41 protein-coding genes (1 of these 41 only partly in view) are annotated in these 57,671 nt (G+C 37.1%); 17 read left to right on the top strand and 24 right to left on the bottom strand.

Going from position 1 to position 57,671, the window contains the following annotated elements:
• Window positions 1-84 precede the first annotated feature (84 nt).
• Genes BC008_RS18630 through BC008_RS18620 form a run of 3 tightly spaced genes read left to right on the top strand, consistent with a single transcriptional unit; the run spans window position 85 to window position 3,275 of the window.
• Window positions 85-1,212, top strand: coding sequence for a DUF262 domain-containing protein (locus BC008_RS18630; RefSeq protein ID WP_027843917.1), 1,128 nt, complete (start codon window positions 85-87; stop codon window positions 1,210-1,212).
• Window positions 1,209-2,333, top strand: a complete 1,125-nt coding sequence (locus BC008_RS18625) for a DUF3696 domain-containing protein (RefSeq protein WP_027843916.1) — start codon at window positions 1,209-1,211, stop codon at window positions 2,331-2,333. Before BC008_RS18630 ends, BC008_RS18625 begins: the two co-directional genes overlap by 4 nt.
• A 3-nt stretch (window positions 2,334-2,336) precedes the next feature.
• Entirely contained in the window at window positions 2,337-3,275 is a 939-nt protein-coding gene (locus BC008_RS18620) for a hypothetical protein (RefSeq protein WP_027843915.1), read from the top strand.
• Window positions 3,276-3,348: 73 nt separating this feature from the next.
• Here BC008_RS18620 and BC008_RS18615 read toward each other — a convergent pair whose 3' ends face one another.
• The 8 genes from BC008_RS18615 to BC008_RS18580 all read right to left on the bottom strand — a co-directional run bounded on the left by BC008_RS18615 (window position 3,349) and on the right by BC008_RS18580 (window position 12,569).
• Complete coding sequence (locus BC008_RS18615; RefSeq protein ID WP_153009608.1) at window positions 3,349-5,004, bottom strand: mucoidy inhibitor MuiA family protein; 1,656 nt, start codon at window positions 5,002-5,004, stop codon at window positions 3,349-3,351.
• A 567-nt stretch (window positions 5,005-5,571) separates the two neighbouring features.
• Window positions 5,572-6,489 carry a LysR family transcriptional regulator gene (locus BC008_RS18610; protein ID WP_027843913.1) on the bottom strand — a complete coding sequence of 306 codons (918 nt, stop codon included), beginning with the start codon at window positions 6,487-6,489 and terminating at the stop codon, window positions 5,572-5,574.
• A gap of 446 nt (window positions 6,490-6,935) precedes the next feature.
• On the bottom strand, window positions 6,936-7,700 hold the full coding sequence (locus BC008_RS18605; protein ID WP_027843912.1) for a BMC domain-containing protein: 765 nt from the start codon (window positions 7,698-7,700) through the stop codon (window positions 6,936-6,938).
• 64 nt (window positions 7,701-7,764) lie between these two features.
• A complete protein-coding gene (locus BC008_RS18600; RefSeq protein ID WP_027843911.1) occupies window positions 7,765-8,517 on the bottom strand; it encodes an LbetaH domain-containing protein in 753 nt (250 codons plus the stop codon).
• A gap of 477 nt (window positions 8,518-8,994) precedes the next feature.
• On the bottom strand, window positions 8,995-10,722 hold the full coding sequence (locus BC008_RS18595; RefSeq protein WP_027843910.1) for a ribulose bisphosphate carboxylase small subunit: 1,728 nt from the start codon (window positions 10,720-10,722) through the stop codon (window positions 8,995-8,997).
• A 301-nt stretch (window positions 10,723-11,023) separates the two neighbouring features.
• Window positions 11,024-11,326, bottom strand: coding sequence for a EutN/CcmL family microcompartment protein (locus tag BC008_RS18590; RefSeq protein WP_027843909.1), 303 nt, complete (start codon window positions 11,324-11,326; stop codon window positions 11,024-11,026).
• Between the two features lie 6 nt (window positions 11,327-11,332).
• A complete protein-coding gene (locus tag BC008_RS18585; protein WP_027843908.1) occupies window positions 11,333-11,677 on the bottom strand; it encodes a carbon dioxide-concentrating mechanism protein CcmK in 345 nt (114 codons plus the stop codon).
• 583 nt (window positions 11,678-12,260) lie between these two features.
• Complete coding sequence (locus BC008_RS18580) at window positions 12,261-12,569, bottom strand: carbon dioxide-concentrating mechanism protein CcmK (RefSeq protein ID WP_010995042.1); 309 nt, start codon at window positions 12,567-12,569, stop codon at window positions 12,261-12,263.
• 642 nt (window positions 12,570-13,211) lie between these two features.
• On the opposite strand from BC008_RS18580, the gene BC008_RS18575 reads away from it, so the two are divergent.
• From BC008_RS18575 to BC008_RS18565, 3 genes are all read left to right on the top strand, one after another.
• Window positions 13,212-15,068: an NAD(P)H-quinone oxidoreductase subunit F gene (locus BC008_RS18575; protein ID WP_027843907.1), complete on the top strand. Its 1,857-nt coding sequence runs from the start codon at window positions 13,212-13,214 to the stop codon at window positions 15,066-15,068.
• A 457-nt stretch (window positions 15,069-15,525) separates the two neighbouring features.
• The gene (locus tag BC008_RS18570) at window positions 15,526-17,028 is read left to right on the top strand and encodes an NADH-quinone oxidoreductase subunit M (protein ID WP_027843906.1); all 1,503 of its coding nucleotides are present in this window, start codon (window positions 15,526-15,528) and stop codon (window positions 17,026-17,028) included.
• Between the two features lie 244 nt (window positions 17,029-17,272).
• Window positions 17,273-18,403, top strand: a complete 1,131-nt coding sequence (locus tag BC008_RS18565) for a CO2 hydration protein (protein ID WP_027847081.1) — start codon at window positions 17,273-17,275, stop codon at window positions 18,401-18,403.
• 829 nt (window positions 18,404-19,232) lie between these two features.
• Here BC008_RS18565 and BC008_RS18560 read toward each other — a convergent pair.
• Together BC008_RS18560 and BC008_RS48430 are read right to left on the bottom strand one after the other, a co-directional pair.
• Complete coding sequence (locus BC008_RS18560) at window positions 19,233-19,778, bottom strand: Uma2 family endonuclease (protein WP_058183721.1); 546 nt, start codon at window positions 19,776-19,778, stop codon at window positions 19,233-19,235.
• A 658-nt stretch (window positions 19,779-20,436) separates the two neighbouring features.
• On the bottom strand, window positions 20,437-20,646 hold the full coding sequence (locus BC008_RS48430) for a hypothetical protein (RefSeq protein WP_027846849.1): 210 nt from the start codon (window positions 20,644-20,646) through the stop codon (window positions 20,437-20,439).
• A gap of 277 nt (window positions 20,647-20,923) precedes the next feature.
• Here BC008_RS48430 and BC008_RS18555 point away from each other — a divergent pair, with 277 nt between their 5' ends.
• Window positions 20,924-23,917 (top strand): leucine-rich repeat domain-containing protein, encoded by a 2,994-nt coding sequence (locus BC008_RS18555; RefSeq protein ID WP_153009609.1) that lies wholly within the window; start codon window positions 20,924-20,926, stop codon window positions 23,915-23,917.
• 82 nt (window positions 23,918-23,999) lie between these two features.
• Here BC008_RS18555 and BC008_RS18550 read toward each other — a convergent pair whose 3' ends face one another.
• The 8 genes from BC008_RS18550 to groES all read right to left on the bottom strand — a co-directional run bounded on the left by BC008_RS18550 (window position 24,000) and on the right by groES (window position 30,868).
• A complete protein-coding gene (locus BC008_RS18550; RefSeq protein WP_027846151.1) occupies window positions 24,000-24,311 on the bottom strand; it encodes an urease subunit beta in 312 nt (103 codons plus the stop codon).
• A gap of 180 nt (window positions 24,312-24,491) precedes the next feature.
• Window positions 24,492-24,794 carry an urease subunit gamma gene (locus BC008_RS18545; RefSeq protein WP_027846152.1) on the bottom strand — a complete coding sequence of 101 codons (303 nt, stop codon included), beginning with the start codon at window positions 24,792-24,794 and terminating at the stop codon, window positions 24,492-24,494.
• Window positions 24,795-24,858: 64 nt separating this feature from the next.
• Entirely contained in the window at window positions 24,859-25,734 is an 876-nt protein-coding gene (locus tag BC008_RS18540) for an urease accessory protein UreD (RefSeq protein ID WP_058183739.1), read from the bottom strand.
• A 150-nt stretch (window positions 25,735-25,884) separates the two neighbouring features.
• Window positions 25,885-26,271 (bottom strand): cyclic nucleotide-binding domain-containing protein, encoded by a 387-nt coding sequence (locus BC008_RS18535; protein ID WP_027846154.1) that lies wholly within the window; start codon window positions 26,269-26,271, stop codon window positions 25,885-25,887.
• Window positions 26,272-26,590: 319 nt separating this feature from the next.
• Window positions 26,591-27,370 carry a class I SAM-dependent methyltransferase gene (locus BC008_RS18530; protein ID WP_036268106.1) on the bottom strand — a complete coding sequence of 260 codons (780 nt, stop codon included), beginning with the start codon at window positions 27,368-27,370 and terminating at the stop codon, window positions 26,591-26,593.
• Window positions 27,371-27,410: 40 nt separating this feature from the next.
• Window positions 27,411-28,295 (bottom strand): class I SAM-dependent methyltransferase, encoded by an 885-nt coding sequence (locus BC008_RS18525; protein WP_027846156.1) that lies wholly within the window; start codon window positions 28,293-28,295, stop codon window positions 27,411-27,413.
• 489 nt (window positions 28,296-28,784) lie between these two features.
• On the bottom strand, window positions 28,785-30,419 hold the full coding sequence (gene groL / locus BC008_RS18520) for a chaperonin GroEL (protein ID WP_027846173.1): 1,635 nt from the start codon (window positions 30,417-30,419) through the stop codon (window positions 28,785-28,787).
• 137 nt (window positions 30,420-30,556) lie between these two features.
• Window positions 30,557-30,868, bottom strand: a complete 312-nt coding sequence (gene groES / locus BC008_RS18515) for a co-chaperone GroES (protein WP_027846172.1) — start codon at window positions 30,866-30,868, stop codon at window positions 30,557-30,559.
• Window positions 30,869-31,923: 1,055 nt separating this feature from the next.
• On the opposite strand from groES, the gene BC008_RS18505 reads away from it, so the two are divergent.
• Entirely contained in the window at window positions 31,924-32,601 is a 678-nt protein-coding gene (locus BC008_RS18505) for a response regulator transcription factor (RefSeq protein ID WP_027846171.1), read from the top strand.
• Window positions 32,602-33,283: 682 nt separating this feature from the next.
• Here BC008_RS18505 and cysW read toward each other — a convergent pair.
• The 5 genes from cysW to tnpA form a co-directional block, all read right to left on the bottom strand.
• A complete protein-coding gene (gene cysW / locus BC008_RS18500; protein WP_058183723.1) occupies window positions 33,284-34,111 on the bottom strand; it encodes a sulfate ABC transporter permease subunit CysW in 828 nt (275 codons plus the stop codon).
• Window positions 34,112-34,203: 92 nt separating this feature from the next.
• A complete protein-coding gene (gene cysT / locus BC008_RS18495; RefSeq protein ID WP_027846169.1) occupies window positions 34,204-35,043 on the bottom strand; it encodes a sulfate ABC transporter permease subunit CysT in 840 nt (279 codons plus the stop codon).
• Window positions 35,044-35,189: 146 nt separating this feature from the next.
• Entirely contained in the window at window positions 35,190-36,248 is a 1,059-nt protein-coding gene (locus tag BC008_RS18490; protein ID WP_036268257.1) for a sulfate ABC transporter substrate-binding protein, read from the bottom strand.
• A gap of 493 nt (window positions 36,249-36,741) precedes the next feature.
• Window positions 36,742-37,416, bottom strand: coding sequence for a PDZ domain-containing protein (locus BC008_RS18485; protein ID WP_027846263.1), 675 nt, complete (start codon window positions 37,414-37,416; stop codon window positions 36,742-36,744).
• A 300-nt stretch (window positions 37,417-37,716) separates the two neighbouring features.
• Window positions 37,717-38,118: an IS200/IS605 family transposase gene (gene tnpA / locus BC008_RS18480; RefSeq protein WP_027846264.1), complete on the bottom strand. Its 402-nt coding sequence runs from the start codon at window positions 38,116-38,118 to the stop codon at window positions 37,717-37,719.
• A gap of 67 nt (window positions 38,119-38,185) precedes the next feature.
• Here tnpA and BC008_RS18475 point away from each other — a divergent pair, with 67 nt between their 5' ends.
• The 3 genes from BC008_RS18475 to BC008_RS18465 all read left to right on the top strand — a co-directional run bounded on the left by BC008_RS18475 (window position 38,186) and on the right by BC008_RS18465 (window position 40,833).
• Complete coding sequence (locus BC008_RS18475) at window positions 38,186-39,673, top strand: RNA-guided endonuclease InsQ/TnpB family protein (protein ID WP_027846265.1); 1,488 nt, start codon at window positions 38,186-38,188, stop codon at window positions 39,671-39,673.
• A 133-nt stretch (window positions 39,674-39,806) separates the two neighbouring features.
• Window positions 39,807-40,223, top strand: coding sequence for a secondary thiamine-phosphate synthase enzyme YjbQ (locus BC008_RS18470; protein ID WP_027846266.1), 417 nt, complete (start codon window positions 39,807-39,809; stop codon window positions 40,221-40,223).
• Between the two features lie 25 nt (window positions 40,224-40,248).
• A complete protein-coding gene (locus tag BC008_RS18465) occupies window positions 40,249-40,833 on the top strand; it encodes an endonuclease dU (RefSeq protein ID WP_027846267.1) in 585 nt (194 codons plus the stop codon).
• Between the two features lie 88 nt (window positions 40,834-40,921).
• On the opposite strand, the gene BC008_RS18460 is transcribed toward BC008_RS18465, so the two are convergent.
• Window positions 40,922-42,286: a hypothetical protein gene (locus tag BC008_RS18460; protein ID WP_058183724.1), complete on the bottom strand. Its 1,365-nt coding sequence runs from the start codon at window positions 42,284-42,286 to the stop codon at window positions 40,922-40,924.
• Between the two features lie 334 nt (window positions 42,287-42,620).
• Between BC008_RS18460 and BC008_RS18455 the strand changes: the two genes are divergently transcribed.
• The 6 genes from BC008_RS18455 to BC008_RS18430 all read left to right on the top strand — a co-directional run.
• A complete protein-coding gene (locus BC008_RS18455; RefSeq protein WP_027842945.1) occupies window positions 42,621-43,484 on the top strand; it encodes a helix-turn-helix transcriptional regulator in 864 nt (287 codons plus the stop codon).
• 156 nt (window positions 43,485-43,640) lie between these two features.
• Window positions 43,641-44,168 carry an MAPEG family protein gene (locus tag BC008_RS18450; RefSeq protein ID WP_036265245.1) on the top strand — a complete coding sequence of 176 codons (528 nt, stop codon included), beginning with the start codon at window positions 43,641-43,643 and terminating at the stop codon, window positions 44,166-44,168.
• Window positions 44,169-44,753: 585 nt separating this feature from the next.
• A complete protein-coding gene (locus BC008_RS18445; RefSeq protein ID WP_027842943.1) occupies window positions 44,754-46,139 on the top strand; it encodes an AAA-like domain-containing protein in 1,386 nt (461 codons plus the stop codon).
• A gap of 563 nt (window positions 46,140-46,702) precedes the next feature.
• Window positions 46,703-48,466 (top strand): carotenoid oxygenase family protein, encoded by a 1,764-nt coding sequence (locus tag BC008_RS18440; RefSeq protein WP_036265243.1) that lies wholly within the window; start codon window positions 46,703-46,705, stop codon window positions 48,464-48,466.
• Window positions 48,467-48,885: 419 nt separating this feature from the next.
• Complete coding sequence (locus BC008_RS18435; protein ID WP_027842941.1) at window positions 48,886-55,095, top strand: AAA family ATPase; 6,210 nt, start codon at window positions 48,886-48,888, stop codon at window positions 55,093-55,095.
• Between the two features lie 1,249 nt (window positions 55,096-56,344).
• On the top strand, window positions 56,345-57,671 hold the 5' portion of the coding sequence (locus BC008_RS18430) for a CHASE2 domain-containing protein (RefSeq protein ID WP_058183726.1). It continues 1,214 nt past the right edge of the window; the window shows 1,327 of its 2,541 coding nt (coding positions 1-1,327); the start codon lies at window positions 56,345-56,347; its stop codon lies beyond the right edge, outside the window.

Below are 57,671 nucleotides of genomic sequence, written 5' to 3'. Positions count from 1 at the left end.
CTGTACCATCGAAGTATGCTATCTCTCGATAATTAATTTATCCGCCAAAGATTTTATGAGTGTTAATAGTAAGGAGTTTATGTGGTGACAGAGTTAAATAAACAAATTCATCTCGAATATTTGGATGAAGAATCTTTAGATGAAGAAAATGAAGAAGAATATGAAAAAAGGACTTTTAACTACGATCCAGAACAAATAAATATTGTAACCAAAGAACCAACTATCGATCTATTATTAAGGCGAATTGATGAAGAAGCTCTCAATTTAGCACCTGATTTTCAACGGCAAGCAGGTATATGGGATACAGAAGCTAAAAGTCGTTTAATTGAATCTATTCTGATTAGAATTCCATTGCCAGCTTTTTATATAGATGGCACAAACGAAGAAGAATGGTTAGTTGTAGATGGTTTGCAAAGATTATCTACTCTGAAGCAATTTGTTAGTGATCGAACTCTTAAATTGACTGGACTAGAATACCTGATTGAGTTAGAAGGAAAAACCTATGATGAATTAGAGCGTAGATATCAGCGACGTATAGAAGAAACTCAGGTTACAGTTTATCTGATAGCAAAAGGTACTCCTGTTGAAGTTAAATATAATATTTTCAAACGTATTAATACGGGGGGAATACCTCTTTCTAATCAAGAATTACGTCATGCTTTAAATCCCGGTCAAGCGACTAAATTCTTAGAAAAACTTACAAAATGTAGAGAATTTACACGTGTTGTTAAACTTGGTGAATCTCGTAAAAAAAGAATGGACGATCGAGAATTTATTCTTGGTTTTCTAGCTTTTAAGCTAACTTCTTACAAAAAACATCAAGATGGCGATCGGGATACATTTCTGAATCAAGGGTTAGTCAAAGCAAATCAATTATCTGAAATAGAACTCAATAATATTGAAAATGATTTTAAAAAAGCAATGATTGCAGCATTCGATATTTTTGGTGATAATGCATTTCGTAAGCAGTCTAGCAATAAAAGAAAATTCCCACTAAATAAAGCATTATTTGAAGCCTGGTCAGTAAATCTTAGTGAACTTAATGAGCAAAAAATTGAAACATTAAAGATTCACAAAAAAGAATTGATACGTAAATTTATTAGTAAATCAGATAATGATAAAGAATTTCTTGCATCTATTTCTCAGGCTGCGAATAAAGTCGAGTATAGATTTAGCACGATTGAAAAAATAATTCAGGAAGTATTATTATGATTCATCTGTTACGGTTGATAAATTTCAAAGCTTTTGAAAATCAAGTATTCGAGTTTAAATCACTGACCTTACTTTCTGGTCTAAATAGCACTGGTAAATCTTCCGTAATGCAATCATTATTACTTCTGCGTCAGTCTTATCAGCAGGAATTATTACAAGAAATAGGTTTAGCGTTAAATGGTGATTTGGTAGGTATTGGTAATGCTCAAGATGCCTTTTGCGAAAGTGCAAAAGAAGATTGCATAGGTTTTGACCTAACTCGGGAAGATAAAAGTAAGGGAATTTGGCGCTTTAAATATGAATTAGAGAAAAAAGAGACAGATTTTCTAGATTTAGATTTTACGTCAACAAAAGTTGATGATGCAGTTTACCTATCCAATCTTTTCAGGAAAAAATTTCATTATCTGCAAGCAGAACGTATTGGTCCTCGCCTAGTTAATGAAATGTCAGATTATAAAGTTAGACGGCTTAGACAACTTGGTATAAAGGGAGAATACACAGCACACTTTCTTAATATTTATGGACGCCAATCAATTCCTATAAATTATCTCAAGTATCCACGGGCAAAATCAATGGATCTGATAGATCAAGTTGAGGGATGGATGAGAGAAGTGAGTCCCGGTACGCGCATCACAATTAACTCAAATACAGATATAGATTTAATAAATTTGCAATATTCTTACGGAGATAGTAATACTTATCGTGCAACTAACGTCGGATTTGGAATTAGTTATACATTACCTATTATTGTAGCCATTTTGTCATCTGAACCTGGTACACTTATCCTGGTTGAGAACCCAGAAGCTCATCTCCACCCCAAAGGGCAAGCCAAAATGGGAGAATTGTTAGCACTTGCTGCTAGTTGCGGTATTCAAGTGGTAATAGAAACACATAGTGACCATGTTTTGAATGGTATTCGTCTTGCAGTTCATGATGCTAAGCTTGCTCCAGAAGATGTACGGCTGCATTACCTACAACGCCGACAACAAAGAGAACTAACTTTTACTGAAGTGGTATCCCCACAGATTGATAGAAATGGCAGAATTGATAAATGGCCAGATGGTTTTTTTGATGAGTGGGATAAAAGTTTAGACGCTTTATTGGAACCAGCGGGAGAATAGAGTATGGACTTAGAGATGGTTTTAAATGAACTTTCTCTCAAAACTCCTGTAGGTGATCGTTACGAAGCAAGACAACTAATGTCTCAGTTGATTGGTACTTTGCGTCAAGCAACAGCTAATGGTGCAAATCGAGTACTCCGCACTTCCGATGAGATACACTCTTTGGAGCTTGCACCTAATTATCGCATTTCTCAGTGGCGTAATGATCCAAAAGTAGATAGAGAAGAAAGTCGATTTTTCAAAACTCTGGTAACCAAAGCTCCTTTTTGGACTGATGTATTTGAAGAATTTAAAGATGAATTTGATTTATCAGACATTAAACATCAAGGAGAACTAGTAAGAGGAATAGGATTTGCTTTAATTATTGATGCTCTTCCTATCAGTTTCAATTCTGAAAAACGCTGGAATTGTTGTTATTTAAGTTTAGAAATTATAAGAATTGACGCAAATCAAGAAGTCGTAGATGAAACCGTCAAAATCGTACATGCTAGTTGCCACAATCATGTTCTCGTACATGCTGATTGGATCAAAAATCGTATCCGTACAGAAGTTACGAACGGAGAACAACTTTGGAGTCGAAGACAAGAATTATTTCCCAGCTTGGAATTTTGCGATGATGTAAGTAAGCAAATTCAGTCCCTTGATACTGGCAAACCAATGCTTACACAAGTATTAAAACGTTTACTCGAACTTGAAGAGTATTGTAAAACTTGGAAAAATGGAGCTTTTGACTCCGATGCTTTACCCAGTAAGGTAACTCCTGAAAGCGAATCAAGACTTAACCAATTCAAGGATAAACTTACTTTTGAATGTTCTGATGGCAAAAAACGTGTATTTAGTTTACATGCACGCATGACACCAGGAGCATGGAGGCTTCATTTTTGCACGGAATTAGGACCAGGAAAAATAATTATTGGTTACATTGGTCCTAAAATTCAATAAATCAGTTTTTAAATTAATTTAAACAATTTTCAATTTTGCTGATAAAATAAGTTGATCTAAGGCAAAAGAATATCTAAATGTCCAAACCAACAACGGTAAAATGGGGTGGATGCTCCACCGTAAACTGATAAAATATATCTTGCTTACCTTCAAATGGAATTATTAAATCCCAACTCAAAATTCCCATTTCACTTGGATTAATCTGGGGACTAGTACGACTGAGACGAACTTTGATTTGCTCGTTGCGACTAACCGGTAGTTGCTCAAATAACTTTAAATTAGCTTCATGTTGCAATAAATTAGTAATTACTAACTTGTAGGTATAAGTTATTTTGCGATTATTACCAATCAGTTTTTTATCAACTTGACGCTCCACTAACTCACGTTCAATTTTTAACCCTTCATCAATACCTAAATTTAATTTAAACTCTTCACCAGCAACAGTATTTGCGATTTTAGTCGTTCCGACAAATACATCGTCACGAAATATATTGGCTTTCCCAGGTAATAAGGTCGCACCATTCAAACTATTTTTCACGTTTGCTTGTAAATAAGCAAAGCTGACTAAACGGGGCATTGTTACATAATCAAAACAGCAAGGGTAATCATCATGAAAAATTGTTGTTTTGTGAGGCGTACCATCACTGAGAATATTACTTTTATTTTTTAACTTGAAGGTAACAACATTCCCTTGCTTAGATACCTTACCATTAAGACTTTCTGCTCCAATTAAAGCTTCACTTTCATTATTTGTTTCTTCTTCAGCCATTTCTAATGAAAAAGCAATTTCTTCTGAAGATTCCTCATAATCATCAGGATTCATTGAGTAGGAACGTGAAAGGGATCTTCGTTTCTGTTGAACAGCAACCGGTACAGCAGGTTTATCAATATACCAAGGCTTTAATTGTGGTGGTAGGGTACCCAAACCCGGTTTAGCTGTAGAAAGTGTTAAGGCAACATTATTCCAGTCTTCACCACTATTTTGAGAGATTTCAGCCAAATAACTCAAGTAAACACTGTGGCTTACACTATCAACTCTTAAATCATAGAGGGGAGTCCAAGTTGCACCCGTGACTACATAAGAAATTTCTAGCTCGAATTCACCACTTCCTGCTGGTTCTATTGCAATAAACAAACTGAAATCGCTAGTTGAATTTGGCGTTTGTAGAGATTGCAACTGTAGTTTTAGTGCTTCAATTTGTTTATCTATTTCTTTTTGCTGACTCTTGTATTCCCCTGTTGCAATAGCATATTCGCTATATTGACTTCCTAAAAAATTGACTAAGTCCAAAGTTTCACTCAGACTCATATTTTTCCGTGCCAGACTCACAGAAAATTGTTCTTCAGCTTTCTCCCGTAAACCCTCAATAAATTTAGATTGCAAGCTTAAAGCATCTACTTGTGCTTGTAAATTACGTTTTTGAGCTTCTAAATGTTTTATTTGTCTTTCGATCTGTGTTTGTCGTTCAATTATCGATTCTGTTGAATAGTTTTTTTCAGTATTTACCGTGAGTAGACGTACTGGTATTTTACCACTTCCTTTGACACGTACTGATTCAGGTTTGAGAGTTACTGGCAATTGATTAATTATTAAAACACTTTCCTCTCCGGTTAACTCTGCCTTTGCTGTGCGGGTTACTAAAGCTTGTTTTTTATAGACAGTGACTGCAATAATCCGGCTTTCTAGAGTTTGTCTATCAATTTCTAAGTCTGATTCTATCACCACCATTTTCCTCTTTATTTTTAATTATTTTCTTTTTTTTATTTTTAGTATTGAGAACTTCTAAAGTCAATCTTTCACCGATCATGAATTTTTAATAATTAATTCTCAGGAAAATGTATGAATATTTAATTTTTCTTAGTTTTATTTTTAGTATAGATAATTAATATTTTTTAGTATTTTGATTGAAAAGTTGATAATATGTATCAAATTTAAGTATAGAGTTTATGTTGGCAAATAGAGATTTTATAAATTAGAGTTTAGAATGTAAGGCTTATAATTTAATATATAAAGTTTAATATATAAAATTTAAAATATAGAATTAAAAATTCAGAATATAAAGCTCAGAATTATAGAATATAGAATTCAGAATTTAGAATTCAGAAGACAGTAAGTAGATATTTGTCTAACTAGAACTATCTGCTGAATTCCAAAAACCGAATCATCTGCTAATTACTCCTGAACTTTTTATGGGAACAGCATATGGTGGTTTCAGGGGGGAACATTGTTTTCTCTGGTAATTTCACAAAATCAAGTTGATATTTTCGAGAATCTTTTTACTGCGTTTTGGAAAAATTAAGCAGGAATAGTTACACTTTCATCTCTAATCTGCTTAACTGCATCTAAGAGATATTCACAATAAGTCTTAGCAACTATAGATAGTTGTTTACCTGATGGATGAACAACGTACCAGTGACCCTGGATGGGAAAATATTCCACATCTAAAATGGCTATATCACCTTTGTATGGAATCAATGTGTGACGGGATAAAACTGAAATTCCTAAACCGCCAGCAATTGCTTGCTTAATTGCTTCGTTACTACCTAGTTCTAACTTAACTTTGACTTTTACGTCATGTTCTTTCAGTAGACTTTGTACCGCTTTGCGCGTTCCTGAACCTGGTTCTCGCATAATAAATGCTTCCTCACTCAGGCGTTGAATGGGAATATTTTTCTCCTTTGCGAGGGGATGATTTTTAGGTGCTAAAACCACTAAAGGATTTTCTAAAAATGGTTGATAGCTAACATCAATATTTTCAGGAACTCTTGTCATGATATACAAATCATCTTGGTTATTACCCATCCGTTCGAGAATACCTTCATGATTTGTAACTTGAAGTGAAATATCAATTCCCGGATATAGTTGGCAAAATGGACCCAACAAACGGGGAACAAAATATTTGGCGGTGGTAATCGCTGATAGACGTAATTGTCCCTGTTTTAAACCCTTGAGATCGGCTACTTTCATGTCGAACTGAGCCAAAGTATCAAATACTGACAAGCAAGTAGAAAATAATTCTCTCCCTGCTTCTGTCAGGAACAAACGCTTACCAACCTGTTCAAACAATGGTAGTCCTACTGCTTTGGTTAATTGCTTGATTTGCATTGAAACAGTAGGTTGGGTAAGAAAAAGTTCTTCTGCTGCACGAGTAAAACTTGCATGTCGTGCTGCGGCTTCGAACACTCTTAACTGATGTAGTGTTACTTGGTTCAAGTTAAACTCTCCTGCAAAAGTAATTGAATTTATTGTTCTAGTATCACTACACCCCTACATATGCTGCATCTGCGAGGAGACGAGAACATGGGGGTTGGATCATAGATTTTTATCTATGCTACTTATCATTATAACGGTATTCCCTTTATGGTTCTAAGGAGCTATTATCAAATTAGCAAGCAAAGCGTAAGATGCCTTCCAGCCAAAGTTACACATCACTTAACATGGTGTGTTTCGGGGGATATTAATAAAAACGTTGTATTAACCTTCTCCCACTAGGTTGGCTACAACGTTTTTTTTTTCTTTTTTAATGGATGGTTTTCATTTATGTTGGTAAGCGCAAGTCAAAGGTTAAAAGTCAAAATTGACTTAGCATTATGACTCCCGTACAGACGTAGAATGTTACATCTCCACAACTCGTGAATTCTGACTCCCAAATTCTCTAGTTATTCTTCTATAATTGTTTCTTTAATTGTTTCAGGTACTTGACTCAAATCTGGCAATTCAACTAATTCCGCCTCAGCAATAGGTTCTTTGATATTTATTGGTAGGTTTAATGGTTGACGTTCTTCAATCCAACAATTAGCAACGGGTAAAGTCTTTTCTAACTCATCCAGAGGTCTGGGAATGACCATAATTGCATTCAATTCACCAATTCTTTCGGCTTCGTACATTCCAGCTTCCACTGCAACAGCGACATTTGCTACAGAACCACGGATAATCGCCGTACAAAGACCCGCTCCAATTTTTTCATATGCGGCTAATTGGACATCAGCGGCTTTAAGCATTGCATCGGCGGCTCCTACTACTGCAGGAAAACCTTTTGTTTCTACTAAACCAACTGCTAAATTACTTAAGCGAGAGTAACTATTTTCTTGAATAATTTGACTGAGGCGACCTGTAATTGGTAAAACAACGTCTAAATTTGGATAAGGTCGAGGGATTACCAAGCTGGAAACATACTGACCGAATTGCTTGGCGGTATCCTCTCCTGCTTCTATAGCAAGACGAACATCAGCTACACCACCACGAATAATGGCTGTACAATGTCCGCCACCAATTTTTTCATATCCAACTAGGTGAACTCCAGCTGATTTAAGCATCATATCCGCAGTCCCTACAATGGCAGGAAAGCTACGGGTAGAGACTAATCCCAAGGCACTATCCATAAATAAGGTTTGCCTGTGAGACGACTTGTTGTGTGTCTCCATGAAATTTCTCCGGGACTGTTAATCGCAAATACAACTACCAATTTACAATTAACACAATTAACATTTATTCTGGCGAATCTTCAGACTCCGGTTGATTTAATGGTTGTCTGTGAGGAAATAAAGTGATTAATAAGCGGTTGATGTTGGTTTGTCCATAGATATGAGCGCCGAAATTACTTGGTGATTCAGTGGCTGGTGCATTGGATTGGGAACTAGAGGAGGATTGCTCAGTTTTATCGGGCTCGTTACCTCCTAACTGATTTTCCTCAGGGGATGGAGTCTTTAGCTCTTTTTGCTGAGATGTTTCTGGGAATTGGGAGGATAAATTTTCGCCAGGATTTTTCGTATTAACTCTTCCATTCATTGATTCTGTATTCCCCGAGGGAGAACTTACAGATTCAGGATTTGTAGTTGAGTTTAGCTGTTGTGTATTGCTATTTACCTCCGGAGAAGGTATTTCTTTGATGGGATTTGGTACTCCTAGAATTGAACCAGGTGCAACTATTTCTCCAGGTGCAACAGAAGAATTGAAAACTGTTGAAGCTGCTCCGACACAAGCATTTTCTCCAATTGTACCTGCACCAACCATCAGAAATCCAGCACCTAGATTTGCTCCCGCTCCAATTACAATCATTCCCCGGGCAGCTTGAAGAATTGATCCCATACCAATACAAACTCCTGCTGCAATAATTATTTTGCTATTTGGAGCTGCTTGAAGTATTACCCCTGGGGCAATAACTGCAGTTTGGTGAATGCTAACTTCGCCACTGATATGTATGTCAAATTGATTGCCTAAACGCAGTGGCGGCACGGACATAGGAATATTAACCTTATTAGAGCCAAAAATTATACAAGCAGATGTTTGGGGGATAAAACTCGCAGGCGTAGGTTTTATTTATTTCACAAATTTATTTAACTAAATTGTCAAAACTCAAAACTTACCCTTATGAGATCTTTGAGGAATCAGAGAGTAGAAATATTTACTTACCAATCAGATTAAGAGAATGATTGGAAAAATTATTACTCTTCAGAGATTATTCCAATCGAGAAATAGTTCTTTGGGAAAGAGTTATTCTTGACAAATAATTTTTCCTAATAAATAGTCCTTCTCGGAAAATATTCTCTTTGATTTTGCAAGCTTTCAAAGCGAAGCTTTCTACTGTCAAGTATTTAGCTAAGATACTTAGCCATTAACAACCGAGATAATAGCCAAATCTATTGAGTAAAAATTCCTTTGAAGTTGTTATTTTCCTATTCGTTAATTTTTCTACTCCCTAAATCTCAATTTTGCTGATTATGGACGCTGAATGATAGTTTCTAATACTCGACGCTTGGCTTTTGGATCGATACCAACCAAACGCAGGTATTCACCGTCATACAAAGCCATATAAGATTCTAATTCCACTATAATTTGCCGTTCGGATGTGGATTCTATGTACCCGCAACTTTGCCAAGAACCCGTACGGAAACGCCGTTTATCTACGTGTTCGGCACTAATTTTATAACCGGCAGCTAGCAACTGTTGTATTTGAGATATTATTTCTGAGCTTAATTTAGTGGGAACAGCAGCTTTTGCTGCTACAGCACTCGCGGAGGCTGTACTGAATGAACTCGAACTACTGGAGGAATAATGACCATTACTAGAAGAAGATGTCGCAACTGCACCATTAGGTCTTTGAATAATTGTTTCCAGTACACGACGCCTAGCTTTGGGATCGATACCAATTAAACGAACATATTCGCCTTGGTGATTTTGCATGCAATCAACCAATTCCGCAATTACTTCGTTGGTAGAAGTCGTTTCAATTGGTCGACAACTTTGCCAAGAACCGGTACGAAAACGTCTTTGGTCTACATGTTCTGTTCCAATCCGGTAACCACTAGATAGTAATTGGCGGATTTGCTCTAAAGTTTCGCTACTAAGCGCGCCATTACCAGTTCCGTTACTGCTATTACTAGTGCTGGTGCTGCTATAGCCGTTGCTATAACCAGCTGCTGGTGTGCTGTAGGAATTAGTAGGTGCTTTATAGGAACTTGTTGTCGATGGGGTTGGATTACCGTTAGGACGTTGAATAATTGTTTCTAATATGCGACGTCTGTCTTTTTGGTCAATACCAAATAAGCGGACATATTCTCCACTATGCTCTACCATACAGTTTTCTAAAGCTGCGATCGCCTCGTTGAGGGATCTAGCTTCAATGGGCTGACAACTATGCCAAGAACCAGTACGAAAACGTCTTTGGTCTACATGTTCTGTACCGATTTTGTACCCTTGGTTTAATAAGTAGCGTACCTGCTCTACTGTTTCACTACCTAGGCTATTATTAAACACTTCCTGACTCCTTTGTGACCTTTCAACTTCTAATGTTTCAACTCGATCGTTTGTATAAGATTTTTCTATCTGACTGCGGAAATTAGTAATACATTTGTTATCTTCAATACACAGATAACCAGCCCGCAGTTCCTGATTTATTCCCACTACATGATGGGCAAATTCCTTGTCTTCTCCCTGTACATCTGGTAATCGATCAGCTTGTTGTTGAGTTGTAATTACTGCTCCTGAAGCTACGTATTTACCTGGAGGAATTTCCACATCTTGTATTAAAGCATGCATCATTACGATGCAGCCAGCACCTACTTTGGCATTGAAAACAGTAGAGCGAAAACCAATAAAAGCATCATCGCCGATATAACATGGACCATGAATCAGAGCCATATGGGTAATGCAGGCATCTTTACCAATCCAGATTGAATATTCTTGTTGGTCGTCACCAATAACCCTTCCCTGTTCTAATCCATGTATCACTACACCATCTTGAATATTAGTATTTTCACCAATATAAAAAGGCGTACCTTCATCTGCTCTAATGGAAGTGCCTGGAGCTACAATTACATTCGGACTAATCCGAACATCTCCAATAATGTTGGAAAAAGAATGTACGAAAGCGCTTTCGTGAATCTGTGGTTCAGCTAAATCCCTCGACCAGGTTGTGGGGGGAGCCGCCTTACTGCGGACTACCATCGAATTATTCCTCCTCATATACAGCTATCAGCCGTCCAGCTATCAGTAATCGAACCTATTAACGTAAATTGCGATCGCTGATGATTTAAACCAAGACAAATAAAATTGAGACAAAATCAACGAGAAAACTAATTATTCCGGCAAATAAATCAAGCAAACAAAGCTGTCTTAGCGAGGAAGTTAACTGAACGGCTAACACGATTACTCCGATAACAACTTCCAGATAACAATTTCTAGATAACAACCTCCAGATAACAGTTTCTAGAGAAAAAGTTCCAGAGAAAAAGTTCCAGATAAGAATTTATTGATAATCATCTTTCTTGCTATATATCAAGCGATTATCAACATTTACTGTATCGATTATCGCGACGACAGCCGCATCAAGGGGACGCTGTTCGCTACCATCAAGTTTGCGAGCAGCACTTCCGCGACTGAGTAGAACCCATTCATTGACTCCCGCACCAACGTAATCAGCTGCCACTTCATATATCGGTAAAATCTGTCCTTCCTCATCCACTAACTGCAACAACAGTAGTTTTACACCTCGAAGACTAGGATCTTTTAGAGTGCTAACTACTGTGCCGCGCACTTTGGCGATTTGCATTACGCTTTATGGTCTGCCACCAAAGGGACGAATTGCATTGACATTTTCACGGAATTGTTCTACATCTTCCGTATAACGAATTGGCAGAACATACTCCAAGTTTTCGTGGGGACGAGCAATGATATGTGTAGATAAAACTTGTCCGCCATTAACTCTTTTTACATTATCAACTCCAGCTGCAACTGAAGCTTGAACCTCGGAAACATCTCCGCGCACAATTACGGTAACGCGACCGCTACCAATTTTTTCATAACCTACTAAGGTAACGCGAGCAGCTTTCACCATTGCATCAGCAGCTTCCACTACTGCCGGAAAGCCAAGCGTTTCTACCATTCCCACTGCAATTGACATTATCTTGTTCCTTAATAAGAGGCTAATGAAAACAAAAATCTAATAGGAGCTTTGAACGTACAAGCTTTGAATGTAAGACGACTATTGAAGCCAAATCTTTTAACTTCTCAAACCTAAGGTTCCTAAGGTATAAAACTTCTGAAGTCTCAAACTTCTAAAATTTCAACCTGAGAAAATATAAAATTTGTAATTTTCAAATTTAGGATTCCCATTCGGACCCCCCAAATTTCAAATTTCAACCTAAGGTTTCCAAAGTTGCCAACTTCTACAGTCTAAAACTTCTAAAGTCTCAACCTTCCAGAGTCTAAAATTCCTCAAATATAAGATTTTTAAAATCTCAGACTTCTAAAATGTTAGATTTCTAAAATTTTAGACTGCTCAAATCTCAAGCTTTTAAAATCCCAGATTTCCAAAATTTCCAACTTTAGAGAGAAATTATTAGATTTTATAGGGAAGAATGTTGAAGCCAATAAGATGATTAATGACATGTCAACGAAAAACCCGATACAGTAATATTTTCTCACCTTTGGGGCATACAAATTGGCAAATTTACAAATCCCTTCATCCCTATTTTTTTTAATTGCTAGGTCCTAAACTGTTCTACTGCTTCCGTATAGCGAATTGGTAGTACGTATTCTAAATTCTCATGGGGACGAGCAATAATGTGGGTGGATACGACTTCACCACCATTAACTCTTCTTGCGGCTTCTATTCCTGCTGCTACGGAAGCTTGGACTTCAGAAACGTCTCCACGGACAATTACAGTCACGCGAGCACTACCAATTTTTTCATAACCTACTAAGGTAACTCGAGCGGCTTTTACCATCGCATCCGCAGCTTCCACTACCGCCGGAAAGCCTTTGGTTTCAATCATTCCAACTGCAATAGGCATCGCAAAACTCCCACTAACTTAAATCAACTGGTACAACAAAGGTGAAAATTTAGACCGGGGGTATTTTTCCTTGTGCTCAATAAAGCGTTCTCAAATTAAGCATATGAAAGCTTTGTCCCCGTGGCAATATAAATTACTATAATAGTTCATAATAAAATAGTTTTAAAAAACTTAACATATCTTGATGACGGCTTTTTGCTTAATAGAAGTTGACTTTATTCGTAAAGCAACCATTTGTGTTTTATAATTTCTTTATATCATTAGGTGGAACTGATTTACCGCAAAGAATTTTCTATGTCGCGCAAAGGAATTACAAAGTTTTAAAAATATTGGGAAGCTTGTTCCTTTAGCTTTACAATGGGACAATAAAATTGATAGTTAAAATTAACAGTAATTATAAATATAAGTTGTGGTTATCAGAAAGATAGATTGCCATTGTAACTCCAGAAAAATTGAATAAATCAAAAGTTAAGTGTGAGTTTGTGGAGGTACTTTTTCATAGATGTTTAAATCTATGGGAATAAATGAAATGGCAAAATAACATCTATCAAGAGGAACTAAAATGCCCCAAGATTAACCTGATGCCCAATGTAATCATTGGGCAAAAATTCTTGTAGGGGTAAGTCGTCAAGGATAATCTAAATGAATCAATTTCTCTTTGTTACGTCTTGGTGTGTGCCCATTTATGGCTTAGTTGGCGCGCTTCTAACATTGCCTTGGGCGACCGGAATAGTTCGCAGAACTGGACCAAGACCAGCTGCTTACTTTAACTTGTTGACCACATTATTGACCTTTGCTCATAGTATTCTTGTATTTAAAGATTTTTCGAGCAGAGGTCCAGAAACTGTAATTGTTCACTGGTTTAAGGCTGTAGATTTAGATTTATCTTTTGCCTTGGATATCTCACCCATTAGTATGGGGGCTGTAGCATTAGTTTCTGGTTTAAGTTTTCTCGCTCAACTTTATGCCCTAGGGTATATGGAAAAAGATTGGGCAGTTGCACGTTTCTTTGCCTTGATGGGTTTTTTTGAAGCGGCGTTATGTGCTTTAGCTATTAGCGACTCCCTGTTTTTCTCCTATGCTGTTTTGGAAGTTTTAACCTTATCAACTTATTTGATTGTAGGTTTTTGGTATGCCCAACCTTTGGTGGTAACAGCAGCAAGGGATGCTTTTTGGACAAAGCGGGTCGGAGATTTGTTACTACTAATGGGAGTGGTTACCCTTTCCGTTTTTGCAGGTAGCTTAAACTTTTCTGACCTGTATGAGTGGGCGCAGACAGCCGAATTAAGCCCTTTAACCTCATCTTTGCTTGGTTTAACTTTAATCGCTGGTCCTGCAGGTAAGTGTGCCCAATTTCCCTTACATTTGTGGTTGGATGAAGCAATGGAAGGACCCAACCCTGCTTCTGTACTGCGGAACTCTTTAGTAGTAGCTGGTGGTGCTTTTATTTTGTATAAAATGCAGCCCATTTTAGCGTTATCACCAGTAGCTCTTAGCACCTTAGTTGTTCTTGGAACAGTGACAGCAATCGGTGCAACCTTGGTCTCGGTAGCTCAAACAGATATTAAGCGGGCTTTATCCCACTCTACCAGTGCTTATATGGGGTTGGTGTTTTTGGCGGTAGGGATGCAACAAGGCGGCGTTGCGCTGATGTTTTTGTTCACCCACGCGATTGCTAAAGCACTGTTATTTATGAGTGCGGGTTCAGTAATTTATACCACCTCAAGTCAAGATTTAACGGAAATGGGTGGTTTGTGGTCAAGAATGCCTGCAACTACAACGGCTTTTCTAGTAGGTGCTGGGGGAATGATAACTCTATTACCCTTAGGTAGCTTTTGGGCGATGCTGTCTTGGTCTGATGGCTTAGTTTACTTTACTCCTTGGGTGATTGGAGTTTTGTTGTTAGTAAATGGTCTAACAGCGTTAAATTTGACAAGATTTTTCCGACTAGTGTTTTGGGGAGAACCGCAGCCAAAAACCCGTCGCGCACCGGAAGTTCATTGGCCGATGGCGTTACCAATGGTATCCCTAACGATAGTAACTTTGTTAGTTCCTGTAATGTTGCAGCGATGGTATCTGCTACCTACATTGGATAGTGTCAACTGGTATGTTGCATCATCATTATTTGCTTCTAGTCTTTTGGGAGTTGCTATTGGTTCTAAGATTTATCTCCACAAAGCTTGGTCGAGATCGAGATTGATGTCGTGGCGAATGATCCAGGATTTATTGGGATACGACTTCTACATCGATAAAATCTATCGTGTAACCATTGTTTCGGTTGTGGGCTTTTTGTCCAACATATCTGCGTGGTGCGATCGCTATTTAGTTGATGGATTCGTTAATCTCGTTGGTATTGCGACTGTGTTTGGCGGACAAAGTTTAAGGTATAGTGTTTCCGGTCGTTCGCAAGGATATTTGCTGACTATTTTGGTAGGTATCAGCATTTTAGGAATTTTCTTGGGCTGGTCTCTAGGTTTATTGGATAACTTACCGTTTTAAAGAAGATATTAAAAATTTGACTTTGTTTGAGGTTTTATGAATATCAAACAATTAATCGAAGACATAGGGAAGGGGAATTTTCAACAAAATATCTTTCTTTTGTAGAGACGTTGCAATGCGGCGTCTCTACACATCGCAATGTTCCAGAAAGATATTCCAGAAATAATCTGCGAAGGGAAAATATTCCCAGGGTAATATTTCCAGAGTTATATTTCCAGGTTAATATCCCTAGAACAAGATTTACAGAACAAATCGATAGTAAATAAGCTTCTCAAACGTAAATTTTTCACATATCAGGCTCAATTCAAAAGGTAATTCCAAACAGTTTTATTCCTGTAATTAGAAATGTAGAAATATAAGTTCCAAACTTTGTATATCAAGCTTTAAAGCTATAGCCGTGCATCCTACCTTTACTTAAATTTATCTGAATCTATGACCCATAATTTATTCCTAGACTATGCTTAGTACTTTGATTGTATTGCCGCTTTTAGGTGCGGCTATTATTGGTTTATTACCAGGAAAAATCAGCAGCAAAGCTTTTCGCTCGTTGGCTTTAATCTTTGCTAGTATCGCCTTCATTTGGACAATTGTCATTGCTTATTTCTTTCAAATAAACAATGTCACCCAACAGTTCTCTGAATTTTTGCCTTGGATAGATGCTCTAGGTTTGAACTATCACTTGGGTGTTGATGGTCTATCCTTACCCTTATTAGTCTTGAATGGGCTATTAACTTGCATTGCAATCTACAGTAGCGACATTTCAATTCCACGGGCGAAATTCTACTATGTTTTATTGTTACTGCTCAATGTTGGCGTAACGGGGGCTTTCCTAGCACAGGATTTACTACTATTTTTCCTGTTTTATGAATTAGAACTCATACCCTTATACTTACTAATTGCAATTTGGGGCGGTAAACGTCGAGGTTATGCTGCAACCAAATTCTTAATTTATACCGCCGTTTCCGGTATTCTAATTTTAGCAAGTTTCTTGGGTCTAGTCTGGCTTAGTGGTGCAAGCAGTTTTGCTTTGCAAGGATTAAACGCTACAGCACTACCCTTAACAACCCAGCTAGTCTTATTAGCTGGATTGTTGGTTGGTTTTGGCATAAAAATTCCCATCGTTCCCTTTCATACCTGGTTACCAGATGCTCACGTTGAGGCTTCCACACCAATTTCTGTGTTGCTTGCAGGGATACTACTAAAGCTGGGAACCTATGGAATTTTACGCTTTGGGATGAATTTGCTACCTGATGCTTGGAATTACCTTGCACCCTGGCTTGCAACTTGGGCGGTCGTTAGCGTCTTATTTGGTGCTTCCTGTGCGATCGCTCAGACAGATATGAAAAAAATGGTGGCTTATAGTTCCATTGGACATATGGGTTATATCCTGTTAGCTGCAGCAGCTTCTACACCATTAAGTATTTTGGCTGCGGTGATGCAAATGGTGAGTCACGGTTTGATTTCTGCATTGCTATTTTTGTTGGTTGGTGTTGTCTACAAAAAAGCAGGTAGCCGAGATTTAGATGTAGTTAGGGGACTATTGAACCCAGAGCGGGGTTTACCGCTAATTGGTAGTTTAATGATTTTGGCGGTAATGGCTAGTGCAGGTATTCCTGGAATGGTCGGTTTTATCTCAGAATTCATTATTTTTCGTAGCAGTTTTGTGGTGTTCCCAGTTCAAACTCTGTTATGTATGCTTGGTACTGGTTTAACTGCTGTTTATTTCTTAATACTTGCTAACCGTGCATTTTTTGGACGTTTATCAGAGCAGGTTGTTAATTTACCACGGGTATATTGGTCGGATCGCAACCCAGCAATTATTTTAGCAATATTAATTGTAATTTTTGGCATCCAACCCAGTTGGTTGACGCGTTGGAGTGAAACGACAATAACTGCAATGGTAAACCCACCAAACCCAATTGCTGCTGTTTCCTTGTACCAAGAAAAAAGTCAAAATTGAGAATTTGGTTGTCAGTTAATGCGCTGAAGCGCACGCTTTGTTAACAGTTTATGGCTAACGCCACGCCCTTACGGGCTACAGTTAACAGTTAAAAATTCATAATTACCCATTACCCATCACCAATTACCCATCACCAATTACCAATTACCAATTACCAATTACCAATTACCCATTACCAATTACCAATTACCAATTACCAATTACCAATTACCAATTACCAATTCCTGTCTAGGGAGAATTGACAATGTTAACCGCTAAAAAGAAATCTTCGCCACATCCTTTATCGGAATATATACAGCGTCTATTAAACAACGAAACTTTACTTCCCAATAGTGAAACTAATCTTTTAGAAGTAGTAGGAATTTTGAAAAGTTATGGCGTTGTATTAGATGCTTATTCAAACAATCTGATCTACATCGCTCAAAATCAGTTTTTAGTATTTTTTCCTTTCTTTAAATACTTTAACGGAGATATCAACAGCAAAAAATTATTTCGGCATTGGTGGCACGATCGGATAAATTATGAATATGCCGAGTATTGCATGAAAGCAATGTTATGGCATGGTGGTGGTGGTTTAGATGAATACTTAGATTCGCCAGAATTTGAACAAAGAGCAAAAGCCGTCATTACAGCAAAGTTTAAAAATAATCCCTTCGTTCTCGCCGTTAACAAAATATTTTCCCAGTTTTTAATCGAACAGATGCGGGTTTATAGTTACTACAGTGGTTTGGGTCAATTTTGGCGAGTGATGTCTGATATATTCATAGATTTATCAGATCTCTATGATGAAGGTAAAATTACATCAATTCTTGAGGTTGTAAACCACATTAAAGCTGGATTAGTAGCAGCAGCAGCTCAACCAATTACTTACACCGTCACAATCAAAGATAAAGACTATGACATCATTCCCAAGTCTGTAGGCTTAACTTTCTTGATGGATACGGCTGTACCTTATGTAGAAGCTGTATTCTTCCGAGGAACACCTTTCCCCGGTACAGTTTCTTATAATGCTCAAGCGCGTCAAATTCCTCCGGTTCAAGGGAATTTCCAATATGGGGCGTTGTATGCAGATCCTTTACCTATTGGTGGTTCTGGTATTCCTCCCACATTACTGATGCAAGATATGCGTCACTATTTACCAGATTATTTACACGAATTTTATCAGAAAACCCTCCGGGGAGAAGATGACTTACGGGTAAAAATTTGTGAAACTTTCCAAAAATCAATGTATTGCGTTACTAATGCTGCAGTTGTTGGATTAATGCCCCATTCTCCCGATACTCAAGATCCAGAAGAACAAAAAGCAAATCAAGCTTATCTTGAAGGATGGATGGATCGATTAATTAATTCTCGTTTACACAACGTTAATAAGTAATGTTAGCGTAAGCGGGGCGCGACAGCGCACAGTAATGAGTAATAAGTAATAAGAATAAGTAATAAATCACTGTTCGCCCATGTAAAATCAAGTTAGAAAAAGCTGTTTGGACGCTCTACGCGAACGTGGTACTAGCCGCGCGTCTTTCAAACGATTTAGTCAGGGTTTTTGGCTATAACAAAGACCCAATACTCCACCTTGCGGAATGCGACTGCATAAAAATAGAGTTTTTAGAACTGGGGATTGTTTAGGAAAAATTATGAAAAATAGGTGAAAACCTTACGACATCTAGATTTTTTTGTTTTTTGGCAATTTCTCTAACTCCAAAAAAAATGGGCGAACCGGGAATAATGTACTTTTGATATCAAGTCCGCTTAATTAGTTACTATATAACCCTATTGAAAAGACGGCGGTTATTAGGTAATAACCCTTTTACTCATTACTGTGCACCGTGTACACTTACGTGTCCTGCTGGCGAATGCTAACGCGCCCCGCAATACCTAGAGCCTGCGGCGACGGCAGATCCGCAGGTAACGTAGTTATAGCCTCTAGCTGCGCTACCTTGCGGATCCGGTACGCTGACGCTAGCTACGCGCTTCATTACTTATTACTGTGCGCTGTCGCGCCCCGCTTACGCTAACATTACTTATTACTTATTACTTATTACTTATTACTCATTACTCATTACTTATTACTCGTTACTTCTATTTTTAAAGACGCACCAGTGTTATTGGTGCGTCTGTGCTGTTTATTTCAATTTGGTTGTTTACTTTCCCTCACTCCATTAAAAGAAAAATTATCAAATTTCTTTGGCGCTTAAATCAATCATTTAAGCAACATGTTGGAGTCGATAATTGAGTTGAATATTAAATAGATCTTGGAGATCTACAGAAAATCCTGGTAAAACATTTTCACCAAGAAGAGTTGGAGCTTTCCTAAAACCAAAAGCAACAATTTCTCGAATGTCATATTCAAGAATGTCACACTTTTGAGTATTACGTTCTTGAACATCACGAACGCGATAAATTTCTACTGATGATTTTTGGGGGTTAATTAACCAACCGAGACGGGTTCCATTTTTGATATATTCGCGCATTTGAAGTCTCAATTGTTCCAGAGATTTGTCCCCTTCAAAAATTTCAATTACAAAATCGGGACATACAGGTGGAACTGATTGCTTTTCTTCATTAGATAATGCATCCCATTGCTCTAATACTACCCAACATAGATCTGGAGAGATATGAGAACCATTGGGTAGTTTGAACTGTGTTTGATTATCAAAGATGTACCCAGCCTTTTTATAGTGATTCCAGTCAGCTAATTCTGCAGCTAATTGTTGATGTATAAATTTAATGCCACTATCAACGAATAGCATAATATCTCGCCTCGCTTCTGCTATTTTTTCATGCGCTATTCAACTTGCCCCACACAACCTGGTAAAAAACTGTTTCTCTCAAACAGTGCATCTAAGGTTCCATTGTAACCCTAATCTTTCCGTAGCTATTTCACTAAGGATGTTTATTCTATTATTTGTTATTTCTATTTGTCTATACAACGCTTGGAAATTGTTCAATCCTGAGTATTTTATAAGTATTCCTTATGTGGATATCAAATACTGTGCTTTCTGAACATTTGAATATTTCTGATACATTCTCACGAAATTATGTCTGTTAACTAGTATCAACTTTGAGGTGATACTAATCATCACATATTTCATAATATTAATTATTGTGTATTTAATATTGACTAATTATTTAAATTGATAGATTAACTCTGGAATTAAGATATTTCAAAATATATAAAGTAAAAAAAAGACTTAAAAAAAGATATATTTCGGTGTGCTTCTAAGTATAAAAACTATGTGTTGTCATTCGTGTTTCCGTATATTTGTAATTCGACCCTTCTGGAAGGATTAAAAAATCAGAGTAGGGTGTGTTAGGCGTAAGCCATAACGCACCGCAAGCGAAGGAATTGTATGAAATAACTTATCTTTGGTATGAGCAAGTATTTACTTGGAAAGTTAGATAAAAAAATTACTCGGAATTACGTTTTTGATTTAAATATTCTAGGATAAACAATAGTAGCTTTATTAACGCGATCGCAAGTGGTGCTTCCGGTAGCAACCAAGCAATTAGAGTCGTAAGAATAACAGTGATCGCCTTTAGTAAGTATGAGTTGATTTTAGATTTTTTCGATGGTTTGGGCGATCGGGAGCTTTTAACAGTTTTAGGTTTGATCAACATGTCTCGGTGTGTTTATTTCATCGTCTCCCCAATAATCACAAAGTTGAGTATTTAAGCGTGAGAGCGAGTAAAAGCCATTTAAAGCGATTCAATACGAGCATTAATAATCATCAAATCGTACTAATCTGTTAAAAACCTAAAGTTATCTTCAATAAAATACAGCTTTTGTAGAGATTTTGGATGCAACGTCTGTACATAATTCAAATTATCCAGATACTTCTACGTACTTACACGCACTCTTTCGCTACAGTAGAAAAAACTAGCTTGCAAGTTGCTGATGGGTACCAACAAAAGACGAGGTGGTTATCTCGCCACGGTGGAGGGGGTAAAGAAACTTAAAGAGGCAAAAAGAATAAATAAATATACTTATGAAAAAATTAGAGAAGAAGCAAAGGTAACGTTAGATCAAGTAAAACGATTATTTAATCCTCAGTGGGGTAATGGTAAATACAAAATTGGGGAGGAAGCAGTTGAAGCGATATGTAATGTTTTGGAATTAAAGCCAGAGGATATTGTTGCTGATTGGTACCCAGTAGAAATTTCTTCGTCTGAATCAGAAATACCAAAGCCGGTAGTAAATAATCAGGACTTACACACAGACAATACAAGTACAGTCATTGCGACGCAAGAAAGCAATCCCAAACCCTTGGAAACTGGTGATGAGTTTGTCAGTCCTAAAAGTAATTCTGATACACCTGAAAGTAAAGCACTACGAATAATAGAGCAAGCAGCTAGAGATGGAGTGGAAGAACTCGACCTTTCTGGAATGGGATTAACTCAACTTCCTGCAGAAATAGGTAAATTATCTAAACTTAAAAAACTCATTTTAGGTAAATGGGATCAGAAAAACGGTAGATGGCTTGGAAATTCTCTGAGCAGTCTGCCACCAGAAATATTTCAACTAACTAACCTCACAACACTTCACCTAGATAATAATGATCTAAGCCTTTTGCCCCAAGAAATTGAACACCTAACCCAACTTACAACACTTCACCTCAGCGTAAATTTCCTGAGAAGTTTGCCTCCAACAATTGGAAAACTAACCAAACTCACAACACTTCACCTTAGTGTGAACTCTCTGAACTGTTTGCCCTCAGAAATTGGACAACTAACCAACCTCACCACACTTCACCTCGTCAATAATGACCTGAGCAGTTTGCCCTCAGAAATTGGAAAACTAAAAAACCTCACAGCACTTTACCTCAGCGTAAATTCTCTAAGCATTTTACCCTCAGAAATCGGACAACTAACCAACCTCATAACACTTCACCTCAGCTACAACTCCCTGAGTAGTTTACCCTCAGAAATCGGACAACTAAAAAACCTTACAACACTTGACCTGTATAATAACTCTTTGAGCAGTTTGCCCCCAGAAATTGGACAACTGAACAACCTTACAACACTTCATCTACACAATAACTCTTTGAGCAGTTTGCCCCCAGAAATTGGACAACTAACAAACTTGATAATATTTGACCTGTACAATAACTCTCTGAGCAGTTTGCCCCCAGAAATTGGACAACTAAGCAACCTCACAAAACTTCACCTCAGTTATAATTATCTGAGCAGTTTGCCCCCAGAAATTGGACAACTAAGCAACCTCACTACACTTCACCTCAGTTATAATTATCTGAGCAGTTTGCCCCCAGAAATCGGACAACTAACAAACCTCACTACACTTCACCTCAGGTATAATTCTCTGAGCAGCTTACCCCAAGAAATTGGACAAATAATCAACCTCACTACACTTAATATCAGTGAAAATTCCCTACCTCCTACTCCGCCAGAGATTTTAAGTAATCCTGCAAACATTATTAATTACTATCTATCCCTGCAGAATAACCAAACAAAACCTCTTCATGAAGCGAAAATGCTTTTGGTTGGTCAAGGTAGTGTTGGTAAAACTAGCCTAAAAGAACGTTTAATTAGAAACAAATACGATCCGCATCGCAACAAAACCGATGGTATTGATATTGAAGATTGGACGATAGAATTAGGTGAGCGTCAGCTTCAAGTTAATATTTGGGATTTTGGTGGACAGGAAATCATGCATTCTACCCACCAATTTTTCCTGACCAAGCGTAGTCTTTATGTTTTGGTTTTGGACGCCACATTAGGAGAAGAAGAAAACCGCATTGAATATTGGCTGAAGATAATTCAAAGTTTCGGTAAGGATTCCCCAGTAATTATTGTCGGGAATAAAGCCGATCAACATCCTTTAGATATTGACCAGCGAAGTTTGCAAAATAAATATCCCCAAATCAAAGCTTTTAAAGAAACTTCTTGTGAGAAAAACACAGGAATTGAGGAATTAGAAGAAGTTATAAAACAAGAAATTAACCAGCTAGAACATATTGATGACCAATTACCCCTAACTTGGTTTAATATCAAACAAAAACTGGAAGACTTAGACAAAGATTATATTCCGTACAGTGAATACGAATTCCTTTGCGAAACAGAAGGGGTAGAGGAAGAAGATAAACAAAGCACTCTGATTCAATTTCTTCACGATTTAGGAGTTGTGCTGAACTTTAAAGACGATCCTAGATTAGAACATACCCATGTACTTAACCCAGAATGGGTAACTAATGGCGTTTATAAAATTCTCAACGATCGCCATTTGATTCTTGAAGAAAAGGGAATTCTCAGACGAGAAATGCTAGCAAGAATTTTAAATCGTCGTGACTACCCAAAAAATAAGCATATATTTATTATCGATATGATGCAAAAGTTTGAATTGTGTTTTGAGATTGAATCAGATAAAAAATTTCTAATATCGGATATTTTACCGAAAGAAGAACCCGAAACAGGTGAGTGGAATAATACCTTAGCTTTTGAATATAATTATCTTGTTTTACCTAGTAGCATTATTTCCCGTTTCATTGTCCGCATGAATCATTGGATTTCTAGAAAGACTTATTGGCGTAGCGGAGTAGTTCTTGTAAAAGAAGGGAATAAAGCTTTAGTTAAAGCTGACAGAGAAGATAAAAAAATTATTATTCGTGTCAAGGGTCCAGAAAACACCAGACGTAATCTCTTGACTGCTATTCGTTCTCAATTTGACTATATTCATAAAACTATTCCTGGTATTACTCCAGAGGAAAAAGTACCTTTGCTAGATCGTCCAGGAGTTCCCCCAGTTGATTACCAGTGGTTATTAAGTTTGGAAAGAAAAGGTTACAGGGATGTGATTGTACCAGGACTTACTGAAGAAATTAGTATTGAAAAATTACTCGATGGGATTGATGAACCAAGTAAACGTAGAAATTAGTCCCGTAATGCGTAATTATTTTGAAAAAAAGTAGTGGACTAACACACCCTACCTTGCTATCGTGCTGTGAAGAAATCAAAAATCAAGAATCTAATTGTCCATTAATTCTGGCATTGAAACCATAAACTTGACGATCGCCAGCTAAAGGAATAACTGTAACTTCTTTCTCATCACCTGGTTCAAACCGAACAGCAGTTCCAGCAGGAATATCAAGACGCATTCCCCGTGCTTGTTCTCTGTCGAAGTTTAAAGCTGCGTTGACCTCATAAAAATGAAAATGGGAACCAACTTGAATCGGGCGATCGCCTGTATTTGCAACTAGCAATTTTGCTGGTTGACGACCTGCGTTTAATTCAATTTCCCCTTCTGGGGTAATAATTTCGCCTGGAATCATAAAAAAAAGTCAAAAGTCAAAAGTCAAAAGTTAAAAGTCAGAAGTCAGAAATCAGAAGAAATAACCTATTACTTATTACTTATTACCTATTACCCATTACTCATCACTCATTACTCATTACTTATTACTCATTACTCATTACTTATTACTTATTACTTATTACTCATTACTTACCACTCATTACCGAATCGGATTATGCACCGTAACTAACTTCGTTCCATCAGGAAAAGTAGCTTCCACCTGCACTTCATTAATCATTTCTGGGATACCTTCCATAACATCATCCCGAGTTAACAAGGTAGTTCCATAACTCATTAAATCTGATACCGTACGTCCATCCCTCGCACCTTCTAAAATTGCAGCAGAAATAAAAGCGATCGCTTCAGGATGATTTAACTTTACACCCCGTTGTTTACGCCTTTCTGCTAACAAAGCAGCGGTAAAAATCAACAGCTTATCTTTTTCCTGCGGTGTTAATTGCATTTTCTTATTTTGTTTAAAACCCTTAATTAACCTCTTTTGCAGCCTTTGGGTTTATGCGATCGCTTTAAAGCATCCAAACCCGAGGAACAGAACTACCACGACTTAAAAAAGATGTCCGTAACAATAACCAGACATTAATAAACCAGTTTCGCACTTCTGCAGTAGAATTACCTCGATATCTACATAAAAATCCATTATTTAAACGAGTAACACCTTGGTTTGGGGATTTGGAATTGGGGATTGGCGTTAGCGCAGCGTGACGCGACAGCGTCATGTGGGGATTGGATTTCCAAAGCGATCGTACTTGTTCGACTATATCTTTAGAAATGGTCTTACCAACAAATATCAAACTTCCAATAACTGCTTGTCCTGCTAAACCGTTGGGACTATAGAAAATTTCCTCACTACCCGGTAACCATTGTCTATCTATCCATAGGGGTATACCTTCTTGGTAAATTTCCGTGTGCGATCGCCAATTTCCCTGGACAAACTTTTCTCCCCTAGCAGTACGTCCAAATCGGTTAATTTCCCAACCCAAAAAACTAGCATTATTTGCTAAATCTACTCGTAGGTCTTGGCGATAGTCCGCAGCGTTAAAAACTATTGTTTCTTGGGGTAACCATTCCAAACAAGCCCTTTCATCAACATTTATCTCAATCTTTTGTCTTGCTTGGCTCCCATTGCTGCGATAAATTTTACTTGCTGCAGCTGTTGTAATTAATGCTTGAGAATTGGGTTGTAAGTCGAAATTACACGATAGGCGATCGCCACCAACCACACCACCAGCAGTATGCAAAATGATGCTGTGACAAATCTTTTGTCCTTCTGGATCAGTTTGCTCTTCTGGATATAATGGACGCTGTACCTTTAATGGTGCTTGATTTTGTTGTTCGACAATAACTGTTTTTCCCTGACGAGAAGCATAAGTTAAATTGAGCATCCCATGCCAGTTTTTTGAACATGGTGTTTTAGAATTGACTATTTTAGGATTAAGTACTTCAGAGTTGAGTACTTCAGGATTAAAATCTGAAGGCTGAATCACAAATCATGTGGATCGAATAGGTATAAACCTAATTATATAAATTTAAACCTACTGGAGATAGAAAGCAACCATACGTTTCAACCGTCGAGCGCGGTTAGAATAACTTCTCAGTACATCTATTGCAAACATAGGAGTATTTTCAATTGCAAAAAGAAAACGTTCTCGGTCGAGACATGCGATTATGCAATCAGTTTTAGCGATCGCTGTAGATGCTCGGTCGTGTTCTGGTTGAACTAATGCTCCTTCCCCAAAAACATCACCTGCTGTAATTGTTTCTACAACTTTTCCATCAACTACAAGTTCAACCTCACCTTGAATAATGCCGTACATCACACTCCCAGTTTCTCCTTCCTCAAATATCGTCTGACCGGCGACATAAGTCAGGGGAGAAGATGATTTTTGAAAAATTTCAACTGTTTTGACTGGTTCTGACACTGGTAAAATAAATTTTAGTTAATAAAAGGTTAAGCTACTCTAAAGAAAGGGTAAACTAATCTAGTTTCTACAAAATCTAGTTTCTAAATAATCTATTTCCTGCAAGATTTTATTAATAGTCAACTCGGTCGAGAGAGACAGGATAACAACTAGATTTGTAGGATTTGCTTATTCAGTCTTTAAGTATTGATAGTATAATATATCATAAGGTTTTGAGTAAATTAACTGTTGTTGAATACAACTTAACCTATTTAGTAATTTGCTTTAAATTCAGGCGATATAACAGTATCCAATCAGTTAATGGTCAAGGATTGAAGTGTTAATTTTTAACAACTTCAGCGATATGTACGCTAGTTGAGTAAACTAGACTAACATAATCTTGTTGTTGAGAAAAATTTTGAAATAAATCTTGTAAATCAGAAACAAGTTCCTCACGCTCTTTACCTTCACGAGGAAGATAAGAGCTACTCATCGCTCGTCCAATGAGTCCATCCAAATCTAAATCTTGTTTATGAGCAAAGGTATATTCCTTGAAATTGACAAAATAGGGAGTTGCTGGGAGTGGTTCCAATTTCTTCATTCGGGACTCTGCAGGATGATTTTTCGAGGATTTCCGGATAATTTTGCTATATTCTGCTGTAAATCTATCGTTGCGGTTGCGGTTATTCCATACTACTGCTAACCTTCCTGAATCTTTGAGAATCCGTCTGAACTCCATTAGGGTTGGTTCTAGATTGAACCAATGAAAAGCCTGAAAACAAGTTACTAAATCTACAGATGCATCAAGTAAATTTGTTTCTTCCGCCGTTCCATCTTTCCATTCGATGTTATTTTTTAGTGTCCCGTCCGTAGCTGCATTTCTCATCGCAGTGTTGGGTTCTATTGCAATTACCTTCAGCCCACGTTCAGCCAACTGACGTGTAGAAATACCCGTACCTGCACCAATATCTGCTGCAACTAGCTGAGATGGTGATGTTAAACCTTCGAGAATTAAATCGATTGCTGGTTCAGGATAATTTGGACGATATTTTACGTAGTCTTCGACTCGATCAGAAAATCGACCCAAGGGGTTGAGAGCATGTAAAGGTGTTTTATCCATGGTTTTTATTCAAAACATCTACAAATAGGTTAATTTAAATTTAAGGAATCAACTCAGCGATATGTAGGCTGGCACAATATTGCAAATTTACAAAGCCATCTTCGTTTGCAAAACTTCGATACAAATCTTCTAAATCAGCAACTAATTGTTTTTGTATTGTTTCTTCTGAAGAGATAAATGATACGCTTTTTGCTAAACCGATTAATTTCGCTAAATCTAATTCTTGTTGATATGCAAATATATGATCTTGAAGGTAATACCACTTTGGATTTTCTCGCAGTGGTTGAACTTTAGCATTAAAATCTGTGGCAAGACGGTTATTTGCTGTAGTCAAAATTAGTTTGTGATATTCTTTCGTAAAGTTGTCGTCCCGATTTAAATCGTTAAAAACTAGTGCTAATCTTCCAGATGATTTAAGAACTCGGCTAAACTCCAATAAAGTTGGTTTGGGTTTAAACCAATGAAAAGCTTGAAAAGAAGTTATGAGATCGACAGATGTATCAGGTAAATTTGTTGTTTCTGCTGTTCCGTCTTTCCATTCAACATTAAAATATGATGTTGATTTTGCAGATACACGGCATGTCCGATCTATATGTGTAGATCCTGTACTTTTTAATTTCGTACTTTCAGATTCTGTACTTTTAGATTCTATATTTAGAGATATTGCATTTTTACCTGCATTCCTCATCGCTGCATTCGGTTCTATTGCAATTACCCTCACACCACGTTCAGCTAACTGACGCGCAGCAATTCCTGTACCTGCACCAATATCTGCTACGACGATTTGAGGTGGTGATGCTAAGCCTTCAAGAATCTTATCAATTAATTCCTCTGGATAAGTAGGACGATATTTGGCATAGTTTTCAACTTTATCAGTGAAACGATTTAGCGGGTTGAGGTTATAAAGAGCTTCACTATGAGTCATATAGCACTAAATAATAAGTTTAGCTGGAACCGAAAGCTATAATTTGTCAGCTTTTGTTAGTACCTAGCGATCGCGTACCAGATCGGTTCTGATGTTAGGGAACCTGTAGATAGGGCAAGTCAGCTTGGGCTTGGGTATCAGTAAGTTGAGACATTTAATGTCAATAAATTTTATTTGGTAGAAGCACGCTTAGTATGTTCTCCAAATACATATCAACAAACCAACCATCTAAAGAAAGATATTATCAGTTGTCAGTTAACAGTTAACAGTTAACGGTTATAGTTATACCAATTCAATAAATCATTGCAACAGATTCTCCGGTAGAGACGTTGCATGCAACGTCTCTACAAAATCTATCTGTCTCATTATTTTTCCAAATTGGTATTACAAATCGCCAATCCCTAATCCCCAACACAAAAAAGCCGCCTCCTTCCAAGAGACAGCTTTTTTGTTTGCTTTTTTGTTTAGAAATAATGGGGTGAAGGAATATTAGTAGTCGAAGTCACCACCCATTCCAGCACCAGCACCAGCACCAGCTTCTTTTGGTTCGGGCTTATCAACAACGATACATTCGGTTGTTAAGACCATACCAGCAATAGATGAAGCATTTTGCAAAGCAGAGCGGGTCACTTTTGCAGGATCGACAATACCAGCGTTGAACATATCAACAAATTCACCATTTGCAGCATTGTAGCCGGTAGCAAAAGGCTTCTCTTTTAAGCGTTCGGAAATTACTGCACCGTTTTGACCTGCATTTTCAGCAATTCGCATTAAAGGAGCTGCTAAAGCACGAGCTACAATCAACGCACCAATTAGTTCTTCACCTGTGAGCTTGCTATTAGCCCATTCTTCCAATTGGGGAGCTAGGTGAGCCAAAGTTGTACCACCACCAGGAACGATACCTTCCTCTACAGCAGCTTTGGTCGCGTTGATCGCATCTTCTAGACGCAGCTTCTTATCTTTCATTTCGGTTTCGGTAGCTGCACCAACTTTAACTACAGCTACACCACCAGAAAGTTTTGCCAAACGTTCTTGAAGCTTTTCTTTATCATAGGAAGATTCAGTTTCTTCCATTTGACGACGAATTTGTTCGCAACGAGCTTTAACTCCTTGTTCGTTACCTTCTGCAACAACTGTGGTGTTGTCTTTGGTAATGGTGATGCGGCGAGCTTTACCAAGCATATCAATCTTGGTGTTTTCTAATTTCAAACCAGCATCTTCTGTAATTACTTGACCGCCGGTTAAAATCGCAATGTCTTCCAACATCGCTTTGCGTCTGTCACCAAAACCAGGAGCTTTAATCGCTGCTACGTTGAGTACGCCACGTAGACGGTTAACAACCAAAGTTGCTAAAGCTTCTTTTTCAATATCTTCAGCAATAATTACTAAAGGCTTACCAGCACGAGCAACCTGTTCCAGAACTGGAACCAAATCTTGTACTAGAGCAATTTTCTTGTCGGTAAGCAAAATTTGAGGTTCGTCAAAAACTGCTTCCATTCGCTCAGTGTCGGTAGCGAAGTAAGGAGAGATGTAGCCTTTGTCAAAGCGCATCCCTTCAGTAATTTCTAGTTCGGTAGACATGGACTTCCCTTCTTCCAAGGAAATCACACCTTCCTTACCAACTTTATCCATTGCTTGAGAGATCATCTGACCGACTTCTTCGTCGTTACCAGCAGAGATCGCTCCAACTTGAGCAATAGCTTTAGAATCTTCTACTGAGCGAGCATTTTCTTTGATTTTATCAACTAAGAAAGCTGCTGCTTTATCAATTCCACGCTTAAGCTGAATCGCGTTTGCACCAGCTGCAACGTTGCGCATACCTTCTTTAACCATCGCATGAGCCAAAACTGTAGCTGTGGTGGTTCCATCACCTGCAGCATCATTAGTTTTGGAAGCAGCCTGACGGATTAAAGAAACGCCGGTATTTTCTACGTGGTCTTCTAATTCAATTTCTTTAGCGATAGTTACACCATCATTAATAATTTGTGGTGCACCAAATTTTTTCTCTAAAACTACGTTGCGACCTTTGGGACCAAGGGTAACCGCTACAGCCTCAGTTAAAATATCCATACCTTTTTCCAAGGCACGGCGCGCGTTCTCGTTGTAAATAATTCGCTTAGCCATAGTAGTGGAAGAAGTTAGTAAGCTTTGGGTTTTTAATTAACTGTCAAAATAATTGATGAGGTTTGAATTAAGAGCTTTTGAGCTATCGCCTTTCGAGCGATCACCGCCCTTGACTCTTAATCCATGAATTTAGCAAACTACGAAACTACCGCCAGAATATCTTTCTCTGAAAGTAATACATATTCATCTGTACCCAACTTAATGTCGGTACCAGCATATTTGGAGTAAAGAACCTTATCTCCAACTTTTACATCCATAGCCATGCGGCTACCATCATCTTTAAGCTTACCGTCACCAACAGAAATTACTTCACCAACTTGGGGCTTTTCTTTTGCTGTATCAGGCAAATATAAGCCACCAGCTGTTTTTTCTTCCGAGGCGCTCACTTTTACAAATACGCGATCGCCTAATGGTTTAACTGTAGAAACACTTAGAGATACTGCTGCCATACAAATTTACTCGCCTTGTTAGCACTCTCAACTCCTGAGTGCTAATTTACCGAAGGAAAGCCTGTGATGGCAACAATTAACCTAGTACGGGTTCCCGAACTTGAAAAGTGTTAGTTATTGTAAGTAAAAATACTTAATAAAAATATTATTTTTGTTTTTTTTGGTGTCTTTGGGATAGTTTTATCTAGGCAATATTTGCAAAGCGAAAAAATTGTTATAGAACAGTAAACAGAGATCTGCCTTTACGGGTAATAATAAAGTGATTAACTTAAATGTTCGAATACCGAAAACAATCCAACCAAAGGAATATAAAATCCTGAATATTTGTGCAAAAAGTTTGCGGCTCACAAAAAGTCAGTCTCAAATTTTTATCTGTACTGAGCAGGCAAATCGAAAAATTTGTTTAAAACGAATTGGCCTTGAATTTTGGGGAAACTTAAAAAAACAGGTCGATAAATTAAGGTATGGTCAACATCGATATACTCGTTCTTACTGCATGGGAATATCTAAATCCGAGTGGTTACAAGTTTATTTATGGGGATCGAGCCAAAATAACTTACTTTGAAGGTTTATAAAAAATGATTTAAGTGCAAAGCTAATCCAAAAGTAATAGAACCCAAAATCCAATAACTATTAATATAGGTAATTAAGGGTAAAAAGAATCGGCTGTAAGCTCATCTCAACCGCAAAAAATCTTATAAAGGAAAAGAGCAACTTATGGAAGCTTAACATTTATAGGGTATGAGAAGCGGTAGAAATTAGAAAAGCGACATATGTTTAGATTTGAGAGCGTATAGGGCGAACATTTAGATATAAATCTGAAAGATTATTATTTATTCGGTGTTTTTTAGCCTGCCACTTTCAAAGCGATATATAATAGCGCATTATAGATACTACTGCTCTACGTATCCTTACGAGACTTAAGCCATCGCACACTAGTTTCATTAAGAGTGGCTGACACTCAATGAGATTTAGTGTAAGCAAGGGTAAGTCATGTAAGAAAAAACAACAACATCTCAATAATCCACCATAGACGATAACTACACAAGACCTTGATGGACCGAAGCGCGACAAGTGCCACTGCTATGAAAGAACCCAGCATGAAAGATCACAAAAGACTTCTATTGATTGATGATGACCCTAACCTCATCTTGCTGGTGAAGGATTATTTAGAGTTCCGGGGCTATGAAGTCATTACAGCCGAAAATGGTCGAGAAGCTCTGGATATCTTGGAGCAAGATATTCCAGACATGATTATTTGCGATGTAATGATGCCGGAAATGGATGGTTATACCTTTGTTGAACAAGTTCGGCAAACCGAACGTACTGCTTGGATCCCTGTCTTGTTCCTTTCAGCTAAGGGGCAAAGTGCAGACCGAGTAAAAGGTCTGAATAAGGGTGCAGATGTCTACATGGTCAAACCATTCGAACCAGAAGAATTAGTAGCCCAAGTAGAATCTTCACTCAAGCAAACTATCCGTTGGAAAGAACACCAAGCTAAAGGCGGAGATAACGGTTCCAGAATTCAGGTTCCTTTCGATGTGCAACTGACTCCAACGGAACTGAAAGTAGTGCAGTTTGTAGCCAGAGGTTTAGCTAATCGCGAGATTGCTGAAGAGCTAAACGTGTCTCAACGCACTGTTGAAAGCCATGTTTCCAACATGTTAGGCAAAACTAACCTCCATAACCGTACTGAGTTAGCTCGCTGGGCAATTGAGAACCAAATGGCATAGACCACAAATTTTTGGTTTCAAATTTTTGGTTTCAAATTTTTGATTTCAAGTTTTTGATTTCAAGTTTGGGATTATAGAAATTTGCGATTCTAGGGCTAGCCAAAATAGAAAGTAAGACTTAATAGCTAATCACTCAACTAAAATCTTGCCTTGTATGGTTAGACTATTAAAACTTAAAACTTCTTGAAAGGTTACCATTTAGGTTTTCAAGTTTGAGTTTTCAAGTTTGAGTTGCCAAGATTTGATATTCTCTTAAATCCTCACCACAAATAGGGCAAATTTCAGTCCTAGCTAGGTTTTGGCAACTAAAGGAAAGTTCCCTTCTTGATTGCAAATATAATTTGTTGTTAGGGGGCGCTTTCCCCTGGCTCCTAAGGGTTTGCAAGCTTTAAGGCATTCCAGCATGAATAAGTTCTGGAACGATCGATTTTAAACAAATATCTCTAAGAGTTTAGCTCCTCTCAATTCTCAGAGATATGCACATCACCAAAAATCTGTAGGGACATACCACGGTAAGTCTCTACAAGACTCAAAAATATAGAAATTTGTTTCAGAAATTTTTCTTATTGGAATGTTCCCGATGATATATAAATTTTGCTCTTTGGAGGTTAATCAACACTCGTCATTAGAAAATTCGCATTTATATAAAAAGTCAAATTAATTCGATGGAGGCTTGTCAGTTTTAACTTGTTTTGCTATGAGTTTTGCGTTCGATAATCTCTTTTAAAACAAGACTGACAAATCCCAAACAAGCTAGCAAAACTGCAGCAGCAAATGCTGTTTGAGTTTCATATTGTTTATAAGCTTGTTCTACAAATAAAGGTAAAGTTTGAGTTTTACGGATAATATTGCCCGATACTACTGAAACGGCACCAAATTCTCCCATTGCTCGGGCATTAGTTAAGATTAATCCGTAAAGTAGACCCCAACGAATATTGGGTAAAGTAACTCGCCAAAAAGTTTGCCACTGACTAGCTCCCAAAGTTCGAGCAGCTTCTTCTTGATCGGGACCAATTTCTTCTAGAACTGGAATTACTTCACGAGCAACAAAAGGCATAGTTACGAAAGCTGTTGCTAAAATCATCCCAGGTAGAGCAAAGATGACTTTAAAATTGACTGATTCTAAAGCTGAGCCAAGCCAGCTGTTGCGCCCGTAGAGTAAAACCATCATTAAACCTGCAACTACAGGTGACACAGAAAAGGGAACATCTAAAATACTAATGACCAGGGCGCGACCAGGAAATTTGCGTCGAGCAATTACCCATGCAGCACATAATCCAAAGATTGCATTGATCGGAACCACAATTAATGCAATCAACAGGGTTAATTGAATTGCATGGATAAATTCGTCAGTGGTTATATAGCTAATAAAATCGCCGAATCCATCTTTAAAAGCTTGGTAGAAAACGTTAATTGCCGGAATAAATAAAATCAATAAAAGATATATAACAGCAGAAAAAATTAAAATTAATTTAGTTCTGTTTGATTTTTGGTTTATTGACTGTTTCATTGGCTGTAGGGGATTGGTGATAGGGGATAAGAGATAAAAACAGTAGTCTGCAAGAGTGTGCTGCTAATCATAAATTGCTAACTGACAACTGTTCACTGATATCTTCTTCCCCATGCTTGTAATAGGTTAATTAGCAATAAAATAAATAGAGAAATTGTTAAAAGAACAGTACCAATGACAGTTGCACCGGCGTAATCATACTGCTCCAATTTCTGAAAAATCAGGACAGATGCAATTAAGTCTTTGAAAGGAATATTTGATGAAACAATTGCAATCGAGCCATACTCACCAACAGCACGAGAAAATCCTAGGGCTATACCTGTAAGCAATGCAGGAAATAATGGAGGTAAGATTACTCGCCAGAATGTCTGAAATTTTGATGCTCCCAGACTCCATGCAGCTTCTTCAATATCAGTATCCATTTCTTGTAAGACTGGTTGTAATGCTCGAATAATAAAGGGTAAAGAAATGAATAACATTGCAACGAGTACGCCGGAGCGCGTAAACGCAACTTTGACGCCCACATTTTTCAGTAAAGAACCAATCCAACCATTTTCGCTATAAACATTTGCTAAAGTCAGACCTGCAACTGCTGTTGGTAAAGCAAATGGTAAATCAATCCCTGCATCAATTATTTTTTTAAAAGGGAAGTCATAACGAACTAATACCCAAGCAACTAAAGTTCCAAATACTCCATTTAGGATCGCTGCAAATAATGCGGTGAGAAACGTGACGTTGTATGCAGAAATGGCAATCGGACTTGTTGCTATTTGCCAAAATTCTGCTGGTTTTACTCTACTTGCCTGCAAAAGTAACGCTGCAACTGGCAGTAAAAGCATTATTGTAAGATAGCCAATGGTGATTCCCCAAGGCAAAGATATTTGAGGAATTTTAGTTTTTTGATTTTGATTATTTGATATAGCAGGATTCATCAGTTATCAGTTATCAGTTTATTGCTAACGCCACGCCCTTACGGGCTACAGTTATCAGTCAATGATTACTTCTTGCTTATTACTTATTACTTATTACTTATTACTTATTACTTATTACTTATTACTTATTACTCATTACTCAAATATCACCTAATACTTGCTTGAATTTTGTCGAAAGCGGCTCCATTATCAAAGAATTGGCTTTGAACTTTATCCCAACCACCTAAATCTTGTACCGTAAATAATTTTTTGACTGGTGGATATCTATCTGCGAACTCTTGAGTAACGTTGGAGTTTACAGGTCGAAATCCAATTTTGGCAAATTCTCTTTGAGCTGCAGGGGTGAAGAGATATTTCACAAAGGCTTCGGCTATTTCTCGGTTACCATGTTTATCAACATTTTTATCAACAACGGCAACCGGATTTTCTATAGAAATATTAGTCTCGGGGACAATATAAGGACGTTTTTTCTCTCTTAATCCAGCTAATATGATTTCATTTTCATAATTAATTAAGATATCTCCTTGATTTTGATTGATAAATACATCGCTTGCTTCCCGCGCATCCCTGGGCATTATTGGTACATTTTGATAAACTTTTTTCGTGAATTCTAAAGCTTGGGAATCTGTCATTCCAACCTGTTTTTGGACACCCCATAATGCTAAGAAATTCCACCTTGCAACACCGGAAGTTTTGGGATTAGCCGTAATAATATCCAGGTTATCTGTTGTTAAATCTTCCCATGTCTGAATTTGCTTTGGATTTCCTTCACGGGTAACTAGTACCGCAACAGATTTCGTAACGATCGCATTGTTAGGGGCTTCATTTTCCCAACCTTGTTGAATTAAACCTGCGTTCTCTATTTTCTGCATATCTAACGCTAGGGCTAACTCAACTACATCTGCGTCTAAACCGTCTATCACTGCACGGGTTTGTGCGCCAGAAGGAGCATAACTTTCATAGAAGCGGATTTTTTGATTGTGTTGTTGCTCCCACTGCGCTACAAATTGAGGGATAATTTTTTTGTATGCAGGTCTAGTCACTGCATAGGAAACCAGAGTTAGTTCGGGGTCGGAATTCTTAGCATTGGACATAGAGCATGAAGTAATAGCTAAGCTCAAATTGATCCCCAAAAATATCAGGAATATAAATCTACTAAGTCTCCCCCTAAAAATGAGATGGACGATAGAGCGCCACAACCCCATGAGTATTCTCCTATTAATCTCCGGTTTATCGGTCGGGATTCCGGATTATTCATACTAATTTTATACCTTAAGGGGACATCAAAACAATTTAAGAATCAACGAAAGTGATTGTTTGTAGATATAGCATCGAGCAATTAGGGCCTGCTGAACACTGAAGCTAATGACTTGTGCGTAGCACCATAACTGCATATGTTATTTTTCTTGGCGACTATTAATTCTGAACAAGGCAAAGATAACTGTGACCTCGTGGTCACATAACGCTAACGTAGAGCAATTAGGCAAAGGGGGAAAGTACTTCCTTCCTCTTTGCCTTTTATATTGTTTGGGGCTGCAAATTAATAACCTTGGATTCGCAATCAATTGCTTTCAAGGGGAATCGGTAGAAATTATGATTCCCGCTCCTTAAACCTTTACTAGTCCTCTACTACAAACCGTTAATATTTATTACAGTTTAATTGTCAAGGTCTAATTTTTAGGTTCTAGTTTTCAGACTCTAATCTTCAGCTTCCTCAGATGGTTTTTCTCCTAAGCGAACTGATATGGAATTTTTTTTATCCCCACGAGTTACGGTAAGGGGTAAAGATTCACCAACATTGCTACTGTTAACAATTTCAATCACTTCTTTGGCGTCAGTAGTTGGTTTCCCAGAAACTTCTGTAATTATGTCCCCCCGACGTAAACCTGCAGTTTCTGCTGGTGAATTAGGAAAAACTTTGACGATAAGTATTCCTTTTGTTTCAGGTACCTTCAAGTTAGTACTTGGGTCATTATTAAATTCCTGAGCAATTTCGGGAGTTAAAATAATCATCTGGATCCCCACATAAGCACCTTTATTTGATTGAGATGCTTCTGGATCTTTAATTTCGTCGCTAGTTGGAGAAGTTGTTTTTTCTGTTTCTACTTGAGGAGAGGTTGTTTGTTCGGGTTTTACCGGAGTTTCAATTTCATCGCTGGTTGGAAAATCTTCTTGTTTTGGTTGTACGGGTGTTACTGTTCGATCAGAAGTTGAAGAATCTTCTTGCTTCGATTCTGTTGGAGTTTGAGTTTCATCAGGGGTTGGAGAAGTCTGCTGTGGGGTATTTGGGATCTGAGCAAACGTTACAGACAAGAAACTTCCTAATAAGGTTGCGAATAAGATGGTTGCGGGGAAAATAAGTAGACGTTTCATGAAATCTATGACTCTCACAAACTACCGTTCAATAGTGTTTACTAATTTAAAATAGACAAATAAGAAAAAATAGAGTCCAATAATTTTGGGACAGTTGAATTTAAAATCATATACGTAAATCTGTTAAAGAGCTCCCACCCCAATATCTCCAGACATTCCTATAAGTAAATGTCAATAATTTTCATCCCTCTTCAGGTACAATACTGAAAAATTATTTTTATAGAACTTGTCGAAGTTCAAAACTCCCAGCCTTTAGGCGGGAGATGTAGAACGAGTTAGCACGTTTACGTGCAGTCAATCTTAGGTTACGTCATGATGCCGCTGTTCCTCAATATATCTTCTAATAGTTTCATTGCTGACGCTACCAGCGGTTGAAACAAAATACGAGTGGGTCCATAAGCTAGGTAGTTTTAATAGATGTGGAAATTCTTTTCTTAAGTACCTAGAACTTCTACCTTTGATTTGTGCTGCAACCTGACGAGCTGCGATATCAGGTAAAACATTAACGAATAAATGAACGTGATCTGGCATGATTTCCAATGCGATAATCTTCCAGTCTTTTTCTTTGCAGGTATCCCAAATAATTTCTCTCAATCTTTTTTCTACATCCCCTATCAATACTCGTTTTCTCCGTTTTGGTATCCATACAAGATGAAAATTAATCATTGAAACAGTATGATTTTTTCTTCTGTATTGCTGCATTTTTACGGATTTGTACGCTATAGTTATGTAGATATAAGTAGCACATCTACAATAAACGTTGCAATAAATGCTTTTAGGATATCAAAACAAGTTAAAACCAAATAAGAAGCAGACCTTAAAGGTTCTTAGTTGGATTGATATGCTAAGAGCTAATTACAATTACAATCTTGCTGACAGGGAGGTGACTTATCAAGAGAGATTCGTACAAGGGGAGTATTGTAATTTAAGGAATAAAGGTACTGCTTGTCCTTTAACCTGTTCAGTATCATCTAATTCAGCTACTTCTGATACTGGAGATATTTATAAGGTTAAGAAGAAAACTAGGGAGATTAAGTTAAAAACTGCTGAAGAGATACAAATAACGAACCTTCCGATTTTAAAGAAAACACGCCCGTGGTACAAGGAAATAGACTCAACTGTATTGCAACAAAACGTTAAAAGGTTACAAGTTGCGTACAATAATTTCTTTGCTGGACGTAGTAAGTATCCAAAGTTTAAAAATAAAAGCAATTTTAAATCGTTTACTTTTACTTCTGGAATTAAAGTAGCTGACAAAGCAATTTATCTCCCTAAATTAGGTTGGGTAAAATATTTCAATTCTCGCCCTATTCCTGAAGGTTTTAAGGTTAAATCAGCGACCGTGAGACTAAAGGCTGACGGTTTATATGTGACTTTAAAAATAGAAAACAAGGCTGTACCTCCATTCCCTACAATCGCGGTTGAAGATGCAAAAACTGTCGTCGGCTTAGATATGGGGATAACTAAGTTGGTGCATTGCTCGGATGGCTCCCAATACGATAATCCCAGACATTCGACCAATAAGCGTACTCGTAAGCTCTTAAAAGTAAGACAACGCCGACTAGCTCGTAAAAAGAAAGGTTCTAAAAACCGTAAAAAAGCTGGTAAATTAATCGGTCGGTTGCACCAAAAAATCACCAATAAACGCGAAGCTTTCCAATGGCAGTTAGCAAACAAGCTAACCAGAAAAGCAGATGCGGTTGTTGTGGAAGATTTGAACATCTCAGGGATGAAAAAACGATGCAAGCCCAAAGAAGATGTATCAAATAAAGGAAGATTTCTAACCAACGGTCAGTCAAGAAAACGCGGTTTAAATCGTAGTATCAGCGATGCTAGCTGGTACAGTCTGACTCAAAAAATCGAATACCTAGCTGCAAAGCAGGGAAAGGTTTTTAGGCGAGTGAATCCACGTCATACAAGTCAAAAGTGTCCAGAATGTGGACACGTTGATAAAGCTAATCGCAATAAGGAAAAGTTTCTTTGTGGTAATTGTGGATATTTGGCTCATGCCGACTTGAATGCAGCCAGGAACATCAAGCAACGAGGGATTGACGAGTATTCTTTCCCCGTTGCTTGCAAAGTAAAAATACGAATGGTACCGGAGGACTTTCGGGAACCAGAACAGCTTTGTCTGTTCAAAATGCCCATCTCTGAAACAACAGAGGTTAGGAGACGCGCCGCCCGCAAGGGCAGACGGCGGGTGCCTGGGAACCCGGCTAAACAGCTTAGTCTGTTTGAGGATATTTCGGATATTTAGCCTACTCCGAAAGAATCCCCCTACTTCTAGTGGGGGGAGTGTCAAAAACTTTAATTAAAAGCTTGACTGTCCAGTCAAACTTTATTTATGTGGAAGAGTAGAAGAGAATTTCTTATAAACAAAAGTAATTGACATGATTCACCAAGAGCAAATCGCAGTTGCAACTAAAGGTCATGGTGATATGCACGATCTAACCGATCAAGTAAATCAGATCGTGAGAAATTCCGGAATTAAAGTCGGCATGGTAAATATATTTAACGTCGGCAGTACCGGGGTAATTGGCGCTATAGAATTTGAACCGGGATTAACAAACGATTTACCGCAAATTCTTAACAAACTTATTCCTCCGAGTCGCGATTATGGACACGAAAGAACTTGGCATGATGGTAATGGACATTCCCACCTTCAAGCAACTTGGCTGGGTCCAGAAATAACAGTTCCACTGCAAAATGGTAATTTGGTTCTGGGTACTTGGCAGCAAATTTTTCATCTGGAGTGCGACATTAAACCCCGACAACGTAAGGTGATGATAACAATTTATGGTGAGTGAGATTATAAATCTTGAGGTGTGAATTTTGAATCTTGAATCGCTGCTAAAACTTAATCGCACAATCCGAGCGATCGGTTTTGATGATGCACCTTTTGTTCGTGGTAGTGGAAAAAATGTTAATTTGGCAGGAATCGTTTGTGCTGGAACTCGTTTTGAAGGGATGGTGTGGGGAGAACTAGAACAAGATGGTTGGAATGCAACAGAAACTATTTGTAAATTATTAATTGGTAGCAAGTTTTTACCACAATTACATATTGTTTTAATTGATGGTATTGGGTTTGGGGGCTTTAATTTGGTGAATTTACCGGAATTAAACGCACAACTAAAACTTCCTTGCGTTGCTGTGATGCGTCGTCAACCCAATTTAGATGCTGTTAAAGATGCTATGAGTCGCTTACCAAATCTTGAAAAACGACTCGAACTGTTAAAGCTTGCAGGTGAGATTTATAGTTCTCCACCTTTTGTATTTCAAGTTTGCGGTGAAAACCCACAGATAGTTGCAGAAGTATTGCAAAGATTAACTGACTGTGGAAAAGTTCCAGAAGCTTTACGTTTAGCACATTTGATTTCTGCTGCTTTTATAAAAGGGGAAAGTAGTAGTTCAGCATAATACGCCAAATAATGTCAAAGCATTAATTCGGCGCATCATTTGTACGTTTTTCGGTTTTATTGATTATTGAAGTGATGAAAAAACCAAGTTAATCCTCATCTTCTTGTTTATCATCATCTTCTTGTTTATCATCATCTTCTTGTTTATCGTCATCTCCTTGCTTCTCATCATCTTCTTTTTTATCGTCATCTCCTTGCTTCTCATCATCTTCTTTTTTATCGTCATCTCCTTGTTTCTCATCACCTTCTTTTTTATCGTCATCTCCTTGTTTCTCATCATCTTCTGGTTTTTCGTCTTCTGTTTCTTTTTTGGGTTGGGTTGGATTTGGTTCCGGAGTTGGTGTTGGGTCTGGAGTTGGTGTCGGGTCTGGAGTTGGAGAAGAAGGTGTGTCAGTATCAGCAAAAATTGTTTGAACTCCCTCGCTAGAGTTGAACATTTCGGTACTGCTGTGTCCAACTCCAGGTACAGTTACCTTTGAATGGTTTTCTGTAATACCCGCGCCGTAGAAATATTGAAGGTAATTATAGTAGGTAGTTCCTCGCTCGAAACGATGTTTTCCCTGGAGCATTGCAGGACATTTTTTGTCGAGTGATGAACTATTTGGATTGTTATCCTCTTCACCAAGCAAGTAAACTACTTCTCTTTGAGCATATTGCTTCTTGGCTTTATCTTCGCCAACTGCTTCTAAATAGCTGTTTATGTCTTCAAAACCATATTTGTACTCGTTATAATCCCGACAATTAGATATTTCTCGATCGCTTGGAATCTGGAACTGGTCTAGGCTACCTTTTACTCGACGCTTTTTATCAAGGTAGAGATAGGAAGAAGGATTTGCAACAATGTAACGAGTTGGAATACCTGTTTCTTTGCTACCAAAAGCAACACGATGAACATATTGTCCACCTGCAGAATGTCCAGCTAGCGTAATGCTTTTCAGGTTGGGATAAACATTTTTATCTGCTAACCGCGACATAATATAATTGGCTACTACGAAAGAACTAGTTCTTTCATTTGAACTCCGCGATTTATCACCACGCTTCCAGCCTCCGTTTGTCCAATGTAAAAAATCTTCCCCAAAATTAAATTCATCTTTATCTTCCTGAAGAAGAAATTGTGGAGAAATGATAATAGTTTCCTCTAATTTCCCAGCTTTGATTGCAGCATTACGCATCCGGTCGAAATAGTCATCAGCATTTCTGTTAGTACCGTGAACTACAATGACCGCACGCTTAACCATTGCATCTGTCTCACCTAAACGCTTGTTTGCGCAATAGGGTACTTTTAGATTGCTGGAATTATTAACATTTAATCTATTTTTGCAAACTGTATCTACTGGGTCCCTCGCCAAAACAGGAGAAATATCTATATCGAGGGTAAATAAACTTGTTCCTAACAAACTTAAAGTTGTCAATGCTAACTTTTTTAGCCCAGTTGTCTTCTTTATTCTAAACATCTTCTTTTTCTCCTCATCATCCAGATTTAACAAAGAAGCTAGTCAGGGTATATTTTTCCCCTTTACAAAAAGCGAGGTATATTTATTTTTTGCTTTGAGATATAAAAGCTCAACTTTTTACGTTTATCTTGGAATTTTTTGTAGGCTCACAATATCAAGCGCATTAAAATTTAATCAGCAAAAAGTAACAAGTTGATGACAAAATTGTGTAAATAATAGGATCTGAATAATAGAATTGATAAAATATCCCATGATTCAGAAGGGAGGAGTAGAATAGCTTTTGAATATGAATTTTAGAATATAAATTTTAGCCTTTTGCCCAAACTCGCAAACTGTGTCTGACAAGGAACATCCAGTTCATTTACATCTTCTGGAAAGCTTTAATGCTGGATGGAGTGGCTTACAGCTCATTCATGAAATAGAACCTGCTGATGAAATTCCCCAAACTTATTTAGGTCAGCATTTTATTGCGATCGCATTGGGTGATTTTCGTGCTAGTTATATGCTCGGGGGAACTTGGCATCACGTGGATTACACTAAAGGTGATATTGCCATTATTCCAGCGAATCAACCTTTCCCTAGAACACAAGTAGATCGAAAAGTAGAGTTATTAGAATTATTTCTTAGTCCCATAGCTTTTGAGCGTATTAACTGCGAGTTACTGGATATAGATCGCATTGAATTAGTACCGCAGTGGTATTTACGCGATCCACTAATTGAGCATATGGGTTTGGCGCTCAAAACAGAACTGGAATTGGGAGGTGCAGATAGTCGATTTTACGCTGATTCTATGACTAATGCGCTCTCAGTACATTTGCTATCACGATATTCAACGCGAACACAAGAAATAAAAAGCTACACAGGTGGTTTACCCAAAGCTCAATTACGGAAAATAATTGATTATATAGAAGAGAATTTAGACCAAAATTTGACGTTGACTAGTTTGAGTAAACTCATTCATATAACTCCAAACTATTTTGCCAGCTTATTTAAAGAATCAACGGGAATTACTGTTCATCAATACGTGATGGGATGTCGGATTGAAAAAGCAAAAAAACTATTGCGAAGACGGGATTTGAATTTAAAAATAATTGAAATTTGTCAGCAAGTTGGATTCCAAAACCAGAGTCACTTTACCAGAGTATTTCGTCAATATACGGCAACAACACCAAAAGTATATAGAAACAATTTTCATTAAATTACATTTATATTTTAGATTTTATATTTTAGATTCAAAGCTTGGAATTCGGAATATTAGAACATTATTTGGAGTAATAGATAAGACATAGAGCAAAAATTTTTTATAAGCTTTTAGCAATCAGGTATTTCTCTTGATTGCCAGCATCTTATCATCATGTTTTTTATTCTTAAAATTAACGAAAATATTATTCCCATCTCAACTTTGTTTATTGGAATCAATGGTTTTATTGCTTTCGCACTTTCTTATATTGTGGCGTTAGAACGAACAAAAATAAGAGTTTGGCATGGAGAATCAAAAAAAGACGTAAATTTGCAAGTAGATTATTTAGAACAACCTAATGCTTGGGCAGCTTTTTTCGAGAAAATAACCCAAAAGCTAGTAGTCACAAAAACCGAAGATGATGGAGTTTTACAACGTAAAGTTCGCGCTTACGGTAATTTTAGTGAGTATGTACCACTGGGGTTACTTTTTATTCTCGCTTTAGAGTTGATGAATTCACCAACTTGGTTAGTGTGGTTCCTCGGAACTGCTTTGACCTTGGCCAGAATTAGTCATGCATGGGGTTTAATTACTACATATGGTCCCTCCCTTGCACGAGCATTTGGTTTCTTTATTACCTGGCTTGTATATTTGATTGGTGCAAGTGCCTGTGTATATTACGGAGTAGTTTTTATGCTTTAACCGCTACTCTTTACACTTGGGGTATATTTTTGTTTGATTCTATTGCAATCTAAGCTGCTTTTCTACACACAATATAGTACGTGAGTAAAATCATCGTTTTTCACTTAAGTGTCAAATAAAAGTATCAGTTCACATTTTATATATGTGAGTATTTCTCGTAAATACTCTTATATATAAAATTATTTTCTGAAAAATTAATGGTTATGAATATTTACTGATACCGATATAAATACTATTATTAGCGATACAGAGTGAATAAGTTGATATTATGAAAGATGATAAATTTAACAGCGAATGGAGAGAACAGTTAATTTAAAATAACAATTATTTAAGGAAATCTTTGAAAAATCGTTTGAAAGATAAAAAAAAATCATCGGAAATTTCACGAAACAGTAAACGTTATTACTATATTCGTCAACGACCCCCGACTAAAGTCGGAGGCTTCCAGCCTTGAGTTGACCAGACTCAGTGAAACTTCAACCTAGATACCTCATCAGGCAATACGTTTAAATAACTAAAGTCAGTGCCTGTACCTATATAGATATGAATAAAGTCAATCAAAGGCCAAAAATAAATGTGATTTCTATGAACCTTGATTGTCTACTTGAAATTGTTGACAGCAAACTAATTGAAAACCAAGACCGTCCCCTTAACCCCACAGAAATTCTTATCATGCGGGGTATTTGGAAATATTGGACTTACAGTCAAATGGCTGTAGAAGCAGGTTATAGCACCGGCTATTTTACTAATGTAGCCGCACCTGAGTTATTTGGGCGACTATCTAAAGTCATAGGTCAGCGTGTGACAAAGAAAAACTGTCGAATGTTGTTGGAATCTTATGTTATCGCTCAAGATGCTTTGGAAACAACACCTTTGGGGACAAATTTGCCAGAGTCAACATCTGAAGTCAACCAATCTGAAGTTAAGCAAAAGGATAACTCCCCTCGCTATCCTAGTGGTTCAGTGCCCCTTGACTCAAAATTTTATATTGAACGCTCACCTTTGGAAGAGCAAGTTTATCAAGAAATTAGCAAGCCAGGAGCTTTAATTAGAGTTAAAGCTCCTCGGGAAATGGGTAAAACTTCCCTGCTCTTGAGAATTATCGATCACGCAAATCTCCTAGGTTATCGTACTATTAGCTTGAATCTAGAGCAGGTAGAATGGGGAATTTTAAATAATTTGAATCAATTTTTGCGTTGGTTATGTGCTAACAGCGCTCGTTTGCTTCAGCTTCAACCCAACTTAGATGATTATTGGGATGAAGATTTAGGAAGTAAAATAAGTTCTACTCTATATTTCCAAGACTATTTACTAGAGTCTACTGATACTCCTTTAGTATTAGCACTGGATGAAGTTAATCAAATTTTTGAGCATCCCCAAGTAGCTAAAGATTTTTTACCTTTATTACGTTCTTGGTACGAGGAAGCAAAAAGGTTACCGATTTGGCAAAAACTGCGATTGCTTGTGGTTCACTCAACAGAAATTTACGTTCCTCTCGATCTCAATCAATCTCCTTTCAATGTGGGTCTTCCAATTCAGTTAGATAGTTTCAGTGAAGAGAAAGTGCAACAGTTAGCCCAACGCTATGGACTTAAATGGGAGGATGGCGAAGAAATCAGACAACTGATGGCAATGATTGGAGGTCATCCGGCGTTGGTACATCTAGCACTTTATCACCTAAGTTTAGGTAGTATTAGTTTATCGGAATTATTAGAAAATATTCCTAATAGTAGTGGAATTTATCATAATCATTTACAGCGTCATTGGGCTGCATTGAAAAAACAGCCTGAATTAGCACAAGCTCTGGATATAATTCTAAATACTAATGAACCTGTTCCCTTAGATCCTATACTTAGTCATAAATTAAGTAGTATGGGTCTAATTAAAAAATCAGGAAGTAAGGTAGTGGCTGGATGTGAATTGTATCGGCAGTATTTTTTGTCAGTTTTCAATAATAAAGGAGTCAAATAGTAAGATTAACTCACAAATAAATAATCAAAAAATATTGCTGACGAACAGGTACTTTTCTGAAAAAAAATTATAATTTCTATTATAATAGTTAGCATATTATGGATATCACTAACATTTTATTCTAAATTTTGATCTGAAATCTTTTTAATTTATTAAGTAAAATCATAATTAGACAGGATTATAGTTAGATCAGTTGATTGTCATTATACTGCGATGAGTTAGTGTAATAAGTTATTTTCATAGTATTATTTCAATAAAATTGATACCAATAAATTCATCGCATCATAACTTCTTATCTAGAATTTTTATCATCTTTTCCAGTGTGTTTCACTAAAGTATAAATTTTTTTATCGCTGCTAGTTTTTCATCACTACTAGTTTTTCATCACTGCTAATTTCTCATAACCACTAAAATTTTGTCACTACTAAAAAAATAGAGCTATAACTGCATAAGTTCATTTTACGTATACCTATTGATTAAAAAAAGTAAGCCTAGGAAAACTTAGCAAGTAGAATCAAATTTTTACCACTACCTAAGTTCTATAAATTTTAGGAGTAATTTTTATGTCACTTGATGTCAATAAGTTACGAGGTTCTAGCAAATTAGCTAATTTATCTGAATATGTAGAAATTTCAGAAGGGACATGGCCAGAAAATTTATCTGGTCATGTCTTTATTGTTGCTCCTTTTAATCGTGAAAGCGATACACACTTATTTACTGGTGAAGGTGTAATTGTTAGGTGGGACCTTAAATCTGAAAATGGAAAAGTCAAGGTTAACAGCAAAAAATTAAAAACTTGGGACAGTTTATGGTATTCATCACTGTTACCAATTATCAAACTTTTCCCGAAGAAATTCTTCCCCGCGCGAACCGGTTTTTGGGGAATTTCAGAAATAGCTAACACAGCTATTGTCAATATGGGTGGAAGGCTAATCCTCACAGCAGATGCGGGACGTTACTGGGAAGCAGATCCAAACACCCTGGAGACTCTTACGCCAATTGGACGATTCGACGAACATATAGTTTCTGTTCCCTTATCATTTTTCCCGATGGTGGCTAATACTGCTCACCCTTTTTATGACGAGGAAGTTGAAGAACTTATCACCTGCGAACTAAAAACTACACCCCGTAAGGAAAACTTCGTTGTTGATATGACTAGCGCTCCCTACATTACTCGTTGGGATGGTGAAGGGACCCTAAAACACTGGGAACTAGCTGGAACAGTTCTTGATGGAACTCCCCACACAGCCATTGTGACAGAGAAATTAATTATGATTCCGGATATGCCCTTCCAAACTGGGATTGCGATGTTATTAGGGCTAAAAATTCCACCTCGCAAAGCTTATCCGAAAACACAAATGTACATAGTCAAGCGCGAGGACTTGAAAACAAATAAGGAAACTGTTCCATCCCGCTTAGTAACTTTTGGGGGTGATAGTTACCACTTTGTATGTAACTACCGTCATATTGATAACGAAATTCGTTTTGTTACAGTGCAGCAAGGAACGATTAGCTTAACCGAAGCAATAGAACCGGGTGATGTTAAACACTTTAGCGGCGAGAGCTACCCTAAAGAATGCTACGGCTTACCTTGGATGTTTGCTTTCGACCCTGGGGTTCTACGTAAAGTAGTCATCAACGAAGATGCTCAGTTGATTAGCGAAGAAGTATTCATACATCCAGGTTGGTATACAACTGTTCTCTACACAGCAGACCCGCGAGAACTTAAGGAAAAAACTGGTTATTCTGCAATTTACCAAGTTTATGGAGGATTCCATCAAGATTTGGTTTGTCGCCGCCAATATATGAGTTTCCGCGACCACGGAACTAGATTTTTTACAGACGAGCAGCTTCCCGAAGAAGATCTTCCTTGTGTTTTAGCCAAATTACCTACAGATCTAAATTGGGAAGAACTTACCGAGAAACTCAAGATAGAACAACAAGCAAATCCTGATACCCATTTATCTGAATTGGGTAGAGAATTGCTTGATTTTTACGTTTGTCCTAAAGGACATCTTTTAGACAGTATTCAATTCATTCCCCAAGAAAAAGGATACATTTTTATCAGTGTTGTAACTCCAACAGGTTCGGAAATTTGGCTGTTTGCTGCCGATTGTCTAAAGCAAGGACCAATCGCTAAAATCAATTTATCCAAAAAAATTGACTTTGGTTTTACCTTGCATTCAGAATATTTCGAGCGCCTTTCTGAGCGGAAATCAACCTATAAAGTTAATAGATTAGCTTCTGCTTTGGGTAGTTTAACCAAGGTTCCTTATGAATTTTTCCTCAATCCACGTAGTGATATCGTTAATAGAAAGGTAAGGTAGGGAATTTTCAGCTAAAGATTTCCAACTAAAAAATATACCGTTTGTCAGGGTGCACGTCGGTGCGCCCTTATAACCAACAAATATCAAATTAGAGGCTTTCTCTTGACTTAGCCTCTGCTGTGGAGAGTTTCCACCATTTTACAGTGCCACGCGCGGGTCAAAAGTTTACTAATTATAGGTTCCAGAATATTCTAGATATAGACGCAGTCTATTTTGATTTGCGTGCAGCAGTATATTTACATTTTTTGAAAAAAGCTATTTTATTTTTGCATATCTTATTAATATGAAACTTATTATTACAACTTCTATTGTCTGAATTTAAACTGCTCGGTCTGAGCAGTATTATTTTTGTGAAATATTTCAAATAAATATTTATCTGAAATAAACTTTCATCAGCTTAAAATTTCAACAGGCTTATCATGGTGACTCTGGCTGGCTACCAAATTCTGACCCAAATCTACGAAAGTTTTAACTCAGAAGTATATCAAGCGATTCGCTCTTCAGATAATCGTTCTGTAATCCTTAAGGTACTCAAGCAGGAATATCCCACTGCGCAAGAACTCACCCGCTACAAACAAGAATATAAAACTATCCGTAGCCTTAACTTTGATGGAGCGATAGAAGCCTACGGTTTAGAACCTTATCAAAGAACATTAATCCTTATTTTAGAAGATTTTGGAGCTATATCTCTGAGAAAATGGATTGAGGAAAAACCTTTATCGTTAGAAGATTTTTTCTCCCTTGCTATTCAGATAGTTGAAAATTTAGGTAAAATTCATGCAGCGAACATTATTCACAAAGATATCAATCCTGCCAATATTGTCCTAAACACCACAACCAGGCAAATCAAAATTATTGATTTTGGTATCGCTACTATCCTTAGAAGGGAAAATCCTAGCCTGAAAAGTCCCAACGTTCTTGAAGGAACTTTGGCTTATATCTCCCCAGAACAAACAGGACGGATGAATCGCAGTTTAGATTATCGTACTGATTTCTATTCCCTTGGAGTTACATTTTACGAACTACTTACCGGATTATTGCCTTTTGATGTTAGTGATCCCTTGGAATTAGTTCACTGTCATCTCGCAAAACAACCTTTACCACCTCATCAAGTTAATCCCGATATTCCTCTGGTTTTATCTCGGATGGTAATGAAATTAATGTCAAAAATAGCCGAGGAACGATATCGCAGCACCTATGGGATTAAAGCTGATTTAGAAGAGTGTTTGAGACAGCTAGAAACCACGGGACAGATAGAAGATTTTGCGATCGCAACTCAAGATCTGGCAGATAAATTCCAAATTCCTCAAAAACTATACGGTAGAGAAGAAGAAGTTTCCACATTGCTTGAAGCCTTTGAAAGAGTTTCAGGAGCGCGATCAAATTCATCCCAAACGGAAATCATGTTAGTGAGTGGGTATTCTGGTACGGGTAAGACAACGCTCGTTCAGGAAATCCATAAATCCATTACCGAAAAACGAGGATATTTTATATCTGGAAAGTTCGACCAGTTTCAGCGTAATACACCTTACTCTGCAATTGTTAATGCTTTTACTAGTTTAGTAAAGCAATTATTGGGTGAAAGTAAATTAAGGCTGAATCGATGGCGTAAAAAGCTTTTAACTACATTGGGAGTAAATGGTCAGGTAATTATTGATGTTATTCCTGAAGTCGAGTTAATTATTGGTAAGCAAGCAAAATTACCAGAATTAGGAGCAACAGAAAAGCAAAACCGCTTCAATTTAGCATTCAAAAATTTTATTCGCGTTTTTTGTTCTTCCGAACATCCTTTAGTTCTATTTCTTGATGATTTGCAGTGGGCTGATTCTGCAAGTATGAAGTTAATAGAATCAATTATGTTGGATGTAGATATTAAATATTTATTCTCGATTTGGTCTTATCGAGATAATGAGATTAGCCCGACTCATTTGTTAAGTATTACTCTGGAAAATTTACTTCGAGAAGGAGCAATAGTTAATCAAATATTTTTAAAGTCTTTAGCACTCAATCATGTTAATCAGTTAATTGCAGATACACTCAACAGTACAGAAAAAGATGTATATCCACTCGCCGAATTAGTTTGGCAAAAAACCTATGGAAATCCTTTCTTTGTGAGTGAATTTCTTAAAACTATATATTCTGATAATTTATTAGTATTTAAGCATTTCCATAACAATAGAACTCAGGTCAAAAAATCCCAAGGATATTGGCAATGGAATTTAACAAAGATTAAAAGGATTGCAAGCACAGATAATCTCCTGCAGTTTACGATCGGCAAAATGCAGAAATTGCCTATATCGACTCAGGATATTTTAAGTTTGGCTGCATGTATTGGTGCAGAATTTGATTTAAATATGATTTCAATTATCTGTGAAAAAACAACTGCCGAACTTTTTCAAGATTTAACTCCAGCAATTAATACGGGTCTAATTATTACTTTATCGGAATTAGATGAAGAGCTATTAATCCAAGATTATAAATTTGGGCACGATCGCATCCAACAAGCTGCTTATACTCTAATCAAAGAAACAGAAAAACCGCTGACTCATTTAAAAATTGGTCGTTTACTTTGGGAAAATACTCAACCAGATGATTTATCAGACAAAATATTTAAAATAGTTGATCATCTAAATTTGGGTTACGAATTAATTATCGATAGATCGGAAAAAGATGAAATTGCTAAATTAAATTTGTTGGCTGGAGAAAAAGCAAAATTTGCTAACGCTTATGAAGCAGCGTTAAAATATTTGAAAATAGGTCAAAATTTATTAGCAGAAAATAGCTGGAAAACGAACTATAAATTCACGTTAAATCTTTACTCAGAGATAGTAGAAGTTGCTTATTTAAGTGGCAATTTTGAAGAAATGGAAAGTTTTTCTTCACTGGTACTGCAAAAATCTCAAACCTTGTTGGATAAAGTCAAAGTTTATGAAGTTAAAATAGATGCTTATCATTCGCAAAATAAAGAATTAGAATCGATTCAAATTGCCCTTCCCATCTTACAAAAATTAGATTGTATTTTTCCTGAATCACCTCAATTACTAGATATTAAACAGGAACTAAGAAAACCTCAAATAAGCTTAGCGGGTAAGCAAATAGAGGATTTAATTAATTTACCTCCAATGACTGACCCAGAAAAATTAGCGGCGATGAAGATAACAAGTTCTATATTTTCTTCTGTTTTTATTGCTGCTCCTGAAATGTTACCGCTATTGGTATATAAACAGGTTAATTTATCTGTCGAATATGGGAATACTTCTCTATCTGCTTTTGCTTATGTTAATTATGGACTAATTCTATGTGGTTTGTTAGAGGAATTTGAGCAAGGCTATCAATTTGGATGTCTGGCTGTAAATCTCGCTGATAAATTTCACGCCAAAGAACTTATTCCTAGAATAACTGCAGTATTTATAACATCAATCAGTATCTGGAAAAAACCTCTCAAAAACTCGTTAGCATCGCTTCAATCTGCTTATCATGTTGGTTTGGAGGTAGGAGATTTATATTATGGAACTACCTGTGCTTATCTTTATTTGTTTCATTCAGCTTTTGTTGGCAAAGACCTTGCTGAATTATCATCAGAAGTCGGAGCATACGAATTAGCTTTTAGTAAACTTAAACAAAAAAATACCCTCAACTATCTGAAAATATACGGTCAGGGTGTCTTAAATTTAATGGGTCGCTCGGACAATCCGTGCGATTTGATTGGGGAAATTTACCACGAACAAATGATGATTCCCCTCCATCTAAGAGCAAACGATCGCTATGCACTTGCTGCTTTATACGTGAATAAATTACACCTTTGCTACCTGTTTGGGGAGTATCAGCAAGCTGTTGAAAATGCTATAAATGCTCAACAATATTTAGATGGAGCAACTTCAACTTTATTAATTCCCCTATTCCGTTTTTATGATTCTCTAGCTCAACTTGCTATTTATAGTTTTGTTTTTGGTTCTCAAGATTCTAATTCTCAAGATTCTAATTCTCAAGATTCTAGCTCCCAACAACAGCAAATTTTAGCAAGAGTTGCAGTAAATCAAGAAAAAATGCAGAAATGGGCGGATAGCGCACCGACTAATTATCTGCACAAATTTTACTTAGTAGAAGCAGAAAAACATCGAGTTCAAAACTCCTATGTTAATGCAATGGATTTCTATGATCGCGCGATCGCCGCAGCAGAAAAAAATGAATACATAAATGAAGAAGCCTTAGCTAACGAACTAGCAGCAAAATTCTATCTGGATTGGGGCAAAGAAAAAATTGCTAAAACCTATATCAATGAAGCATATTACCTTTATTCTTTATGGGGAGCCACAGCAAAAGTTAAGGATTTAGAGGCTAAATATCCGCACTTGTTAGCAAAATCCTCGGTTTCTACTTCCATAGCAGATATGCTGACAACGATGACCAAAACCACCAGTGGAACCCGTTCGGGAGAAATCTTAGATTTTGCTACGATCATGAAAGCATCCCAAGCGATTTCCAGCGAAATAGTTTTAGATAAGCTATTGGCGACCCTGATGAAAATTCTGATCGAAAATGCTGGGGCGCAGTTTGGTTACCTAATACTAGAAACAGAAGGAAAACTCTTCATTGAAGCCTCTGGTTCTATTGATGAAGATGATGTTACTGTTTTAAAGTCAATTTCAATTGATAATTATTTACCTACATCAATTATTAATTATGTTGCTCGTACGCGAGAAACAGTTCTCAAAAATGATGCAGTTAATCAGGGCAATTTTACTAACGACCCTTATATTAAATCTCACCAAACCAAATCTCTCTTATGTACTCCACTACTCGACCAAGGAAACCTGAGGGGAATTGTCTATTTAGAAAATAATTTGACCGTGGGAGCTTTTACCCAGGATCGGTTGAAAATTCTCCAGCTTTTATCTAGTCAAGCAGCGATCGCTATCACTAATGCTAAACTCTATACAGAGTTGCAGGAAAATCAAAATAGACTTCATCAGTTTTTGGAAGCTATGCCAGTGGGCGTATCTGTTTGTGATTCCACAGGTGAGATTTACTACTCCAATCAGATATCCGACAAGTTAGCACAGCAAAGTAATACTTCTTCAAAAATCAATATTGAGGAATTACCCGAAGCCTACCAAGTATATAAATCGGGAACAAAAGAATTATACCCCGCACAGCAATTGCCAATTGCACGAGCACTTTCTGGGGAGACTGTTAAGAAAGAAGATTTAGAACTTCATTTACCACATAAAGTTATCCCTCTGGAAGTTTCCGCAAAACCAGTTTTTGATGAAAAGGGGAACATTGTTTATGCGATCGCTGCTTTCACTGACATCACAGAACGAAAACAAGCAGAAGCTGAGCGAATCCAGTTTACTCGCGAACTGGAATTCAAGAATGCTGCTATGCAGCAAGCAAAAGATGAATTAGCTGAGTCCAACCGGACTTTGGAACAAAAAGTCTCAGAACGCACCCAAGAATTATCACAAATTCTCGAAGTTCTCAAAGCAACCCAAGCAGAACTACTGTTTGAAAATGAGTTACTCAGAAACGCTGAACAACCCTCAAACTTTGATTATCAGGTCGGGGGAAGTTTACCTATGGATGCTCCAACTTACGTAGTACGTGCTGCAGATCGTTATTTATATAAAGCATTAAAGCGTGGGGACTTTTGTTATATTCTCAATCCCCGACAGATGGGTAAATCAAGCTTGATGGTGCGAATGATGCATCAACTCCAACAGGAGGGTTTTAAATGTGGGGCGATCGATTTAACTCGCATCGGTTGTGAAAATACTACGCCCGAACAATGGTACAAAGGATTCGCTGTAGAACTGTGGCGAAGTTTTGGTTTACTCAGGAAAGTGAAACTCAAAAACTGGTGGAACGAACGAAATGATGTTTCTCCGGTTCAGCGATTAGGTCAATTTATTGAAGAAGTATTACTAACCGAAGTCACTCAACGAGATGATGCTTCGCCAAAAAAACTAGTTATTCTTATTGATGAAATTGACTGTGTCTTAGGGCTGAATTTTCCTGTTAATGACTTTTTTGCTTTGATTAGATCCTGCTATAATCAGCGTAGTATAAATCAAGAATATAAATGCTTAACATTTGCTTTTTTTGGGGTTGCTACACCGAACGACTTAATGAGTGACATTCAAACCACCCCATTTAATATTGGTCAAGCAATTCAGTTAGAGGGATTTAAAGAACATGAAGCCCAGCCACTATTACAAGGCTTAGCGGAGAAAGTGAGCAATCCTCAAACAGTTCTCAAAGAGGTGTTGTCTTGGACAAACGGTCAACCTTTTTTAACCCAAAAAATCTGTAAACTCATCCGCAGTTCTTCATCATCTATTCCTACGAATCAAGAAGCAGAATGGATTGAAAATCTGGTACGGACAAATATTATCGAGAATTGGGAGTCACAGGATGAACCAGAACATTTGAGAACTATTCGCGACCGACTACTTAAAAGTGAACAATCGGCGCATTTACAAGAAATCTATCGACAAATTCTGGAAAAAGGAGAGATTGCTGCGGTTGATAGCTCAGAGGAAAGGGAATTGCTTTTGTCGGGTCTGGTTGTTAAGCAACAAGGAACTTTAAGAGTTCAAAATAAAATTTATAGATCGATTTTTGTTTAACCTTGTTTTTGCTTGATTGTGATAAGGTATTAAGGAGTTTAAGAATCTGTATTTTAAGAATTATGGATTGTAAAGAGCAGGAAATGAGAAATTACAGAAAAATATTCTAGTAATTATGGTGGTTCCTGGCTTTTATTGTTATATTTGTATAACTTAAATCATTTTTCGCTACAAAACTTCGAATCTAAAGTGATATTTCTGCATGCATGAAAGTAATCCTTGCAAATGCATAGAAGCAATAGTAGATAAGGTTTTGAAGGGATAATATATTTAGAATATGTTTGGGTATGGGTATGAAGGCCAAAAAAAACTCATACATACCTCATAATAAAACTCATATCTTCATAGCAAATATTTTATGAAATTTATATGAGTTTTATGAGTTCAAAATCTTGGAAGAATCAATTATTGTATTAAAAGAATTAAATTTAATTGCTAAAGATTGTCTACATAAAAGTTAAATTCTAATTAAAACTTGCAAATATTTGATTCAAATAAGCTTTATGTGAACAAGTCTGCCACATCACAGGTGACTGTGTTTATTCTTAAGTTACAGGATCAAACATAAAACCCACATCTTTATTAGAAAGGAGTGCAAAAGATTTTATGCAAAAGTATTAAAAGGAAAGTTTTAATTTAAGTTTGCAGTAAGTGCTAAAAACCCTGAGAAAAATGGGAACCGTCACTTATTACATACACAAAAATGTACTCGAAACACCATAAAATATAGTTGACTCCGTAAGGGTAAGCTTTTTATTGTATGAATTAAATTAGTGGAGAACTGAAAATATTTTACATTTGAATTTGTCTAGCATTTTAAGTGTTCTCCATGCTTATTACTGCCCTATATTATTTTATGCAATATATATATACGTGTATTTTTTGTAAGTGATTGAAGTACAGAATAGGGTAAAGATAACTGTGAAATTCTAAGTTTGTTTGATTCCATACCATTTAATTATGATAACTAGGATTATCTAGCTGCGCAAATTTCATAGATAAGGTCTCAAATGGCATCTAAATTCTTGAACAATATTTTGTAGCCCAACATTTACATGTAGAAAATTTTATTTAGTTTTGGTGTTTTTTGATACTAAAGTTTATATTCACTATTGAACTAACATTTGCAAGTATGAAATAAAACTGAAATATGTAGTGATAAATAGGGGGCTTACTTTTATACCAATCAAAACTAATTTAACGTCTATCAAATGCTATCAATTAACACCAAGTAAGAGCAGAATTAGCAATGACTAAGTTAGTTGTTATTAATCTGGGGGAAGGTAGCTTAAATCAAGGATTTCCAAGAGTTACAGTTCAGCTTTGGGAGACTAATAATTCTCGCCCAACACAATTCCATGGCGGTTTACCCTCAGCGCCAGAAATTTACGAACTATATAAACGCTTTAAATCAATATATAGCGCACTTTATCTATCTTTGAGAAAACGTGCTCCCTTAACATTAGTTAAAAAATCTAAACTTGAAACCAGCACTGAATTTGCAAATAATATTAAACTGGATGTTGAGGCTGAGATTGTATCTAATTCCAAGGTTATTGAATTAGATAATACGGAATTAGAAGATTTAGAATCAGAAGATTTAGAATCAGAAGATTTAGAATCAGAAGATTTAGAATCAGAAGACTTAGAATCAGAAGATTTAGAAATAGATACAGAGGGTTTAACAAATGTTAGTGAGTCAGACTTTAATGAAGTTTGTGATTTGTTATGCGAACAAATTAACACTTGGCTAAGCTCCACTTCATTTCGCCCTATTGATCGAAATTTAAGATCGCGATTATCTTTAGACGAAGATTTTCAGGTCATTGTTGAGAGTAATGACTATACTATACGACGACTTCCCTGGCATTTGTGGGATTTCTTTGAGGATTATCAAAAAGCAGAGGTGGGTTTAAGCAGACTTAATTACGAGCAAGTTCAAAAAAATTCCCAAAAAAATGTCAAAAAGGTAAGAATATTAGCTATTTTGGGTAATAGTCAAGGAATTGATGTTCAACAAGACCGAATTTTGTTGGAGCAATTACCTGATGCATCAATGAAGTTTTTGGTAGAACCTTCACGTCGAGAGTTAGATAAATGGCTCTGGGATAAACAGGGATGGGACATTCTCTTTTTTGCTGGACATAGCCACAGTAAAGAAGATACGGGAAAAATACATATCAACCGGAAAAACTGTTTAACAGTTTCTGAACTAAAAAATGCTCTCAAGTATGCGATCGCTAGGGGTTTGAAACTGGCTATTTTTAATTCCTGTGATGGTTTGGGTTTAGCAAAAGAATTAGGCGATCTGAATATTCCCCAGACTATTGTCATGCGGGAGAATGTACCAGATATTATCGCCCATGAGTTTTTGAAAAATTTTTTGACGTCATTTGCAGCAGGGGAGTCGCTACATTTAGCAGTGCGCTATGCACGCTTACAATTACAAGGTTTAGAGGATAATTTTCCCGGAGCTTCTTGGTTACCAGTAATTTGCCAAAATCCGGCGGAAATAACCCCGACTTGGGAAGAATTACGTGGTAGTAAAAAACGCGATATTTTCTCTAAATTTAATC

This window comes from Mastigocoleus testarum BC008, from assembly GCF_001456025.1.
Lineage (GTDB): Bacteria > Cyanobacteriota > Cyanobacteriia > Cyanobacteriales > Nostocaceae > Mastigocoleus > Mastigocoleus testarum.
This window is presented reverse-complemented; position numbering and strand designations above follow the sequence as displayed.

Excerpts from the sequence above, each read along its gene's own strand:
- cysT (WP_027846169.1), bottom strand. The coding sequence starts at position 35,043 with ATGAATCCTGCTATATCAAATAATCAAAATCAAAAAACTAAAATTCCT.
- BC008_RS18550 (WP_027846151.1), bottom strand. The coding sequence starts at position 24,311 with ATGATTCCAGGCGAAATTATTACCCCAGAAGGGGAAATTGAATTAAAC.
- BC008_RS18485 (WP_027846263.1), bottom strand. The coding sequence starts at position 37,416 with ATGAAACGTCTACTTATTTTCCCCGCAACCATCTTATTCGCAACCTTA.
- BC008_RS18600 (WP_027843911.1), bottom strand. The coding sequence starts at position 8,517 with ATGTCCGTGCCGCCACTGCGTTTAGGCAATCAATTTGACATACATATC.
- BC008_RS18615 (WP_153009608.1), bottom strand. The coding sequence starts at position 5,004 with ATGGTGGTGATAGAATCAGACTTAGAAATTGATAGACAAACTCTAGAA.
- BC008_RS18460 (WP_058183724.1), bottom strand. The coding sequence starts at position 42,286 with ATGTTTAGAATAAAGAAGACAACTGGGCTAAAAAAGTTAGCATTGACA.
- BC008_RS18505 (WP_027846171.1), top strand. The coding sequence starts at position 31,924 with ATGGACCGAAGCGCGACAAGTGCCACTGCTATGAAAGAACCCAGCATG.
- BC008_RS18540 (WP_058183739.1), bottom strand. The coding sequence starts at position 25,734 with ATGCTCAATTTAACTTATGCTTCTCGTCAGGGAAAAACAGTTATTGTC.
- groES (WP_027846172.1), bottom strand. The coding sequence starts at position 30,868 with ATGGCAGCAGTATCTCTAAGTGTTTCTACAGTTAAACCATTAGGCGAT.
- BC008_RS18545 (WP_027846152.1), bottom strand. The coding sequence starts at position 24,794 with ATGCAATTAACACCGCAGGAAAAAGATAAGCTGTTGATTTTTACCGCT.
- BC008_RS18530 (WP_036268106.1), bottom strand. The coding sequence starts at position 27,370 with ATGGATAAAACACCTTTACATGCTCTCAACCCCTTGGGTCGATTTTCT.
- BC008_RS18590 (WP_027843909.1), bottom strand. The coding sequence starts at position 11,326 with ATGCAAATCGCCAAAGTGCGCGGCACAGTAGTTAGCACTCTAAAAGAT.
- BC008_RS18625 (WP_027843916.1), top strand. The coding sequence starts at position 1,209 with ATGATTCATCTGTTACGGTTGATAAATTTCAAAGCTTTTGAAAATCAA.
- tnpA (WP_027846264.1), bottom strand. The coding sequence starts at position 38,118 with ATGCAGCAATACAGAAGAAAAAATCATACTGTTTCAATGATTAATTTT.
- BC008_RS48430 (WP_027846849.1), bottom strand. The coding sequence starts at position 20,646 with ATGTTGATCAAACCTAAAACTGTTAAAAGCTCCCGATCGCCCAAACCA.
- BC008_RS18585 (WP_027843908.1), bottom strand. The coding sequence starts at position 11,677 with ATGTCAATTGCAGTGGGAATGGTAGAAACGCTTGGCTTTCCGGCAGTA.
- BC008_RS18435 (WP_027842941.1), top strand. The coding sequence starts at position 48,886 with ATGGTGACTCTGGCTGGCTACCAAATTCTGACCCAAATCTACGAAAGT.
- BC008_RS18450 (WP_036265245.1), top strand. The coding sequence starts at position 43,641 with ATGTTTTTTATTCTTAAAATTAACGAAAATATTATTCCCATCTCAACT.
- BC008_RS18595 (WP_027843910.1), bottom strand. The coding sequence starts at position 10,722 with ATGGTAGTCCGCAGTAAGGCGGCTCCCCCCACAACCTGGTCGAGGGAT.
- BC008_RS18570 (WP_027843906.1), top strand. The coding sequence starts at position 15,526 with ATGCTTAGTACTTTGATTGTATTGCCGCTTTTAGGTGCGGCTATTATT.
- BC008_RS18445 (WP_027842943.1), top strand. The coding sequence starts at position 44,754 with ATGAACCTTGATTGTCTACTTGAAATTGTTGACAGCAAACTAATTGAA.
- cysW (WP_058183723.1), bottom strand. The coding sequence starts at position 34,111 with ATGAAACAGTCAATAAACCAAAAATCAAACAGAACTAAATTAATTTTA.
- BC008_RS18605 (WP_027843912.1), bottom strand. The coding sequence starts at position 7,700 with ATGGAGACACACAACAAGTCGTCTCACAGGCAAACCTTATTTATGGAT.
- BC008_RS18580 (WP_010995042.1), bottom strand. The coding sequence starts at position 12,569 with ATGCCTATTGCAGTTGGAATGATTGAAACCAAAGGCTTTCCGGCGGTA.
- BC008_RS18620 (WP_027843915.1), top strand. The coding sequence starts at position 2,337 with ATGGACTTAGAGATGGTTTTAAATGAACTTTCTCTCAAAACTCCTGTA.
- BC008_RS18565 (WP_027847081.1), top strand. The coding sequence starts at position 17,273 with ATGTTAACCGCTAAAAAGAAATCTTCGCCACATCCTTTATCGGAATAT.
- BC008_RS18560 (WP_058183721.1), bottom strand. The coding sequence starts at position 19,778 with ATGCTATTCGTTGATAGTGGCATTAAATTTATACATCAACAATTAGCT.
- BC008_RS18525 (WP_027846156.1), bottom strand. The coding sequence starts at position 28,295 with ATGACTCATAGTGAAGCTCTTTATAACCTCAACCCGCTAAATCGTTTC.
- BC008_RS18575 (WP_027843907.1), top strand. The coding sequence starts at position 13,212 with ATGAATCAATTTCTCTTTGTTACGTCTTGGTGTGTGCCCATTTATGGC.
- BC008_RS18440 (WP_036265243.1), top strand. The coding sequence starts at position 46,703 with ATGTCACTTGATGTCAATAAGTTACGAGGTTCTAGCAAATTAGCTAAT.
- BC008_RS18475 (WP_027846265.1), top strand. The coding sequence starts at position 38,186 with ATGCTTTTAGGATATCAAAACAAGTTAAAACCAAATAAGAAGCAGACC.
- groL (WP_027846173.1), bottom strand. The coding sequence starts at position 30,419 with ATGGCTAAGCGAATTATTTACAACGAGAACGCGCGCCGTGCCTTGGAA.
- BC008_RS18470 (WP_027846266.1), top strand. The coding sequence starts at position 39,807 with ATGATTCACCAAGAGCAAATCGCAGTTGCAACTAAAGGTCATGGTGAT.
- BC008_RS18555 (WP_153009609.1), top strand. The coding sequence starts at position 20,924 with ATGGGTACCAACAAAAGACGAGGTGGTTATCTCGCCACGGTGGAGGGG.
- BC008_RS18490 (WP_036268257.1), bottom strand. The coding sequence starts at position 36,248 with ATGGGGTTGTGGCGCTCTATCGTCCATCTCATTTTTAGGGGGAGACTT.